Genomic DNA, 42,873 nt, shown 5'->3' with positions numbered 1-42,873 from the left:
CACGTGTGGCTGGACGTGTCTCGGATGGCCACGGCCGCGACCCTGATCGGCGACGAGCTCGCCACCGTCACCGGCGAAGCGGCCCCCGCCCCGGGGGGGGGGCGGGGGGGGGGGGGGTTCGTCGGGGTCGAGCTCGGCCGACCGCAGAGCGATGCCCCACTCGCCGTCGCCGTCGGCCCCGATCCAGCCGACCGGTCCCGCGTAGCGGGCGCGGTGCATCCCCTCGATCCGATCGATGAGCTCCCGGGCCGCCGGGGTGGGGGTGCCGGCGACGGCGGCGGTCGGGTGCAGGGCAGCGGCGAGGGCGAGGCTCGAGGGTGCGGGACCGAGGCCGTCGGCCCGCAGCACGCCGGTCACGTCGGTGGCCAGGTGCAGCACGTTGGGCAGGTGCAGCACGAAGGGGATCTCGGGCACGTTGGCCGACGAGCAGAACGGCTCGAGGGCGTGCGCGACCGACGTCACGGCGTACTCGTGCTCCTCGAGGTCCTTGGACGAGTGCGCCAGGATCGCGGCCCGCGCCATGTCGGCGTCGTCGTCACCGGTGCGGCGGATGGTCCCGGCCAGCACGCGCGAGGTGACCAGGCCCTTCTCGCTGCGGACGAGCAGCTCGGGGGTGGCCCCGACCAGACCGTCGACGGCGAAGGTCCAGCACGAGGTGTAGTCCGCGGCGAGGCGGCCGAGCAACCACCGGGGGTCGAGCGGCGCCTGGGTCCGCGCGACGACGTCCCGTGCGAGCACCACCTTTTCGAGCCGGCCGCCGCGGATCTCGGCCACCGCCTGCCGGACGACGTCCTGCCACCCCTCGGCGGACAGCGCACCGTCCTCGTACCCGACGGGCCCGGGGGCCTGGGGCGGCGGGCCCGGGGACACGTGCGCGAGGCCGGGGGCCGTGGTGACGGCGCCGATGTCGAGCGTGGTGACCCAGCTCGTGCTCCCGCGTCGCCCGACGACCACCCGCGGCACGACGAGCGTGCCGCCCGAGGGCGAGGTGTCGGAGAACGCGAACGAGCCGAAGGCCACCGGCCCGGTGCCGGGGACACGCACCTCGTCGCGGACCACCGCGTGCGCGACGAGCTGCTGCCACTGCTCCTCGGCCCGGGCGAAGCGGGTGGGGCCGGTGGTCTCGATCCGCAGCAGCTCGCCCCAGGCCACGAGGCCGTCGCCGCGACGCACCCAGGCCAGGCCGGACTCGCAGGGCAGCAGCTCGAGCAGGTCGTCCGGGACCTCGGCGGGGTCGATCGCGACCGTCCGCACGACCAGCGGCCCGGGGTGCAGGTACGACCCCGCAGGGGCCGAGGGATCGGTGCTCATCACGCCCCAGCGTAGGTCCCCGGGGCGGGGCGTCACGTCCCGACCGGTGGGCGCGGGCTGAGATGATGACCACATGCCCCGCGCCAGCCTGGAGAAGAAGCCGCACGAGGTCGCCGCGATGTTCGACGGCATCGCACGCCGCTACGACCTGACCAACGACGTGATCTCCCTGGGCCAGGACCGCCGGTGGCGGGCCGCGACGATCCGGGCGGTGGACGCCCGTCCCGGCCAGCGGGTGCTGGACCTCGCCGCGGGCACCGGGACCTCGAGCGAGCCCTTCGACGCCGCGGGGGTCCGGGTCGTCCCGTGCGACTTCTCCGTGGGGATGCTCGCCGTGGGCAAGGGACGTCGGCCGGACCTGCCGTTCACGGCCGGTGACGCGACCCGGCTGCCCTTCGCCGACGCGAGCTTCGACGCGGTGACCATCTCGTTCGGGCTGCGCAACGTGGTGGACACCGGTGCGGCCCTGGCCGAGATGCTGCGGGTGACCCGCCCCGGCGGCCGGCTCGTGGTCTGCGAGTTCTCCCAGCCCACGTGGACGCCGCTGCGGGTGGTCTACACCGAGTACCTCATGCGGGCGCTGCCGCCGGTCGCCCGGGCGGTCTCCAAGGAGCCGGACGCCTACGTGTACCTCGCCGAGTCCATCCGTGCCTGGCCCGACCAGGGGGGCCTGGGTCGCGCGCTGCGTGCGGCGGGGTGGCGCGACGTCGCCTACCGCAACCTCAGCGGCGGCATCGTGGCGTTGCACCGCGGTACCCGTCCGGCGTGACACGATGCGCGGACGTCTGGGACGAAGGTCCGTGGAGGAAGGTAAGCCTCAGCAGACACCCGTACGGGGCGACGTTAGACTGAGCCGGTTCGATCGTGAATCCCTTCACAAGTGATGAGGCAAGGCGTGGGGACTGCAGGTCAGCATGACGATGCCGATGTCATCGTCGTCGGCGCAGGTCCCGCCGGGTCCACCGCGGCGTACTACCTTGCGGTCGCCGGGCTCGACGTCCTGGTCCTGGAGAAGACGGCCTTCCCGCGCGAGAAGGTCTGCGGCGACGGCTTCACCCCGCGGTCGGTCCGCGAGCTCATCGCGATGGGTGTCCCGATGGCCCCCGAGGACGGGTGGATCCGCAACAAGGGTCTGCGGGTCTACGGCGGCGGCCACCGGATCGAGCTCCCCTGGCCCGAGCTCGACGCCTTCCCGAGCTACGGCGTGAGCCGCACCCGCAAGGACTTCGACAACACCCTCGCGGTGCACGCGACCGGTGCCGGCGCGCGCATCCTCGAGCAGATGAACGTGACCGCCCCGGTGATCGACGAGCGCACCGGGCGGGTCGTGGGCGTGACCGCACGACCCGTCGACGCAGCGGGCCGCAAGTCGGGGGACGAGGTCACCTTCCGTGCCCCCGTGGTCATCGCGGCCGACGGCGTCTCGGCGCGGCTGGCCCTGGCCCTGGGCATCGAGAAGAACGCCAACCGGCCCATGGGCGTCGCGGTGCGGACGTACTTCAAGACCCCGCGGCACGAGGACGACTGGATGGAGAGCTGGCTCGAGCTCTGGGACGGCGAGCCCGGCCGGTCCAACCTGATGCCCGGGTACGGCTGGATCTTCGGGCTCGGCGACGGCACCGCGAACGTCGGGCTGGGCAGCGTCAGCTCGCGCGCGGCCACCACGAAGATCGACTACAAGGACCTGCTGCAGCGCTGGGTGGCCAACACCCCGGCCGAGTGGGAGTTCACACCCGAGAACCAGGTGGGTCCGGTGCGCAGCGCCGCGCTGCCGATGGGCTTCAACCGCAAGCCGCACTACACCCGGGGACTGATGCTGGTCGGCGACGCGGGTGGGATGGTCAGCCCGTTCAACGGCGAGGGGATCGCCTACGCGATGCAGGCCGCCCGTCGGGCAGCCGAGGTGGTGGCCCAGGCCAAGGCCCGGACGACGGACGCCGCGCGCGAGCGCACCCTGCAGACCTACCCCCGGATCATGGCCGACGAGCTCGGGGGCTACTACTCCCTGGGCCGGGTCTTCGTGAAGCTCATCGAGCACCCCGAGGTGATGCGGGTCTGCACGCGCCACGGGCTCCCGCGCCCCGCGCTGATGCGGCTCACGCTCAAGCTGCTCGCCGACGTCTACGAGCCGCGCGGGGGCGACCTGTCCGACAGGTTCATCTCCGCCCTGACCCGGATTGCGCCTGCCGCATGACCCGTACACACTCGGCGGTGACTGCGCGGAGGTCCTCACCGGCGAGCCGGCGCAGCGCCTGCGCCGGTGACCTGCAGCCCCGACCGTGCCTGCCCCGGAGGTCCCGATGAGCAACCCCTACCTGCCGATCCTCATCCTCATGGGGGTGGCGGCCGTGCTCGCCCTGGGCGGGGTCGGTGCGAGCTACGTCATCGGTCCGCGGCGGTACAACCGGGCCAAGCTCGAGGCCTACGAGTGCGGGATCGACCCCACGCCCCACGCGGTGGGTGGCGGGCGCTTCCCGATCAAGTACTACCTGGTCGCGATGACCTTCATCATCTTCGACATCGAGGTGGTGTTCATGCTGCCGTGGGCGGTCGCGTTCTCCGAGCTCGCGCTGTTCGGCGTCGTGGCGATGATGACCTTCCTCGTGCTGATCACCGTGCCGTTCGTCTACGAGTGGCGTCGCGGAGGCTTCGAGTGGGACTGACAGGTCGAGGAGAGGAAGGAGGAGCGTAATGGGGATCGAAGATGCACCGTCCGGCTTCCTGCTGGGCACGGTCGAGGACCTCGCAGGGTACTTCCGCAAGGCGTCGCTGTGGCCGGTGACCTTCGGGCTGGCCTGCTGCGCGATCGAGATGATGGCGGCCGGGACCTCCCGGTACGACATCTCCCGCTTCGGCATGGAGGTCTTCCGCGCCTCGCCGCGTCAGGCTGACCTGATGATCGTCGCGGGACGGGTGAGCCAGAAGATGGCGCCCGTCGTGCGTCAGGTCTACGACCAGATGCCCGAGCCCAAGTGGGTCATCGCGATGGGCGTGTGCGCCTCCTCGGGCGGCATGTTCAACAACTACGCGATCGTCCAGGGCGTCGACCACATCCTCCCGGTGGACATCTACCTGCCCGGCTGTCCGCCGCGTCCGGAGATGCTCCTCAACGCGATCCTCACGCTGCACGACCAGATCCAGGCCGAGCCCCTGGGTGTGAACCGTCGTGAGGCGGCCGCGGCTGCCGAGGCGGCCGCGCTCGCGGCGACCCCGACCTCCGACATGAAGGGTCTGCTGCGGTGAGCGACGCGAAGGACGCACCGGCCGAGGCCAAGGACGCTGCGGCCGCGGCCAAGGTGGGCGCAGGGCCGGTCGGCACCGACGCCGCGGACACCCCGCAGAAGGGCACCGAGGCCGCGCTCGAGGCCGGGTCGCAGAACATCCCGGCGACCCCCGACGCGGGGGACCGCCCACCCCTGGAGGTCATCGACGTCCGCACCGGCATGTTCGGCGTGCCGGGAGACGGCGACACCAGCGGCTTCGGCGGCCTGGTGCGCACCGTCGCGATGCCGAGCGCGAGCGAACGCCCCTACGGCGGGTGGTTCGACGAGGTCGTCGACATCCTGGCCGAGGTGCTGGGCGAGGGGGGCACAGCCTTCGACGACGCGATCGAACGCGTGGTCGTGGACCGCGGCGAGCTCACCCTGTACGTGAGGCGCGAGCACCTGGTGCCCGTGTGCCAGGCGCTGCGTGACGACCAGGACCTGCGCTTCGAGCTCGGTCTGGGTGTCTCCGGGGTGCACTACCCGGGTGACGTCGACCGTGAGCTGCACGCCGTCTACCACCTGTGCTCGGTGACCCACAGCCGGCGCATCCGGCTCGAGGTCGCCGTGCCCGACGCCGACCCGCACATCCCCTCGAGCGTCTCGGTCTACCCGGGGCACGACTGGCACGAGCGCGAGACGTGGGACTTCTTCGGCATCGTCTTCGACGGTCACCCGGCCCTGGCCCGGATCCAGATGCCGGACGACTGGCCGGGTCACCCGCAGCGCAAGGACTACCCGCTCGGCGGGATCCCGGTGGAGTACAAGGGCGCGAGCATCCCTCCGCCCGACGAGCGGAGGTCGTACAGCTGATGGCCAGCACCCAGGGTCCCCACGCCACGCAGCACATCGTCGACGAGTCCACGCAGGGCGTGCCCTCGTTCGAGGCCTCGGGCGGCGACTGGTCCGAGATCGCCGAGGAGGCCCTGCGCCTGGGCGAGGAGCGGATCGTCGTCAACATGGGTCCCCAGCACCCGTCCACGCACGGGGTGCTGCGGCTCATGCTCGAGATCGACGGGGAGACGGTGACCGAGGCCCGCTGCGGCATCGGGTACCTGCACACCGGCATCGAGAAGAACATGGAGTACCGGACCTGGTCGCAGGGTCCGACCTTCTGCACGCGCATGGACTACCTCGCGCCGCTGTTCCAGGAGACCGCGTACTCGCTCGCGGTCGAGAAGCTGCTCGGCATCACCCAGGACGTCCCCGAGCGGGCCACGGTCATCCGGGTGCTGATGATGGAGCTCAACCGGGTCGCCTCGCACATGGTCGCGCTGGCCACCGGGGGCAACGAGCTCGGCGCGACGACGATCATGATGCACGGGTTCAACGCCCGCGAGGAGATCCTCAAGATCTTCGAGCTGGTCACCGGGCTGCGGATGAACCACGCCTTCGTGCGACCCGGCGGCGTGATCCAGGACATCCCCCCGGGTGCGCTGGACACCATCCGTGAGTCGCTGGGCACGATCCGGGACTACATGGGCATGCTGGGCGACCTCATGCTGGCCAACCCGATCTTCAAGGGCCGGCTGGTCGACGTCGGCCACCTCAGCCTCGCGGGCTGCATGGCCCTGGGGATCACCGGTCCGGTGCTCCGCTCGGCGGGCCTGCCCTACGACGTGCGCAAGTCCGACCCGTACTGCGGGTACGAGACCTACGACTTCGACGTGCCGACCTCGACCGACGCCGACTCGTTCTCGCGGGTGGTCCTGCGCCTCGAGGAGTGCTACCAGTCGTTGCGGATCGTCGAGCAGTGCGCCGACCGGCTGCAGGCCATGGGGCCGGGGCCGGTCATGGTCGCCGACAAGAAGGTGGCCTGGCCCGCACAGCTCGCGATCGGCTCGGACGGCATGGGCAACTCCCTGGACCACATCCGCCAGATCATGGGGACGTCGATGGAGTCGCTCATCCACCACTTCAAGCTGGTCACCGAGGGCTTCCGGGTCCCGGCCGGCCAGGTGTTCCAGGCGGTCGAGCACCCGCGGGGCGAGCTGGGCGTCCACCTCGTCTCCGACGGCGGCACCAAGCCCTACCGGGCGCACTTCCGCGACCCGTCGTTCAACAACCTGCAGGCCACGGCGCTGATGTGCGAGGGCGGCCAGGTGGCCGACGTCGTCGTGGCCGTCGCCAGCATCGACCCTGTGCTGGGAGGGGTGGACCGCTGATGGCCACCGGGTACGAGCCCTACGAGGGCACCAAGCTCGAGCGCCTGGCCGCGGACGCGGCGCAGGCGATCTCCCGCTACCCCGAGCCGCGCTCGGCGCTGCTGCCGCTGCTGCACCTGGTGCAGTCCGAGGACGGCTACGTCAGCCCCGACGGGATCGGGTTCTGCGCCCGCACCCTGGGGCTGACCACGGCCGAGGTCTCCGCCGTGGCGACGTTCTACAGCCAGTACAAGCGCCACCCCAACGGCGAGTACACGGTGGGGGTCTGCACCAACACGCTGTGCGCGGTGATGGGCGGGGACGAGATCTTCGACGAGCTCGCCGACCACCTCGGTGTGGGCCACGACGAGACGACCACCGACGGCAAGGTCACCCTCGAGCGGGTCGAGTGCAACGCGGCCTGCGACTACGCCCCGGTGATGATGGTCAACTGGGAGTTCTTCGACAACCAGACGCCCGAGAAGGCCAAGCAGGTCGTGGACCGGCTGCGCGCCGGCGAGCAGGTCGCCCCCACCCGTGGGGCCACCTCGGTGTGCTCGTTCAAGGCCATGTCCCGCGTGCTGGCCGGCTTCCCCGACGGCCGCGCCGACGAGGGCGTCGGTGCCGGCGGACCGAGCCTGGCCGGGACGGTCCTGGCGCGCGAGCACGGCTGGACCGCCCCTTCGCAGAGCGACGCGGGGGCTGCCGACGGCGGACCGTCACCCTCCGGCCAGGACGACCCGGTCGCCCCGGTCGCGGGCGGCGAGCAGTCGAGCGTCGACACCCCGGCCGCACCGCCCTCGGGCGGCACGGCGGACACCGAGACCGGCCGCGACCCGAGCAAGGAGGCGTGATGGCCACCACCCTGAGCCCGGTGATCAGTGCGTACTGGGACCTCGAGCGGTCCTGGACCCTGGCCACCTACGAGGCCAACGGCGGGTACGCCGGGCTGCGCAAGGCCCTGACCATGGACCCGGCCGACATCGTCTCCGCGGTCAAGGACTCGGGCCTGCGCGGTCGCGGTGGTGCGGGCTTCCCCACGGGGCTGAAGTGGAGCTTCCTGCCGGCACCCGACGGCGGGCCGCGCTACCTGGTGGTCAACGCCGACGAGTCCGAGCCGGGCACCTGCAAGGACACGCCGCTGATGATGGCGAACCCGCAGGTGCTGGTCGAGGGCATGGCGATCACCTCGTTCGCGATCGGGTGCACGCACGCGTTCATCTACGTGCGCGGAGAGATCCTGCACGTCTACCGCCGTCTGCTGCGCGCGGTCGAGGAGGCCTACGACCAGGGCTACCTGGGCAAGAACATCCTGGGCTCGGGCTTCGACCTGGACATCACGGTCCACGCCGGGGCGGGCGCCTACATCTGCGGTGAGGAGACGGCGCTGCTCGACTCCCTCGAGGGCCTGCGCGGCCAGCCGCGGCTCAAGCCCCCGTTCCCGGCGGTGGCAGGGCTGTACGCCCGCCCCACGGTCGTGAACAACGTCGAGTCCATCGCCTCGGTGCCCTCGATCATCGCGGGCGGCGTCGACTGGTTCCGCTCGATGGGCACCGAGAAGTCGGCGGGCTTCGGTCTGTTCTCGCTGTCGGGTCACGTGCAGCGGCCGGGGCAGTACGAGGCGCCCCTGGGCATCACCCTGCGTGAGCTGCTCGAGATGGCGGGGGGTGTGCGCGAGGGTCACGAGCTGAAGTTCTGGACCCCCGGAGGCTCCTCGACGCCGCTCTTCACCGCCGACCACCTCGACGTCCCGCTCGACTACGAGTCCGTCGGGGCGGCCGGCTCGATGCTCGGCACGCGCGCCCTGCAGATCTTCGACGAGACCACCTGCGTGGTGCGCGCCATCACCCGGTGGGCCGAGTTCTACGCGCACGAGTCCTGCGGCAAGTGCACCCCGTGCCGCGAGGGCACGTACTGGCTCAAGCAGGTGCTCGCCCGGATCGAGCACGGCAAGGGCACCATGGAGGACCTCGACACCCTCCTGGACGTGTGCGACAACATCCTGGGCCGTGCCTTCTGCGCCCTGGGCGACGGTGCGACGTCGACCGTGACCTCGGGGATCGCCCTGTTCCGCGAGGAGTTCGAGGCCCACATCACGGCGGGGGCGTGCCCGTTCGACCCGGCCGCCGCGGCCCTGTTCGAGTACACCCCCCGGAGCCCGCGTGCGCGTGCGCACGCGCTGTCCGGGGCGCCCGCAGGAACGGTGGGAGCATGACGACGACGACGCCCCAGAGCACCTCGAGCGGTGAGGTCACCGCCCCGGTGCCCGAGGTGACCTTCACCATCGACGACGTCGAGATCGCGGTGCCCAAGGGCACCCTGGTCATCCGCGCCGCCGAGCAGCTGGGGATCCAGATCCCCCGGTTCTGCGACCACCCGCTGCTGCAGCCCGCCGGCGCGTGCCGGCAGTGCCTGGTCGAGGTCGCGACCCCCGACCGCGAGGGCAACGTCCGGCCGATGCCCAAGCCGCAGGCCTCGTGCACGCTCGAGGCGACGCCCGGCATGGTGGTGCGCACCCAGCGCACGTCGGCCGTGGCCGACAAGGCCCAGCACGGGGTCATGGAGCTGCTGCTCATCAACCACCCGCTCGACTGCCCCACCTGCGACAAGGGTGGCGAGTGCCCTCTGCAGAACCAGGCGATGAGCAACGGGCGGTCCACGAGCCGCTTCCACGACGTCAAGCGCACGTTCCCCAAGCCGATCGCGATCTCGACCGAGATCCTGCTCGACCGGGACCGGTGCGTGCTCTGCCAGCGCTGCACGCGCTTCTCCGACGAGATCGCCGGCGACCCGTTCATCGACCTGCAGCAGCGAGGGATCAAGCAGCAGATCGGTGTCTTCGACCCGGCCGTGCTGGGCTTCGCGGGTGCGCAGACCACCGAGGTCTCCTCGTACGCGATGCCCGACGGGTCGGCCGGTCGGGCCGCGGTGGGCGTCGCGGCGCAGGACGCCGCGGGGCCGATGGGTGAGGCGACGATCGACACCTCGGGTCGTCCGTTCTCCTCCTACTACTCGGGCAACACCGTGCAGATCTGCCCGGTGGGCGCCCTGACCAGCGCGGCGTACCGCTTCCGTGCGCGGCCGTTCGACCTCATCTCGACCCCCTCGGTCTCCGAGCACGACAGCTCGGGCTCGGCCATCCGGGTCGACCACCGTCGCGGCGTCGTGGTGCGCCGGCTCTCGGGCGAGGACGCTGCGGTCAACGAGGAGTGGATCACCGACAAGGATCGCTTCGCCTTCCCCTGGCAGTCCATGGCCGACCGGGTGACCACCCCGCTGGTGCGCGACCGTGCCGCGGACGGCACCCGGGGTGAGCTGCGCCCCGCGAGCTGGGCCGAGGCCTTCGAGGTCGCCGCCGAGGGGCTGGCCGCGGCGCGGGCCGCGGGCGGCGTCGGGGTGCTCCCGGGCGGCCGGCTGCCGCTCGAGGACGCCTACGCCTACGCGAAGTTCGCCCGGGTCGTCCTGGCCACCAACGACGTGGACCACCGTGCCCGCCCGCACTCCGACGAGGAGGAGGCGTTCCTCGCCCACCACGTCGCCGGGTCGCGTATGTCGGTGACCTTCGCGGACCTGGAGAAGGCCCCGGCCACGCTGCTGGTCGCCTTCGAGCCCGAGGACGAGGGCGGCGTGGTCTTCCTGCGCCTGCGCAAGGGCGTGCGTGCGCACGCGAACCGGGTGTTCTCGGTCGCCCCCTTCGCGAGCCGTGGGCTCTCGCGGCTCGGCGGCACCCTGCTCAGCGCGGCCCCGGGAACCGAGCCCGAGGTCCTGGACGCCATCGGCGCCACGACCGACGCGCCGCTCGCCGGTGCCGGTGAGGCGCTCGCGGCGGCTGGTTCGATCATCCTCGTGGGTGAGCGTCTCGCGGCGGTCCCCGGCGGCCTGTCCGCCGTGCTGCGGCTGGCCCGGCGCACGGGTGCCAGGCTGGCCTGGATCCCGCGTCGCGCCGGTGAGCGCGGCGGGGTCGAGGCGGGCACGCTGCCCTCGCTCCTGCCGGGCGGCCGTCCGGTGGCCGACGCCACGGCACGGGTCGACGTGGGCGCGGCCTGGGACGTCGACCAGCTCCCGGTGACCCCGGGCCGGAGCACCACGGCGATGCTGGCGGCCGCGGCGGACGGCTCGCTGGGCGGTCTGCTCGTGGGTGGCGTGGACCCGGTGGACCTGCCCGACCCCGCGGCGGCACTCACGGCCCTGGACGCGGTCGGCTTCCTGGTCTCCCTGGAGGTGCGTGCCTCGGCGGTGACCGAGCGGGCCGACGTCGTGCTGCCCGTCGCGCCGCCGGTCGAGCGCCCGGGGACCTTCCTCAACTGGGAGGGTCGGCCCCGTCCGTTCCCCCAGGCCCTGACCTCGACCGCGATGCCCGACCATCGGGTGCTGGACGCCCTGGCCGACGCGATGGACGTGCGCCTCGGCCTGCGGACCACCGCGCAGGTCCACGCCGAGATCGACCAGGTCGGGGCGTGGGACGGCTCGCGGGCCGAGGCCCCCGACGTCGTGGCTGCCGGGCCGAACGTGGTGGGTGACGGCGAGGCGGTGCTGGCCACCTGGCACCTGCTGCTCGACGCGGGCCGGGGTCAGGACGGCGAGGCCTTCCTGGCCGGGACCGCACCACGCCCGGTCGCCCGGGTGTCCGCGGCGACGGCGTCCTCGATCGGTCTGACCGACGGCGCCCCGCTGCTGGTGAGCACCCCGTCGGGCCAGATCGTGCTCCCCGCGGTGCTCACCGCGATGCCCGACGGCGTGGTGTGGGTCCCGACCCACTCGACCGGGTCGATGGTGCGCCCGACCCTGCGGGCCGACCAGGGGGCCGTGGTCGCCATCCGGCCCGCCGCTGCCGCCCTCGAGCCCGCTACCGTCCTCACCGAGACCGAGCACGACGGAGAGGCCCTGTGATGATCCTGTCAGCGTCGACGGCGGGGACCCTCCTGGGTGGTGCCGTCGGTCTCCCGACGTCCGCCGCCGTGCGAGGGGCCGACTTCAGCCAGGACAACCCGTGGGTCTGGCTGATCAAGGCCGTCCTGATCATCGTCTTCCTGCTGACCAGCGTGCTGATCGCGATCTGGTTCGAGCGCAAGGTCGTGGCCCGGATGCAGATCCGGCCGGGGCCCAACGTGCACGGACCCTTCGGGCTGCTGCAGTCCCTGGCCGACGCGATGAAGCTCCTGCTCAAGGAGGACATCAACGTCAAGGCCTCGGACAAGCTGATCTACATCGTCGCGCCGATGATCTCGGTGTTCTGCTCGCTGCTGGTGTTCGCGGTGATCCCCTTCGGGCCCGAGGTCTCGGTCTTCGGCGTGGTCACCCCGCTCCAGCTCACCGACTTCCCGGTGGCGGTCCTGTACATCCTGGCCGTCACTGCGCTGGGCGTGTACGGCATCGTGCTGGGTGGCTGGTCCTCGGGCTCGACCTACCCGCTGCTCGGCTCGGTCCGCTCGACCGCGCAGGTCATCTCCTACGAGCTCGCGATGGGCCTGTCCCTGGTCAGCGTCTTCCTGCTCGCCGGGTCGATGTCGACCTCGCAGATCGTGGACTCCCAGACCCAGGTGTGGTGGTTCCTCCCGCTCGCCCCGGCCTTCGTGATCTACCTGATCTCGATGGTCGGCGAGGTCAACCGGCTGCCCTTCGACCTCCCCGAGGCCGAGGGCGAGCTGGTCTCGGGATTCATGACCGAGTACTCCTCGATGAAGTTCGCCTGGTTCTTCCTGGCCGAGTACATCAACATGATCAACGTCTCGGCGATCGCGACGACCCTCTTCTTCGGTGGCTGGCGGGCTCCGTGGCCGCTCTCGGCCATCAACGACGGCATGTTCAACGAGGGCTGGTGGCCGGTCCTGTGGTTCCTGGCCAAGATGTGGATGTTCATGTTCATGTTCGTGTGGGTGCGCGGCACGCTGCTGCGCTTCCGCTACGACCAGTTCATGAAGATCGGCTGGAAGATCCTCATCCCCGCGGCCCTCGGCTGGATCGTGCTCGTCGCGGTCGTGCAGAGCGTCCGCCAGTTCACCGACACCGACCTGCGCACGCTGCTCATCGTGCTCGGGGCGATCGCGCTGGTCGGCATCGGCGCCTCGTTCCTGATACCCGAGAAGAAGGCACCACCGGCCGAGCCCCGTGCGAAGGACCAGCCGTTCGACGCCTTCGCCGACGGGTACCCTGTTCCGCCGCTGCCCGGTCAGCAGCTGCCGCCCTCGCCGCGGCGGCTGCGAGCACGGGCAGCAGCCGACGCGGCCGCACGCTCGGGGGCCGGCTCGCCGACGCTCACGGTCGAGGCGGCACCATCGACCGACCAGCACGACGACGGCGAGGAGGAGACCCGTGGCTGACGACCAGGAGATGACCCGGCGCGAGAGCGCCGGAGAGGTCGCAGGCGCCTCGGCGCCCGACCAGCCCTACGAGTCGCTGATCCCCACCAAGTCGGGGATCGGCGAGCTGCTGGCCCCCGTGGCGGGGTTCGGCGTGACCTTCTCGGCCATGTTCAAGCCCGGCATCACCGAGCAGTACCCGTTCGAGAAGCACCCGACCAAGCCCCGGTACCACGGTCGCCACCAGCTCAACCGGCACCCGGACGGTCTCGAGAAGTGCATCGGCTGCGAGCTGTGCGCGTGGGCCTGCCCCGCCGACGCGATCTACGTCGAGGGTGCGAGCAACAGCCCCGATGCCCAGTACTCGCCCGGTGAGCGGTACGGACGCGTCTACCAGATCAACTACCTGCGCTGCATCTTCTGCGGGCTGTGCATCGAGGCCTGCCCGACCCGGGCCCTGACGATGACCAACGAGTACGAGCTCGCGGGGCCGAGTCGCGGTGGCCTGATCTACGAGAAGCAGGACCTGCTCGCGCCGCTCGGCGAGGACATGCTCGCCGCCCCCCACCCGATGGTCCCGGGGACGAACGACGGTGACTACTACCGCGGTGAGGTGACCGGCCCGGTGCCCGAGCAGATCGACTGGGTCGCGCAGTGGCGTCCCGACGACCCGTCGCTGGCCGTCCTGCGGCCCGGGACCGGTACCGGTACGAGCGAGGCGACCCGATGACCGCACTGCACCTCGCGTCACCTGGGCTGGCGGCGGCCGCGGGGACGCTCGCCGAGACGGGGCGCACCAGCGCGGGGGAGGCACTGCTGTTCTGGTGCCTCGCCCCGATCATGGTGCTCGCGGCCCTCGGACTGGTCTTCGCCCGCCGTGCCGTCTACGCCGCGATGAGCGTCGTCGTGGTGATGGTCTCCCTGGCGATCCTCTACGTCGCGCAGGAGGCGCCGTTCCTGGGCGTGGTCCAGGTGATCGTCTACACCGGCGCCGTCATGATGCTGTTCCTGTTCGTGCTGATGCTCGTGGGGGTCGACGCCTCCGACTCGCTCGTCGAGACGATCAAGGGTCAGCGGTGGATCGGGTGGCTCTTCGGTCTGGGACTGGCCGGCGTGCTCGTCGGTGTGGTGCTCACCGCCTCGGGCATCGCCCCGCAGGGTCTGGACGCCGCGAACGCGGACACCAACCCGGTGGGGCTGGCACGGATCATCTTCGGCGACTACGTGTTCGCCCTCGAGGTGGTCGGCGTGCTGCTGATCACCGCAGCGGTCGGCGCCCTCGTCTTCACCCACCGCGAACGGCTGACCCGCAAGGTCGGTCAGAAGGAGCGCGCGGACGCCCGGGTCGCTGCCGGAACCAGCCTGGTGCCCCTGCCGGCCCCCGGTGTCTACGCCCGCAGCAACGCCATGGACGTACCCGCGCTCGACGCCCAGGGACGTCCGATCGACGCCTCGGTGTCCCGGGTGCTGCGGGTACGTGGCCAGGAGCGGTCGGTCGACGAGGTGGCCGCGGACAACGGCGCCGGCGACGCGGCCCGCTACCTCGACGCACCCGACACCGGACCCGGGACGACCGGTGGCGTCGGCTCGACGCCGCCGCAGCGGTCCATCACCGGCGAGGAGACGGTCCAGTGAACCTGTCCAACTACCTGGTTCTGGCCTCGGTGCTGTTCAGCATCGGTGCGATGGCGGTGCTGCTACGACGCAACGCGATCATCGTCTTCATGGGTGTCGAGCTGATGCTCAACGCCGCGAACCTCGCCTTCGTGACCTTCGCCCGCATGCACGGCGACCTGAGCGGGCAGGTGATGGCCTTCTTCGTGATGGTCGTGGCCGCCGCCGAGGTCGTCATCGGGCTCGCGATCATCCTGGCGATCTTCCGCACCCGCCAGTCGGCCTCTGTCGACGACGTCAACCTGTTGAAGAGCTGAGGAGCGCGCGGTGATGACTTCAGTTCTTCCTGCCCTGGTGATGTCGGGCTCGCAGGTCGAGGGTGTGGCCGCGGCCGTCCCGGCCACGGGTGTCCTGTCCCTGGCCTGGCTGCTGGTGGCCCTGCCACTGGTCGGCGCGGCCGTGCTGCTGCTGGCCGGGCGACGTGCCGACGGCTGGGGCCACTGGTTCGGGGTCGCTGCCTCGGGCTCGGCCTTCGTGGTGGGCGCGGTCCTGATGGTCGCGACCCTCGGTGCGCCTGCGCAGGAGCGTGTCGCAGACCTGCACCTCTTCGAGTGGATCTCCGCCGGGGCGTTCACCCTGGACGCCGGTCTGCGGATCGACCCGCTCTCGTTGACCTTCGTGATGCTGGTGACCTTCGTGGGCACGCTCATCCACGTCTACTCCGTGGCGTACATGGAGCACGACACGAGCCGGCGCCGCTTCTTCGCCTATCTCAACCTCTTCGTCGCGGCGATGCTCCTGCTGGTGCTCGCGGACAGCTACGTGCTGCTCTTCGTCGGGTGGGAGGGCGTGGGCCTGGCCTCGTACCTGCTGATCGGCTTCTGGAACCACGACCTGCCCAACGCGGTCGCGGCCAAGAAGGCCTTCGTGGCCAACCGTGTCGGTGACGTCGGGCTGCTCGTGGCGATCATGATCCTCTTCGCGGCCTTCGGTGCCACCGACTTCGAGACGGTCTTCGGGCTCGCGTCCGGGGCCAACGAGGGTCTGCTGACCGCGGCCGGCCTGATGCTGCTGCTCGCCGCGTGCGGCAAGTCGGCGCAGTTCCCGCTGCAGGCCTGGCTCGGTGACGCCATGGCCGGCCCCACGCCCGTCTCGGCCCTGATCCACGCAGCGACCATGGTCACCGCGGGCGTGTACCTCGTGGTCAGGTCGGCCCCGGTCTACGAGGGTGCCCCCAACGCGTTGCTGGTCGTCGCGATCGTCGGTGCGATCACCCTGATCTTCGGGGCCGTGGTCGGTTGCGCCAAGGACGACATCAAGAAGACCCTCGCCGCCTCGACCATGTCCCAGATCGGCTACATGATGCTGGCCGCCGGTCTCGGGCCGATCGGCTACGCCTTCGCGATCTTCCACCTGCTGACCCACGGCTTCTTCAAGGCCGGCATGTTCCTGGGTGCGGGATCGGTCATGCACGGCATGCACAACGAGGTCGACATGCGCAGGTACGGGGCGCTGCGCCGGTACATGAAGATCACCTGGATCACGTTCGGACTGGGATGGCTGGCGATCCTGGGAGTGCCGCCCTTCTCGGGCTTCTGGAGCAAGGACAAGATCATCGAGTCGGCCTTCGCGGCGGACGGTGGCACCGGCTGGCAGCCCTGGGTCTTCGGCACGGTCGCCCTGGTCGGTGCCGGCATCACCGCGTTCTACATGTCGCGGCTGTTCTTCATGACCTTCCACGGCAGCTCGCGCTGGCCCGGCCACCGGGTCTCGGAGACCGAGACGGTCGACGAGCCGGTCCAGGACCCGCACGAGTCCCCGGCCCTGATGATCTGGCCGATGGTCGTGCTGGCCGCCGGCTCGGTCGCGCTGGGTGGCGTCCTGGCGATCGGCAACGCCTTCGAGCACTGGCTCGAGCCGGTGACCGGTCACGTCGAGCACCACGACCCCGTGCTGCCGATCCCGCTGATCATCACCCTGACCCTGGTGCTGGTGATCGCCGGCGCGTTCCTGGCCTGGCGTCAGTACGCCGCCTCGCCGGTGGCCGTGGTTCCGCCGCGTGGCTCGGTGCTGACCCGTGCCGCGCGCCGTGACCTGTACCAGGACGAGGTCAACGAGGGCCTGCTGATGCGCCCCGGCCAGTACCTGACCCGCTCGTTGGTCTACGGCGACCGCCAGGTCGTGGACGGCAGCGTCACCGGGCTCGCCCGGGTCGTGGCCGGGTCGGGCGAGCTCGCCCGGCGGTGGCAGACCGGTTACGTGCGGTCCTACGCAGCCACCATGGTCATCGGGGTCGTCCTGCTCGCGGCCGTCGTCCTGGCGTTCCGGATCTGAGGGAAGAGATACACATGCAGGATCAGACCTTCCCCTGGCTGACCACGTTGATCGTGGTGCCGCTGCTGGGTGCCGCGCTCCTCTGGGCCCTCCCCGAGTCGGTGCGACGTCACTCGCGGCACGTCGCCGTCGGGGTCTCCCTCGTCGTCCTGGCGCTGGGCGTGGTGGCCACGCTCGCCTTCGACACCTCCGCGGCCGGGACCCACCAGCTCCTCGAGCAGGTCTCCTGGATCCCCGCGCTGGGGGTCAGCTACGCCCTCGGTGTCAACGGCGTGGGGCTGTCCCTGGTGCTGCTGTCGGTCGTGCTGGTCCCGCTGGTGCTGCTGGCTGCCTGGCGCGAGCACCCCGACGCGGCCGCGGCCGACGGGGCGTCCGAGGGGGCCGCGGGGCTGCGCATCCGCCACTACTTCGCCCTGGTGCTCGTCCTCGAGGCCTTCATGGTCGCAGTGTTCGCCGCGCGTGACGTCTTCTTGTTCTACGTGCTGTTCGAGGCGATGCTCATCCCGGTCTACTTCATGATCGGGGCCTTCGGCGGACTGCAGCGTCGCTACGCAGCGGTCAAGTTCCTGCTGTTCTCCCTCGCCGGCGGGCTGGTCATGCTGGTCGGCGTGGTCGCGCTGTACCTCAACGGCCCGGGCGGACCGGACGGCTTCCTGATCGAGAACCTGGTCGGCATCGACCTGCCGGTGACCACCGAGCGGCTGCTGTTCCTGGCCTTCTTCCTGGCCTTCGCGATCAAGGCGCCGATGTGGCCCGTGCACACCTGGCTGCCCGACGCCGCCGAGCAGTCACCTGCCGGCACCTCGGTGCTCCTGGTCGGGGTGCTCGACAAGGTCGGGACCTTCGGGATGCTGACGCTGTGCCTGCCGCTGTTCCCGAACGCCTCGCAGTGGGCCGCGCCGGTGATCATCGTGCTCGCGGTCGTGTCGATCCTGTACGGCGCGCTGCTGGCGATCGGCCAGGAGGACCTCATGCGGCTGATCGCCTACACCTCGGTGAGCCACTTCGGCTTCATCGTCCTGGGGATCTTCGCGTTCACCTCGGTGAGCATCCAGGGCGCCTCCTTCTACATGGTCAACCACGGGCTCTCGACCGGAGCGCTCTTCCTGCTGGGTGGCTTCCTCGTCGCACGCCGCGGCTCGCAGCGGCTGTCCGACTTCGGCGGGCTCCAGAAGGTCGTCCCCGTGCTGGCCGGCACCTTCCTGGTGGCGGGTCTCTCGGCACTGTCGCTGCCCGGGCTGTCCACCTTCGTCAGCGAGTTCCTGGTGCTGGTCGGCACCTTCGGGCGCAACCAGCCGGCCGCCGTGGTCGCCGTGCTCGGCGTCGTGCTCGCCGCCCTGTACGTGCTGATCATGTACCAGAAGGTGTTCACCGGTGCGGTGCGCCCCGAGCTCTCGACCATGCCTGACCTCTCCTCGCGCGAGCGGTGGGTGGTCGGACCGCTGATCGCCGCGATGATCGCTCTGGGCTTCTACCCCGCGCCTGCGCTCGACCTGTTCCGCGAGCCCGCGACGCAGACCCTGCTGGAGGTGGGTGTCCAGGACGTCGAACCCTCCATGGGGCTCGGCTTCCTGGCAGATACCAGTTCCACCGACGACGGGAGCGACCAGTGACATCGGCCTTCGTGGCTCCCGAGATCCCCTGGGCGCACCTGGTCCCCGTCATCCTGGTGCTCGGCGCCGGGGTCGTCGGGGTGCTCGTCGAGGCCTTCGTCCCGCGTCGGGCCCGCCGTCCGGTGCAGCTGGCGCTGGCCCTGGTGGCCCTGGCCGGCGCCGTGGTCGCCGTGTCCGCCCTGTGGGCGGGGGTCCGCGACACCGGGGGCACGGTCGTCCTGGGCGGCTCGATGCTGATCGACGGGCCGGCACTGGCCCTCCAGGGCATGATCGCTCTGCTGGCCCTGGTCAGCCTGCTCGTCGTGGCGGACCGCACCACCGCGGGCGAGGACGCGTTCGCGCCGTCGGCGGCCGCGGTACCCGGGTCGGAGTACGAAGAGCTCGCGCGTCGCACGGGGCAGCAGCAGACGGAGATCTACCCGCTGATCCTGTTCGCCGTCGGCGGCATGATGATCTTCCCTGCTGCGGGTGACCTGCTGACCCTCTTCGTCGCCCTCGAGGTGCTCTCGCTGCCGCTGTACCTGCTGTCCGGCACGGCACGTCGCCGTCGCCTGCTCAGCCAGGAGGCGTCGATGAAGTACTTCCTCCTGGGAGCGTTCGCCTCGGCCTTCTTCCTGTTCGGTGCTGCGCTGCTGTACGGCTTCTCCGGCTCGCTGCGGCTGGCGGACATCGCCGCCGCGACGACCACGGTCACCGGCCTGGACCCGCTGCTGATCGCGGGTGTGCTGCTGCTGCTCGTCGGGCTGCTCTTCAAGGTCGGCGCGGTGCCGTTCCACTCGTGGACCCCGGACGTCTACCAGGGTGCCCCGACCCCGATCACCGGCTTCATGGCGGCCTGCACCAAGATCGCCGCGTTCGGCGCCCTGCTCCGCATCGTCTACGTGGTGCTGCCGCCCCTGGAGTGGGACGTGATGCCGGTGCTGTGGGTCGTGGCGGTGCTGAGCATGGTGGTCGGCACGGTCATCGCGATCGTGCAGACCGACGTCAAGCGCATGCTGGCCTACTCCTCGATCGCTCACGCGGGTTTCGTCCTGGTCGGCGTCGTGGCCCTCACCTCGAGCGGCATCAGCTCGGTGCTGTTCTACCTGCTCGCCTACGGCCTGGCCACGATCGGCGCGTTCGCGGTCGTCTCGCTGGTCCGCGAGGTCAACGCCGGGCCGGGCGGTGCGATCGTCGCCGAGGCGACGCACCTCTCGCAGTGGTCCGGGCTGGGCCAGCGCCACCCGGTGCTCGCCGGTGCGTTCACGCTGTTCCTGCTGTCGTTCGCAGGCATCCCCCTGACGGCCGGGTTCACCGGGAAGTTCGCGGTGTTCTCGGCAGCCGTCGAGGGCGGCCTGACCTGGTTGGTCGTGGTGGGTGTGCTGGCCTCCGCGGCGGCGGTCTTCTTCTACGTCCGCCTGGTGGTGCTGATGTTCTTCACCGACCCGGTCGGCACACCGGGGGAGTCCACCACCGTGGTCCCCTCCGAAGGGCTCACCGCCGTGGCGATCGGGCTGGGCGTCGTCGGCACGATCGCGCTGGGTGTGCTGCCCTCGCCGGTGCTCGAGCTCTTCGCGGACGCAGCGAAGTTCATCCCGTGAGCACCGCCTCGCTGCCGATGGCCGACCCCGAGCTGGCCGAGCTGCTGACCGCTCGGCTCGCGCTGGTCGAGGAGCGGCTGCGCGACGCCGTCGCGCACGCCGACCTGCTCGCGGACGCGACGTCACGGCACCTGGTCAACGCGGGCGGCAAGCGGCTGCGGCCGTTGCTGACGCTGCTCGCCGCCCAGCTCGGCGAGGGCCAGCGCCCTGAGGTCGTCGACGCCGCGGTGGTGGTCGAGCTGACCCACCTGGCGACGCTCTACCACGACGACGTCATGGACTCCGCGCCGTTGCGCCGCGGGGCCCCGGCGGCCCACGAGGTCTGGGGCAACCACGTCGCGATCCTCACCGGTGACCTGCTCTTCGCCCGGGCCTCCCGGATCGTCGCGGGGCTCGGCCCCGAGGCCGTCCGCATCCAGGCGAACACCTTCGAGCGGCTCTGCCTGGGGCAGCTCCACGAGACCGTGGGTCCCGGTCCCGACCAGGATCCGGTCGAGCACTACCTCCAGGTGCTCTCGGACAAGACCGGTTCGCTCATCGCGACCTCGGCCCGGTTCGGTGCGATGTTCGCCGGCTGCCGCCCGGCCGTGGTGCGCACCCTGATCGCCTACGGGGAGAAGGTCGGTGTGGCCTTCCAGCTCGCCGACGACGTGATCGACCTGAGCGCCGACGGTGCGCAGACCGGCAAGACCCCCGGCACGGACCTGCGGGAGAAGGTCCCGACGATGCCGGCCCTGCTGCTCCGCGCGCAGGCGGGTGGCCCCGAGGGCACCGACCTGGACCGCGAGCTGGTCTCCCTCCTGGACGGGGACCTCTCCACCGACGACGTCCTGTCCGAGGCCGTCGCGCGGCTCAGTCGTCACGGCGTCGTCGAGCAGACGCGCCGCCGCGCGGTGGCCTGCGCGCAGGAGGCCGTCGACGCCCTGGACCCGTTGCCGGCCGGAGCGGTCAAGGAGTCGTTGGTCTCGTTCGCGCAGGCGCTGGTCGACCGCGCGGCCTGAGGCCGCTGCGCGTGGGTCCCGGAGTGCCTCACAGGACCCGCGCGCACTGGGTAGCCTTCCCCTCGGCGCGGTGTCCAGCCGCCCACCCACCCGGCCTGCCGGGGTCGACCACTTTCACAGGACCGTTACCCCATTCGGGCTAATGCCCGGACCGGTTCGCGCCGATGTTCCCGGGAAGGAGTCGGCAGGGGGGAGTACCCGTGCAGGTGGAGCGCGTCGAGGGGAGTGCCGTGCGCACGTCGTGGGGATCTGCGACCGACCGTGGTCGGGTCCGCAGGCTCAACGAGGACGCACTCCTCGCCTACCCTCCGGTCTTCCTGGTGGCCGACGGCATGGGCGGTCACGCGGCCGGTGACGTCGCGAGCCGGCTGGCCGTCGAGGAGTTCTCCCAGCTCGCCGGGCGTGCCGGTGCCTCTCCGGACGAGGTCCATGCCTGCTTCCACCGCACCGCCACCCGCCTGCGGGAGACCGTCGCGGAGGGGCGCACGGCCGGGACGACCGTCGCGGGGGTCGCGATCGCGGCGCACGACGGCGGTTCGTACTGGCTCGTCTTCAACATCGGTGACTCGCGCGTGTACCGGCTCGCGGCCGGCGGCCTGGTCCAGATCAGCGTGGACCACTCGGTGGTCCAGGAGATGATCGACGCGGGCGAGCTGCTGCCCGAGGACGCTCCGGGGCACCCCGAGAGGCACATCATCACCCGCGCCGTCGGGACCGGCTCCGAGCCCGAGCCGGACTACTGGCTGATCCCCGCGGGCACGTCCGACCGCCTCCTGATCTGCTCGGACGGCCTGACCACCGAGCTCTCCGACGTGGCGATCCACCGGGTGCTCAGCGAGGTCGCCGACCCGCAGGACGCCGCGCAGCGGCTGGTCGCCGACGCCCTCGTGGCGGGAGGGCGGGACAACGTCAGTGCGGTCGTGGTCGACGTCGCCGCGGCTCACGACGCCGCCGACGTCGAGCTCACCCAGCGTTCGAACGCGCGGGACGGCCGCTCCCAGGCGTCCCCTGCCGCACCGGACGACCACGACCCCTGGGACGACGAGATCGACGGATCGACCGTCCCCAGCCCGACCCGCAGCCGTGTTCCGGAGGTGAACCGATGATCGTGCCCGTGTACGCACCTGGTGACTGGTATGCCGTGATCACCGACGGGCGGGTCGCCCTGCTGCCACCCACGACGCCGGTGGCCGTGGTGCACGAGGTCTGGGCCTCGTTGCGCGAGGGCGCCGGGCTCACCGAGCAGCTGCAGCTGCTGCTGCGCCAGGGCCTGGCGGGCCTGCCCCCGTTCGCGCTCGTCTCGGTCGAGGGCGGGCAGGTCCATGCTGTCGTCCGGGGCGACGTCGAGGTCGAGGTCGGCACCAGCGAGGGCGTCCGCCTGGTCAGCGGGCCGTTGGTCTCGACGTGGAGCGAGGAGATCGTCGCGCACGCGCAGACGGTCGTGGTGCGCACCCCGGGTGCCGGTGACGCCGCGAGCGTGGGGGAGCTGCCGGTGCTCTCGGGGGTCGTGCGGGCCGCCGGTGTCGGTGTCGAGATGCGCGCAGGGACGCGGGCCGCGCCGCAGCCCGCGCGTCAGGAGCCCGTGGGTCGGGCCACGGCCGGCGGCGAGGTGGCCGAGCCGCCCCCGGTCGTCGCGCCCGCCGACGACGGCCTCGACGACCTCGAGCACACCCTGATGCAGCCGCCCGCCGCACCGGCCACTGCCCCCGTCACGCCGACCCAGCGCCCGCACACCCAGCCGACCGGTCCTCCGGCCGCACCCGCGTCACCCTCCGCCCAGCCGGTCGGCACGACGGGTCACCCGGTGCCCGAGCCGCTGGACGCCGAGCTGACGGGGCTGCTGCCCCCGCTGGTCCCGGTGGGTGAGGACCACGACGGCATGACCGTGCTGAGCTCGGACGTGGTGGCCCTGCGTCGCCAGCTCCCGGACTGGGCCGGGGACGCGGTCCCGGGCCCGTTGGCCGTGCCCGCACCACGCACACCGCCCCCGGCGAAGCTGTTGCTCTCCTCGGGTCTGGTGGTCGCGCTCAACCGGCCGGTGCTGCTGGGTCGCGCCCCGCAGGTCTCGCGGGTCGCCAACCGCGAGCTGCCGCGCCTGGTGACGGTGGCCAGCCCCAACCAGGACATCTCGCGCACCCACGCCGAGGTCCGGATGGACGGCGAGGACGTCCTGGTCACCGACCTGCGCTCGACCAACGGCGTCCTCGTGCTGCGTCCCGGCAAGGGCGCCCAGCGTCTGCACCCGGGCGAGCCCACCGTCGTGGAGCCCCACGTCATCGTCGACCTCGGCGAAGGGGTCACGTTCATGGTGGAGCGGGGCGCGTGAGCGCACGTCGGGAACCCTCCACCCCTCCCACGATCCCCGGGTACGTGCACACCCGGGTCCTGGGCATGGGTGGGTTCGCCGACGTCTTCCTCTACCAGCAGCTGATGCCCCGCCGCTCGGTCGCGGTCAAGGTCCTCCTCGCCAGCTCGTTGGGCGACGAGGTCCGCGAGCGCTTCCGCACCGAGGCCGACCTCATGGCTCAGCTCTCGCACCACCCGTCGATCGTCACGATCTACCATGCGGACGTCGCCGCGGACGGCCGCCCCTACCTGGTGATGGAGTACTGCTCCCGTCCGGGGCTCGGTCAGCGGTACCGCACCGAGCGGATGGGCGTCGCCGAGGTGCTGCGGATCGGTGTGCGCCTGGCCTCGGCGGTCGAGACGGCGCACCGGGCGGGCATCCTGCACCGGGACATCAAGCCGGCCAACGTCCTGATCACGGACTTCGGCTGGCCCGCGCTGACCGACTTCGGCATCGCCGCGACCACCGGGTGGAGCTCGGGGTCGGCGGTCGGCATGTCGATCCCGTGGTCGCCGCCCGAGCTGCTCTCGCCCGACCCGACCGGCGACGTGCGGGCGGATGTCTACTCGCTCGCGGCCACCGTGTACTCGTTGCTGGCACGCCGCTCGCCCTTCGAGGTCCCCGACGGGCAGAACACCGCCGCCGATCTCATCTCGCGCATCGAGCGCGCGCCGCTGGCACCCACGGGGCGGGGTGACGTGCCCGACAGCCTGCACGCGGTCCTGGCCCGGGCGATGGACCGGTCGCCTGCCCGCCGCCACCACTCCGCGCTGGCGTTCGCTCGCGCTCTCCAGCTGGTCGAGGCCGAGCTCATGCTCCCGCTGACCTCGCTCGACCTGCCCGAGGACATCGTCACCGAGGTGGTCGGCGAGCCGGGTGCATGGCCGGGGTCGGCCGACGACGACCCCGCCGCGGACGACCAGGCGACGCGGTTGCGCCCGGTGCGGAGCGTCTCCCCGGAGGCCCCGTCGCCGGGTGCGGGCCAGGGCGGCGGGGCGGACCTCGCAGGTGCTCTCGGCGGTGTCGCCGCCGTGCCCTTCCCGGGCGCCTCGGCGGGGAGCCCCGGGGCGTCGGTCCCCGGCGCCGAGGGTGGCGAGGCCGGGACCGTCGACGGTGTCCCCGAGGCGTGGCGTCGCCACGCGCAGGAGGTCGGCGCGGCGCGACCGGAGGTCGACCCGGCCAGACGCCGCGGCTGGGTCCCGGCCGGTGTGGCGGCCTCGCTGGTCGTGGTGGCCGCGCTGACCGTCGCCGGTGCGCTCGCCCTCGGGGGCGGCCAGGAGCCGGTCGACGAGCCGGTGGAGACCGGCACCGGGGTCCCGACGCCCGCCGTGGTGCTCGCGGTGCCCGCACCCACGGGGCTCGAGGGCACGCTCGGGGAGGACGGCTCGGCCCGGTTCACCTGGGTGAACCCCGACCCCCGCGACGGCGACCAGTACCTGTGGGGTGTGGTCACCGCCGGGGGATCCGGTCCCAAGACCGTGATCGACGAGACCGAGGTGACCGTCCGGCCCGAGGTGCCGGGGGAGCAGGTCTGCCTCGAGGTCTCGATCGTGCGCGCCGACCGTCGTGCCTCGACCCAGCCTGCCCTGGGATGTGCGGGCTGATGGCCCTCCGTCCGCTCCTGGGTGGCCTGCGGGGGCGTCGCCGGCCGGTGGCGACCGTCGGAGCTGCGGTGACCGTCCCCGCGGTCCTGGCAACCCTGGCGATCGTCTACCCGGGTGTGCCCGTCTCCCAGGTGGACCTCAACGACGGTGCGGTGTGGTTGACCAACTCCTCGGTGCAGACGCTCGGGCGCTTCAACCCCGCGGTCGACGAGCTCAACGCCGGTCTGGTCGCCTCGGGTGCCGACTTCGACGTGCTCCAGGACGCCGGAGACGTGCTGCTCACCGAGCCGGGCCGCCTCTCGGCGGTCGACCCCGCCCACGTCGCCCTGACCAGCCAGGTGAGCGTGCCGATCGGGATGCAGGTCGGGCTCGCGTCCGGCACGGTCGCGGTGACCGACCCGGCCGACGGCAGGGTCTGGGCGCGGACGACCTCCACCCTCGGCTCCCTCAGCGTGGACGGGGACGAGCCGGACCTGGACCTGGGGCCGGGCGGCACGGCCGTGGTCTCACGCAGCGGGCTGCTGCTGGGCGCCGGACCGCAGGGCGAGCTGTTCCGAGGGGAGGTGACCGACACGGGGGTCGAGGTGGTGGCGGACGGGAGCCTGGCCGACCCTCCCTCGGGGCCGCCCGGTCAGGTCACGGCCGTCGGGGACTCGATCGCGGTGCTGGTCGGCAGCACCCTGCACACCTCGGCGGCGTCGACCGACCTGTCCCGCTACGGCGGCGACCTCGTGCTGCAGCAGGTGGGACCGCGGGCGGCCTCGGTGCTCGTGGCGACGCCGTCGGCCCTGCTGGAGGTGCCGCTGGGCGGCGGGGAGGTGCGTGAGCACCCCACCGGTGGCACGGGGGTGCCGGCCGCACCGGTCCGGGTCGGTCCGTGCGCGCACGGTGCGTGGGCGACCGCGGTCGGGAGCTACCTCCAGCTGTGCGAGGAGGGGCCCGCGCGGGTCAAGGACCTCGAGGGGATGAGCACCCAGGACCGCCTCGTCTTCCGGGTGAACCGCCAGGTGGTGGTGCTCAACGACACCCTGCGTGGGCGGCTGTGGGTCCCGCTCGAGGACGCCCGGCTGCGCGAGCCCAACTGGACCGACGTCGAGCCCGACGAGGAGACGCCCGAGGAGGAGCAGGAGTCCCAGACCCGGCAGAGCGCCCAGAACCTGCTCACCGAGTGCACCGCTCAGTCCGCCTCACCCGTCGCGTCCGACGACGACCTGGGTGTGCGTCCCGGGCGCACGACGATCCTGCCGGTGATCGACAACGACGGCTCCTCGGACTGCGGGATCCTGGTGATCTCCGAGCACGACCCGCTGCCCGCGGAGTTCGGCGTGCTGCAGCCCGTGCACGGCGGTCGTGCCCTGCAGGTGGTCACGGCTCCGGACGCCTCCGGGACGGCCGAGTTCACCTACACGGTGACCGACGGGCGCGGGACGTCGGCGCCGGCCACGGCGACCGTTCGGCTGACCGTCCACCCCGACGGCGAGAACCGGGCCCCGGTCCAGCTGCGGGTGGGGTCGATGATGGTCGAGGAGGGGGCGCTCGCGGTCCACGACGTGCTCCCGGACTTCCATGACCCGGACGGCGACGACCTCGTCCTGGTCAGCGCTGTGAGCGACGGCGGCGCGACGGTCCGTACCCGCCAGGACGGCGAGCTGACCGTCGAGGCCGAGCTGGGGGTGCTGGGCAGCCAGCAGGTCCGCGTCGTGGTCTCGGACGGCTTCGAGAGCGTCGAGGGGCTGGTCGTGGTCGAGGTGCGACCGGCGGGTTCGCTGGCCCCGGTGATCGACCCGGTCCACACCGTCACCTACGTCGACATGCCGGTGATCGTGCGGCCGCTCGACCACGTGCGCAGCCTCTCGCGCGAGCCGGTGCGCCTCGCCGGGGTCGACGACGTCCAGGGTGCGACGGTCGAGCCGGACCTCCAGCGCGGCCGGTTCACCTTCACCGCGCCGCGGGCCGGCACGTACTACGTGACCTTCCTGGTGGCCGCCTCGCCGCAGCAGTCGGTCGGGCTGGCCCGGATCGACGTGCTCGAGCAGCCTGAGGTCCCCCAGCCACCGGTCGCGGTGCGGGACCGTGCCCTGCTCCCGCCCGGCGGTGAGGTGACCATCGAGCCGCTCGCCAACGACGTGGACCCCGCGGGCGGGATCCTGGTGCTCCAGTCGGTGGACGTCCCGGCCGAGAGCGGGCTGCGGATCGCCGTGCTGCACCACGAGCTCGTCCGGATCACCTCGACCCGGGTGCTCGACCAGCCGGTCACGGCCTCGTACACGATCTCCAACGGCAGCGCCCAGGCGGTCGGTGAGATCCTCGTGCAGCCGATCCCGGCCTCGGCGGGGCAGCAGGCCCCCGTGGTGCCCAACGTCCGTGCGACGGTGCGTACGGGCGGGATCGTCACGATCCCCGTCCTGGACCGCGCCTACGACCCCGACGGCGACCGGCTGACCCTCGTGCCCGAGCTGGCCGAGCCCCTGGGCCCGGGGCAGGGCCTGCTCTTCGTGTCCGGGGACGTGCTGCGGTACCAGGCCCCGGCCGATCCGCGTGAGGTCCACGCGACCTTCTCCGTCACCGACCCCGCGGGCAACGTCACCTCGGCCCAGCTGACCGTGACGGTGCACGCCTCAGACCCCGCGACCAAGCAGCCACCGCGTCCCCGGTCGCTGACCGCCCGGGTCTTCGAGGGCGAGACCATCCGCATCCCGGTGCCGCTCACCGGGATCGACGGCGACGGCGACGGCGTCGTCCTGCTCGGCCAGGACCGCGCGCCCACCAAGGGACGGATCACCGGGGTCGGAGCCGACTGGCTCGAGTACCAGGCGCTGCCGGGCGAGCTCGGGACCGACACCTTCACGTACGCGGTCGAGGACTGGGTCGGGCAGCGTGCGGTGGCCACCGTGCGGGTCGGGATCGCGTCCCGGCCGACGGCCTCCGCGCAGGTGGTCAGCCGTCACGACGACGTCACGGTGCGGCCCGGGCAGTCGGTCGAGGTTCGGGTCCTGGCCAACGATGTCGACACCGCCGGTGGTGAGCTCTTCCTGGACCCGGTGCTCGAGATGGACCCGGGGATCGACGCGCGGGTCGAGGGCCGTCGCATCGTCGTGCGTGCCCCCGACGGGCCTGCGGTGCTGCAGATCGCCTACACCGCGACGAACGCGCGCGGTGGGAGCGACAGCGCGGTGCTGACGGTGACCGTGACCGACGACGCCCCGTTCGCCTGGCCGGTCGCGCGCGACGTCGTCGTCGCCGCGACCGAGACCGTCAACCGGACCAGCGTCGAGGTCGACGTCCTGGGGGTCGCGCAGAACCCGAGCGGCCCGCTGAGCGACCTGGAGGTCTCGGTGGACGAGTCCGTCGCCTCGGTCGCCACCGTCACCGAGCGGGGCACGGTCGTGATCGCCCTGGTCGACCAGGCGCAGACCCTGCCGTACCGGCTGACCAACACCCACCCGCAGGCGGGTCGGCTCAGCTCCTACGCGTTCATCACCGTCCCTGCGCTGGGGGACTTCCCGCCGATCCACCGTCCCGGCGCTCCCGACCTGCGGATCGTCGCGGGGGACGAGCTGACCATCTCCCTGGACGAGCACGTCCAGGTCGCACCGGGCCGCGCGGCCCGGATCGTCGACGTCGGCAGCGTCCAGGCGACCAAGTCCGACGGGTCGCGACTGGTCCTGGACGACCGCACCCTGCTCTACCGCTCGCAGCGCAGCTACGCCGGACCCGCGTCCATCTCCTTCACCGTCTCCGACGGTGCCCAGGGCGACCCCACGGCCCGCACCCGCACCTTGACCCTGCCGATCACGGTGCTCGCGGCGGAGGACTACCCCCCGGTGTTCTCGCCGTCGGTCATCGACGTCGCGCCCGGCGAGTCCCCTGCCCGGGTGGACCTGCGGGTGTTCACCGCGGCGGCTGCCGGGACGGCGACCGGTGCCGAACGGCTGACCTACCGGCTGACGTCCACACCGCAGAGCGGCTTCCAGGTCACGCTCGACGGGTCGATGCTGACCGTGGGAGCGGGGGCCGCGGTGCCGCGGGGCACCGTCGGCGGCGTCCAGCTCGAGGTCGGGTACGGCGCCTCGGGGACGATGACCGCCCAGGTCGACTTCCGGGTCGTGGCGAGCTCGCGCCCGCTGGCCCGGGTCAACGACGTGACGGTACCGGGCGTCGAGGGCGGGACGTCGACCGTCGCCGTCCTCGACAGTGCCTTCAACCCCTTCCCCGGCCAACCGCTCACCGTGGTCTCGGCGACGGTCGAGACGCCGGGAGCGGGCACGGCGGGTGTCGCCGGAGGCTCGGTGCAGGTGCGCCCCGCGGCGGGCTTCATCGGCCAGATGGTCACCCGGTTCCGGGTCCGGGACGTGACCGGCGCCGCCGACCGTGAGGTCGAGGCCCGGGTCACCGTGGTCGTCCGTGGTCGACCCGCGACCCCGGTGGCCCCGCGCACGGTCGAGGTCCGTGACCGGACGGTGGTGCTCGCCTGGGACGCGCCGGTCAACAACGGTGAGCCGATCACCGGGTACCGGGTGACCGCCCAGCCCGGCGGGGTGCTCCACGAGTGCGCGAGCACGACCTGCACCATCGAGAACCTGACCAACGATGTCGAGCACCGGTTCACGGTGATGGCTCGCAACGCCGTCGGCTGGTCCGACCCGAGCCCGCTCTCGGCCCCAGCACGTCCCGATGCCGTCCCGGGGACGCCGTCGGCGCCCTCGCTCGCCTTCGGTGACGGCCGGATCGACGCGAGCTGGACGGCGCCACCCTCGACCGGGTCGCCGATCACGGGCTACACCGTGGAGATCAGCCCCTCGAACCTGCAGGGGCAGTCGACGTTCACCACGTCGAGCACGGTCGTGAGCCTCGGCGACCTCAGCAACGGCACCGCGTACGCCGTGCGGGTCCGGGCCCAGAACAGGGCGCCTGAGCCCGGTGCGTGGAGCGGCTGGAGCGAGATGGTGCCGGCGCGTGCGCCCGACGCGCCCACCGTCACGGCTCAACGGATCCAGAACGAGCTGGGCGGCCAGATCGAGGTGAGGTGGACCCCGGGCGGGTCAGGCGGTGACCGGATCGCGCACTACGACCTGGTGATCTCCGGGGGTGTCGGCGCGAGGACCGTGAGCGGCCTGACCGACACCGTGTACATCTTCGGTGACGCGGCGAACGCGGTCCCCTACCGCTTCGAGGTGCGGGCCTCGAACAAGGCCGGCGCGGGCTCGGCGGGGGTGGCGAGGGCATCGACCTTCGGTGTCCCGACCGCGCCCACGATCACCTCCGCGCAGGCCACCCCGGGCAGCGGGACGGTGACGCTCGCGTGGTCGGCGGCCGACGGCAACGGTGCGCCCGTGCTGGGGTACGCCGTGCGGGCTGAGCCCGGCGGCCGCGTGTACGAGGCTGGGAGCAACCTGGGGTTCACCGTGCCCGAGCTGACCCCGGGCACGGCCTACACCTTCGAGGTGCGGGCGGTGAACGAGGCCGGGTCGAGCCGTTGGAGCGCACCGACAGGTGAGCGCACGCCCACGGTCCCGCCGGGTACCGTCACGATCACCGCCGTGGACGCGGTCAGGCCGGAGCCATCAGGTCGGCCGACCCACCTGAGCATCAGCTGGGCCGCCCCGCAGACCACTGGTGGGGGTACGGGCTTCGAGTACCGCTACACCGTGACGGCGGGCGGGACGACGCTGGCAGAGGACGTCAGCACTTCGGCCCTCGGAGCCACCGTCAGCCTGGGCACCTCGATCGCCCGGTCGGGCACCGAGGTCGGGGTGACCGTTCAGGCGGTGACCTCGGCCGGCCGCGGTGTGGCGGCTACCGTGACCCGGACGCTGAGCTGGAGCGAGCCCCCCGGGCCGGTCACGGCCCTCGCCCTGAGGGTCGACAGCACCACCGGCTCGCCGCTCGCCACCGCAAGCTGGTCGCCCCCGGGCGACGACGGGGGCACCGCGATCACCGGGTACCTGGTGCGCTGGGACACCGGGTCCGGCTGGTCGGATCCCGTCTCGACCTCGCAGCGGGCGGCGACCCTCCCGCTCGACGGGGTCGCGCCGGGCACCGAAGTCCAGGTGGAGGTGCGCGCCGTCAACGGTCGTGGCGAGAGCACCGTCGTCCAGGCCAGCACGACGCTCCCGGCCGACAACGGATGACCACCCGCCACCGTGCCGACCGCGGCCCGACCACCCCGGCCGACACCCCCGGGCCGCTCGAGACACATCAGGAGACCGCAGTGACGATGACCCCCGAGCAGAGCACCTGGTTCGCCGAGACCTTCGACGCCCTGGTCGCCAACGTGAACCTCGCCGTGCTGGGCAAGGACCACGTGGTGCGGCTCGCGCTGACCGCGATGCTCGCCGAGGGGCACCTGCTCCTCGAGGACGCCCCGGGGACGGGCAAGACCCAGCTCGCCAAGGCGATCGCGGCGACCGTGCAGGGCACCCACAGCAGGATCCAGTTCACCCCCGACCTGCTGCCCTCGGACGTCACCGGGGTGACCATCTACGACCAGGGCACCCGGCACTTCGAGTTCCACCAGGGGCCGGTCTTCGCCTCGGTGGTGCTCGCGGACGAGATCAACCGGGCCTCACCCAAGACGCAGTCGGCGCTGCTCGAGGTGATGGAGGAGTCCAAGGTCACGGTCGACAAGATCTCGCACTCGGTCGGCCGCCCGTTCATGGTCATCGCCACGCAGAACCCGATCGAGCAGGCCGGGACCTACCGGCTGCCCGAGGCCCAGCTCGACCGCTTCCTGATCAAGACGTCGTTGGGCTACCCCGATCACGACTCGATGGTCGAGATCCTCGCGGGATCCGCCGAGCGGGACCGGTCGTCGCACCTGACGCCCAAGATCACCACCCACGCGGTGGGGGAGATGGCGGTGCTCGCCTCGACCGTGCACACCGACGCGGCCGTCCTGGACTACGTCGCACGGCTCGCCGAGGCCACCCGCGCCGACGCCCAGACCGCCCTGGGGGTCAGCGTCCGCGGAGGGATCGCCCTGGTCCGCAGCAGCAAGGTGTGGGCGGCGTCGCAGGGGCGCGGCTACGTGATCCCCGACGACGTCAAGCTGCTGGCCGAGCCGGTCCTGACCCACCGCATCGTGGTGGACACCGAGGCCGAGTTCGCCGGTGTCACGGCACGGCAGGTCCTGGCGCGCATCCTTGCCGACACCCCGCCCCCGGCAGCGCGGATCGGCTGAGGTGCGAGTCGTCCTGCGGGGAGTGGTCCGGGCCGCCGGACGGCTCGTGCACCCCGTCTCGCCGCTGGGATGGGTCGTGCTCGTCCTGGCCGCGGCGCTCGGTGCCGGGGGGTGGCGGCTCGGCTGGGTCGAGCTGACGGTCGTCGCGGCCGCCGCGGGTGCGGCGCTGCTCGCCGCCCTGGTGCTGACCGTGGGGCGCTCGACCTTCGCGGTCGACCTGGACATGTCCGACCACCGGGTCACCGTGGGCGAGCGTGCGGTGGGCCGTCTCGCGGTGCGCAACACCTCGCGTCGTCGACTGCTCCCTGCGCAGATCGTGCTGCCGGTCGGCCAGGGCTCGGCGGACTTCCACCTGCCCTCGCTGGGTCCCGGGGCCACCTTCGAGGACGTCTTCGCGGTCCCCACCACCCGCCGGGCCGTCGTCGTGGTCGGGCCGGTGCTCTCGGTGCGGGGAGACCCGCTGGGACTGATGCGTCGCAAGGTGCGCTGGGCGGGTCCGGTCGACCTCTACGTGCACCCTCGGCTGGTCTCGCTGGCTGGTGCGGCGTCGGGGGTGCTGCGGGACCTCGAGGGTCAGGCGACGCGCACCGTCTCGGACTCGGACATGTCCTTCCACGCGCTGCGTGACTACGTGGCCGGCGACGACCGCCGGCACATCCACTGGAGGTCGAGCGCCAAGATCGGCGCGCTCATGGTCCGTCAGTTCGAGGACACCCGCCGCACGCACACCGCCGTCGCCCTGTCGACCGCGACCGGGGACTACGCGACCGACGGGGAGTTCGAGCTCGCGGTCGGTGTCGCCGCGTCGGTCGGCGTGCAGGCCCTGCGTGACGAGCGTGACCTGACCGTGCTGGCCGGTGACGCGCAGCTGCGCACCGACACCCCGCCGCGGCTCCTGGACGACTGCTCGGGCCTCGAGGCGTCTTCCGGAGGGGTCGGCGCCGACCACCTGGCCCGACGGGTCGCCCGCGAGGCCCCCGACGCCTCGGTCGCCATCCTGGTGGTCGGCTCGGTGCCGACCCGCGCGACGATGCGCGCGCACGCCGTCCACATCCCGGTCGGTGTGCGCACCCTGGTCCTGCTGTGCTGCGAGGGTGCGCCGGTCGAGGTCGTCCAGCACGGCACGCTCTCGCTGGCCAGCATCGGGTCGCTGGCCGACCTGCCCCGGGTGCTGCGCCGGGTGGTGGCCGGATGAGTGCATCGCTGCGCAAGGACACCCCGCTGCCGACCGTCGACGTGAGCGTCCTGCTCGGCGCTCTCGTGGTCGCCCTGCTGCCGCTCTGGCCGGTCTACGGGTTCCGGGCCGTGCTGGTGCCGATCGTCGGCGGGCTGGTCCTGGGTGCGGGGCTCGCGTCGGTCGCAGCGCGTCGCGCGTGGCCCGCCACGGTGACGGCGGTGCTGGGGATCGCGGTGTACCTCGTGGCCGGTGGTGCGCTCGTGGCTCCCGCCACGACGGTCGGCGGGGTGGTCCCCACCCTGGGTTCGCTCACCGCGCTGCTGACCGGTGTCGTCACCGTCTGGAAGCAGGTGCTGACCCTCGACCCCTCGCTGGGTGCCAGCGGGAACCTGCTGACCGCCCCCTACCTGCTCGCGTTCGCGGGGTCCCTGGGCGCGGTGAGCATCGCCCTGCGAGCCACCCCCCGGCGGGCGGGCGCGTGGGCCGCCCTCGTCCCGTTCGCCGTGCTCGGCCTCGCGGTGCTGCTCGGGACCAAGGAGAGCGTGCGCCCCCTGCCCGCCGGGACGGCCCTGGCCGGTGGTCTGCTGGTGTGGGTCGCGTGGCGGACGGGCACGTTCTCGCCGCGCCGGGTGGTGTCCTTCCTGGCGATGGGGGCCGTGGTCGTCACCGGTGGGGTCGTGGGGGGGCCGCTGCTCGCCGAGCAGCACCCCCGCTTCGTGCTGCGTGACGAGCTGGTCCCGCCGTTCGACCCGCGGGACCACGCGAGCCCGCTCTCGGCCTTCCGCACCTTCGTCAAGGACTGGTACGACACCGACCTGCTGACGGTCCGTGGGCTGCCCGAGGGGTCGACGGTCAGGCTCGCGACGATGGACGCCTTCGACGGGGTGGTCTGGAACGTCGCCGGGTCCGAGTCCGCGGAGGGGTCGGGTCGCTTCCGTCGGGTGGGCGAGACGATCACGACGTCGGTCCGCGGCACCCGCGCCGAGGTCGAGCTCGTGGTCCACGACCTCCCGATGGTGTGGCTGCCGACCGTCGGCTACGCCGAGCGCTTCGACTTCGAGGGTTCCACGGCGGCCGAGCTGGTCGCCGACCTGCGTTACAACGACTCGACGGGGACAGCCGTCCTGACCGGCGGGGTGCCCGCGGGTACCCGCTGGACGGTCGACGTCGTGGTGCCGACGGTGCCCACGGACGAGGAGATCGGCGCAGCCACCACCGGCGCGGTGACCCTGCCCGAGCCGCGGGCCGTCCCCGACGCGGTGCCGTTGCTGGCCGGTGAGATCGCCGGCTCGGCGAGCACACCGGTGCTCGTCGCCCGGAGCCTGGAGACGGGCCTGGTGGAGCGCGGCTGGTTCAGCCACGGGCGCCCCGACACCGACGACCACCCCTCGCTCTCGGGGCACGGCGCCAACCGCCTGACGGCCCTGCTGAGCGATGAGCTGATGGTCGGCGACGGCGAGCAGTACGCCTCGGCGATGGCCCTGATGGCCCGCGAGATGGGCCTGCCGTCCCGGGTGGTCCTGGGCTTCGTGACGGACGAGGAGCAGGCCGGTGCCCAGGAGCTCGTGGTCCGCGGGCAGGACGTCCAGGCCTGGGTCGAGATCGCCTTCACGGGCCACGGGTGGGTCCCGTTCCATCCCACCCCGGACGAGACCAAGACCCCGCGGGACGACGTCCCCCAGGAGCAGTCCGAACCGCAGCCCCAGGTCATGCAGCCTCCGCCTCCGCCGCCCGACCCGGTGACCCCACCGGACGACGACACCGAGCAGGCGCGCACCGAGGACACCGGGCAGGAGCCCGCCGCCGCTGACGGCTGGCGGCAGGTGGTGCTGGTGGCGGCAGCGGTCGGCGTGCCCGTGCTGCTGCTCGTCGGCCCGTTCCTGCTGGTCGTCGCAGCCAAGCGCCGTCGGCGTCGGCGTCGGCGAGCCGCAGGCCCGGCCGTGGCACGGGTCGTCGGAGGCTGGGACGAGGTGATCGACCACGCCCGGGACCTGCGGCGACCCCCGCCGGTCCGGGCGACCCGGCGTGAGACCGCGGTCGAGCTGGCCGAGGCGTTCGGCCCTTCCGGTGGACGACGGCGTCAGGTCGGGACGTCCTCCGTGGGCGGTGCGGTCGCCGTGCTCGCCTCGGGGGCCGATGCGATGGTCTTCGGTCCGGGCGAGCCGACCCCTGCGCAGGTCGAGAGCTACTGGGGGCAGGTGGACGTCGCGATCGCGGCGATGCGGGGCAGCGTTCCGCGCCGTCACCGGTGGCGGGCCCGGTGGGCGACCGTCTCCTTGCGCAGGCGTCGGTCGGAGCGCAGGGCGGCGGTGCGGCGGGGAAGGTCCGCGACCGCCGGCTGAGCCACCCGTCGGCACTACCGTGACCGTATGACGTCGTCGCCGACCACCACGGGGGTGCGGCGCACTGCTCGGGGTGGGACGGGTGCCCGGCTGCCGGCCTCTGCCCGGGGGCGGGGCGTCCTCGCTCGCGGCGCGGCGGCCCTGGTGGCGCGATGGGCGACCGTCGTCGGGTGGTGCAGCCGGCTGGCTGCTCGCTGGCGCGCGACCTCCCGTGCGCGTGCCCATGCCCTGATGGGCGGTGCGGCTGTCCTGGCCCTGGCCGCGGGGATGGGGACGGCGGCCGGTGTGGCGTCGGCGGTGGACCGGTCCGAGGACTCGCCACCGGCGTCCGTCGGGACGATCCTCGGCCCGTTCGACCTCACGCTGCCCGCGGGGCTCGAACCGTGGGAGATGGCACCCTCGACGACCTTCGACCTGTTGCGTGAGACCGCGGCGGCCTCGGGCACGGTGATCGACGGCGCCTGGGGCGCCGTCGCGCGGGGCGGGGTGGTGGTGACGGTGATGACCGCCGCCCCGGGGACGCACGGGGGGCTCGCCTCGGTGGTCGGGCCGTGGGAGAGCACCGACGAGGTCGTGTGGGACGGCCGCGCCGACCACGTGGACGGGGTGAGCGAGGTCTCCGGGGTGCGTGAGGTCATGCTCGCGGTCGAGCTCGGCGACGGCACGCTGGCCATGCTGTCCGTCTCGGGTCCTGTCGGGTCCTTCGCCTCGGGTGAGCTCGACGAGCTGTTCCGCACCGCCCGGCTGGTCGGCTGATCGCCGCGCGGGCGCGAGCGGGTGTTCAGGTCCTACCCCCCGGATGCCGATGCCAGAGTGAGGGACACTGGCCCTGCGACGACCCCGACCGCACGCCCTCACCGGCGGCCGGTCCGACAAGGAAGCGACGAGACCTGGATGCCGACGCCTGGAGCCGTCCCCGCGAGCATGGGCAAGCGCCTGCTCGCGTTCCTGATCGACCAGGTGGCGTACCTGCTCCTGGGCGGGGCGCTGGTCGTCGCGAGCCTGGTGCCGGTGCTCGGGTCGTTCGGGTCGGGGGTCACCGGGCCGGCCGCCCCGGACCTGGTGCTGCTCACCGTGGGCTCCCTGCTGCTCCTGGGGCTCGGTGTGTTCCAGTGGTGGTACCAGGGGACCCGGGGATGGACGGTGGGCAAGCGCGCGGTCGGGCTGCGCTCGCTCTCGGCGGACGACGGGCGTCCGGTGGGCATGGGCCGGATGCTGATCCGCCTGCTCGTGGTGGCGGCCGGGACCATGGTGCTGGGGGTGGGACAGCTCGTGGTGCACGTCTCACCGTTCTTCGACCGCAGCGGGCGGCGCCAGGGATGGCACGACAAGGCTGCCGGCACGGTCGTCTTCGACGTCGCACTGGGCCGTGACCCGTCCGTCGGCGGGCCCGGGATCGGGGCGCCCGAGGCCTCACGCCGACTGGACAGCCTGCTCCAGGGAGCGGGGCGAGCACCGGGTGGACCCCTCTCGTCGGTGGGGCCCGCACCCTCGCCGGCCACGTCTGCACCGGGTGCGGCAGTACCGCGCACCGGCCCGGTGGCGGGGGTCGGCGACCAGCTCATCTCCACCGTGCCGGGGTCGGTCGACCCTCACGAGCCGGGCCGGGCGCTCGGGGACGAGCGGCCCGCCCCGAGACCGGACGATGTCGCACCTGCGGCACCTCCCGCACCGCCTGCACCGCCTCGTCCGCCCGTGCTGCCAGCACCGCCGGCACCCCGTGCGCGGCGTCCCGCGGACAGGTACCCCGACCTGCCCGAGGACGTCGAGGCCACCCAGCTGACGTCGGCCGCCCGCCGGCGCGTCCCCGTGGTGCAGGGTGCCTCGATCGGGCCGGTGGACCCCAGCGCGACCCTCGACCTGTGGGACGGGAGCCGGCTCGTCCTCGAGCGGACCCTGCTGGTCGGCCGCAACCCGGCCCCGCGGGTGGGGGAGTCGGCCCCTGGGGGGCTCCTCCAGGTCCCCGACCCGGGAAGGTCGGTCTCCAAGACGCACCTGGTGGCGGGCGTCGACCGGCAGGGCGTGTGGCTGCGCGACCGCAGCTCGACCAACGGGACGGTGGTGACGCTGCCCGACGGTCAGCAGATCCTGTGCGCACCGGACCAGCAGGTCCGGGTGCCGGTGGGGGCGACCGTGGCCTTCGGCGACTTCTGGTTCACCGTCGGGCACGACTGACCTGTCCCGGGCGCCTCAGGCCGCGCGCCGCGCCAGCCGGTCGGCCCGCCCGGCACGCAGGCCGTCGGTGGTCAGGATCACCAGTGCGACCCACACCAGGGCGAAGCCCCACCAGCGTGCTGCGGGCATCTGCTCGGCGAAGACCAGCACCCCGATGGCGAACTGCAGGGTCGGTGCGAGGTACTGGAGCATGCCGACCACGCTGAGGGGAAGACGCCGGGCCGCGCCGCCGAAGAGCAGCAGCGGGACGGCTGTGATGACGCCCGAGGCGACCAGGGCGAGCACGTGAGGCGTGCCGTTGGTCCCGAAGGCTGCGGTGCCGGCCGCGCCGAGCCAGAGCAGGTAGCCCAGCGCGACGGGGCTCAGCACCGCGGTCTCCACGGCCAGGCTGGCCACCGCGGGGACGGTGCGCCCCACCCGGTTCTTGATCAGCCCGTAGGCCCCGAAGGTGCCCGCCAGGGTCAGGGCGATCCACGGCAGCCGTCCGACCCCCACGGTGATCACCACCACGGCCACCGCACCGGTGCCGAGCGCGACCCACTGCGCGGCCCGCAGCCGTTCACCCAGGGCGAGCACGGCGATACCCACGGTGACCAGCGGGTTGATGTAGTACCCGAGGGCCGTGTCGACCGTGTGCCCGCTCAGCACGCCGTAGACGAACACCAACCAGTTGACCGCGACCAGCATCCCGGCCAGGGCGAGGGTGCCGAGCATCCGGCGGTTCCGTACGACCCGGGTGAACAGGCCCCACTGGCGGGTGACCAGCAGGATCACCACGCAGAACAGCAAGGACCACACCACCCGGTGGGCGATGATCTCGACCGGTCCCGCGGGGGAGAGGAGCGGGAAGTACAGCGGCAGGAACCCCCAGAGCAGGTAGGCGCCGAGCCCCAGGGCCAGCCCGCTGCGGCTCGTGGGCGCCACGGCGGCACGTGCCGGGGGCAAGGGGCGCGGACCCGGGGGCGGGACGGGGACGGGAGGCTGCACGAGGTGAACGTACGCCCTCCCGGACAGAGGGGGCATCGACCACGAGGCGCGTCGTCCCATGACTCGTTCGTTGCCTGAGCGAGCCCCTCGCGCGCCTACACTGGGCGCAGAGTCCTGGCGCTGCGTGTGGCCCTGCCACGCCCCACGGCGCTCCCTCCCCTGGAAGGCGTTCTCCTCCCGTGAGCAGCACGAGTCCCCTGCGCGTCGCGATCGTCGGTGCCGGTCCGGCCGGCATCTACGCGGCCGACATCCTGTCCAAGTCGGAGGTCGAGGTGTCGATCGATCTCTTCGAGCGGCTGCCCGCCCCGTTCGGCCTGGTGCGGTACGGGGTCGCCCCGGACCACCCGCGGATCAAGCAGATCATCGTCGCGCTGCACAAGATCCTCGACCGGGGAGACATCCGCCTGCTCAGCAACGTCGACTACGGGACCGACCTGGACCTGGACGACCTGCGGCGCTTCTACGACGCGGTGATCTTCTCGACCGGGTCGATCCGTGACGCCGACCTGCGGATCCCGGGGATCGAGAAGAAGGGCTCCTTCGGCGCCGCGGACTTCGTCTCCTGGTACGACGGTCACCCCGACGTCCCGCGCACCTGGCCGCTCGAGGCCCGCAACGTCGCCGTCGTGGGGGCGGGGAACGTCGCCCTGGACGTCGCCCGGATGCTCGCCAAGCACCCCCAGGACCTGCTCCCCACCGAGATCCCCGACAACGTCCACCAGGGGCTGCTCGCCAACCCGGTGACCGACGTCCACATCTTCGCCCGGCGGGGACCGGCCCAGGTGAAGTTCTCCCCGCTCGAGCTGCGTGAGCTCGGCCACGTGCCCGACGTCGACGTCATCGTCTACCCCGAGGACTTCGACTTCGACGAGGGCTCGATGGCCGCCATCCACTCCTCGAACCAGACCAAGCAGGTGGTCAAGACCCTCACCGACTGGACCCTCAAGGACCCCGAGGAGCTCACGGCGAGCCGCCGCATCCACCTGCACTTCCTGCAGCGCCCGGTCGAGGTGCTCGGCGAGGACGCCGTGACGGGCCTGCGGACCGAGCGCACGGTCCTGACGGGTGACGGCACGGTCGCCGGGACGGGTCAGATGCACGACTGGCCGGTCGAGGCGGTGTATCGCGCCGTGGGGTACTTCGGGTCGCCGCTCGCGGGCATCCCGTTCGACGAGGTCGAGGGGGTCATCCCCAACCGGGAGGGCCGTGTGGTCCAGCCCGACGGCGAGATCCTGCAGGGTGTGTACACCACGGGCTGGATCAAGCGCGGGCCGGTGGGCCTGATCGGGCACACCAAGTCCGACGCGTCGGAGACGATCCGGCACCTGGTCTCGGACGTCGAGGGGCTCGAGCCCGCCCCGGTCCGCGAGGTCGAGGGCGTGACCGACTTCCTCACCGGCCGCGGCGTCGGGTTCGTCGAGTGGTCGGGCTGGATGCTGCTGGACGCCTACGAGCAGTCGCTGGGCGAGCCCCACGGCCGTCAGCGGATCAAGGTGGTCCCCCGCGAGGACATGCTCGCCGTGATCCGCGGCGAGGTCTGACACCGCCCGACGGGCGGGAACGGGTCGAGGCGCTGCAGCGTTGTGCAGGGAGCAGCACATCGACGACAGGGAGCGCAGCGGTGACGGGTCGACGGCACTTCAACGGCCTCAAGACGGCGGGCCTGTTCGGCCTGATGTGGGCGGTGGTGCTGGGGATCGGGGCACTGGTCGACGGCGGCAGCTTCCTGTGGGTCTTTGCCGGGATGGGTGTGCTGGGCACCGCCTACGGCTACTGGAACTCGGACAAGATCGCGATCCGCGCGATGCACGCGCGACCGGTCAGCGAGATCGAGCAGCCGGCGATGTACCGCATCGTCCGTGAGCTCTCGACCACGGCGCGCCAGCCGATGCCACGGCTCTACGTGTCCCCCACCCAGGCGCCGAACGCGTTCGCGACCGGCCGCAACCCGCGCAACGCCGCCGTCTGCTGCACCGAGGGCATCCTGGACCTCCTCGACGAGCGAGAGCTGCGCGGGGTCCTGGGGCACGAGCTCATGCACGTCTACAACCGCGACATCCTGACCTCGTCGGTCGCGGCGGCCTTCGCCGGCATCATCACGGCCTTCGCCCAGTTCCTGATGTTCTTCGGCGGGGGGCGTGAGCGGGGCGGCAACCCGCTCGCGATGATCGCGATGGCCCTGCTCGCCCCGATGGCCGCCATGGTGATCCAGCTCGCGATCAGTCGCACCCGGGAGTTCGACGCCGACGAGGACGGGGCCCGGCTGACGGGCGACCCCCACGCCCTGGCGTCGGCCCTGGCCAAGCTCGAGCGGGGCACCCAGCGTGCGCCCCTGCCGGCCAACCGGGACCTGGTCGACGTCTCGCACCTGATGATCGCCAACCCGTTCCGTGGGGCCGGGATGGCCAAGCTGTTCGCGACCCACCCCCCGATGGCCGAGCGGATCCGCCGCCTCGAGGCGATGGGCGGAAGCCAGGGCGGCACCGTCCGCTACTGAGCTGAGCGGACGGGACCTCGCGGGCGCGCACGACGCCGCACCTGGGCGGTGGCCCCCGTGCGGTGTGCACGGTCGAGCCGCTGGCTACCCGACGGTGGACACCTCGCGTGCGGGGGTGCGGACCCGATCGTCGGATGGCGAGGGGTCCGACGGCACCCTCAGGTCGGGGTACTGCTCCGAGGGGCTGACGTCGCTCGCCCCGACCGTCTGATGACGCCCGAGCGGGACCATCGAGTGCATGATCGTCTCGTCGTAGACATGCACGAGGTGGAAGCCCTGCCCGCCGTCCCTGCCCCGTGTGCCGCGTCGAGGGGTCATCAGGTCCTGCGTGTAGCACGTCGAGCCGGCGACCGAGACCGGTATCCCGGCGAAGGTGGCGCTCGTGGAGAAGTGCAGGTGGCCGGCGAGGATCGAACGGACGTCGGTGCCGCGCAGGACGGCCGCCAGGGGCGCCTGCCCGCGCAGCTCGACCGCGACCGCGCCGTCCTGCAGGCAGGGGACCGGTGGGTGGTGCATGGCCAGGATCGTGCCCTCGGGCGCGGCCCGGGCCAGGACACCCCGCAGCCAGGACAGCTGGGACGTGGTGAGCTCGCCATGGTGGCTTCCCGGCACGCTGGTGTCCAGGACGACGACCCGCAGCCCGTCCAGCCACACGACGCGGTCGATCGGTTCGGCCGAGCCCTGCTCTCCCATCAGCTGGGTCCGTACCTGCGCGCGGTCGTCGTGGTTGCCCATCACCCACACGACCTGTGCTCCCATGCGGTCGGCGGCGGGCTGCACGGCGGCACGCAGGCTCCGGTACGCGTCGGCCTCGCCCAGGTCAGCGAGGTCGCCGGTGAACACCAGGGCCTGAGGGGGTACCCCCGATCCCTCGAGCTGCGCGAGCAGCCTCATCAGGAGGCGCCGGCTGTCCACCACCCCGTGGAGCAGGGGAGACGTCCCGCCGACGAAGTGCGGATCGCTGATGTGTGCCAGGACGTGGCGCGGCGGTGGGTGCTCCGAGAGTCGCGCGTCGTCCACTCCTGACCGCGCGGCGCTCATGTCTGGCACGCGCCCATGACGCCTGCCGCGACCCGGTCACCGGGGGCATGGGCGTCGTGCGGGTCGGGGACCTGACCGACGGACGGGCTCTCGTGGGAGTGGCGGCAGCTCGCCGTCGGTCCGTGCTGGTGCGGGGTGGTCGTCAGGGCTCTCACCGGTCGGATGCTAGGCATCCGGGGCGACCGGTGGGCAGACCCAGGGCGACCGGGAGGGGTCACGCCCGCGAACAGTGCCTCGGCGGGCACGCCTTGAGTCGCTCGTCCATCGCCAGGGCTGGACGCGTGCTCGGGCGGCCCGCTCAGGCGAGCATGCTGCGCAGCATCCAGGCGGTCTTCTCGTGCACCTCGAGCCGGCGGGTGAGCAG

Annotated in this window: 32 protein-coding genes; 28 read left to right on the top strand and 4 right to left on the bottom strand. The window is 72.5% G+C overall.

The genetic code is table 11. From position 1 onward, the window contains the following. A partial coding sequence (locus M1R94_RS19655) for an isochorismate synthase (RefSeq protein ID WP_249383426.1) occupies nt 1-1,311 on the bottom strand: 1,311 nt, incomplete at its 3' end. A gap of 73 nt (nt 1,312-1,384) precedes the next feature. Between M1R94_RS19655 and M1R94_RS19650 the strand changes: the two genes are divergently transcribed. The 26 genes from M1R94_RS19650 (at nt 1,385) to M1R94_RS20595 (ending at nt 37,984) form a co-directional block, all read left to right on the top strand. Then, on the top strand, nt 1,385-2,080 hold the full coding sequence (locus M1R94_RS19650) for a demethylmenaquinone methyltransferase (RefSeq protein ID WP_249383425.1): 696 nt from the start codon (nt 1,385-1,387) through the stop codon (nt 2,078-2,080). A gap of 114 nt (nt 2,081-2,194) precedes the next feature. Then, a complete protein-coding gene (locus M1R94_RS19645) occupies nt 2,195-3,505 on the top strand; it encodes a geranylgeranyl reductase family protein (protein WP_249383424.1) in 1,311 nt (436 codons plus the stop codon). Nucleotides 3,506-3,611: 106 nt separating this feature from the next. Then, complete coding sequence (locus M1R94_RS19640) at nt 3,612-3,974, top strand: NADH-quinone oxidoreductase subunit A (protein WP_249383423.1); 363 nt, start codon at nt 3,612-3,614, stop codon at nt 3,972-3,974. 28 nt (nt 3,975-4,002) lie between these two features. Further along, nucleotides 4,003-4,554, top strand: coding sequence for a NuoB/complex I 20 kDa subunit family protein (locus tag M1R94_RS19635; protein ID WP_249383422.1), 552 nt, complete (start codon nt 4,003-4,005; stop codon nt 4,552-4,554). Between the two features lie 137 nt (nt 4,555-4,691). Further along, nucleotides 4,692-5,387, top strand: a complete 696-nt coding sequence (locus tag M1R94_RS19630; protein WP_249383432.1) for an NADH-quinone oxidoreductase subunit C — start codon at nt 4,692-4,694, stop codon at nt 5,385-5,387. After that, complete coding sequence (locus M1R94_RS19625) at nt 5,387-6,739, top strand: NADH-quinone oxidoreductase subunit D (RefSeq protein WP_249383421.1); 1,353 nt, start codon at nt 5,387-5,389, stop codon at nt 6,737-6,739. Before M1R94_RS19630 ends, M1R94_RS19625 begins: the two co-directional genes overlap by 1 nt. Beyond that, nucleotides 6,739-7,572, top strand: coding sequence for an NADH-quinone oxidoreductase subunit NuoE (nuoE, locus tag M1R94_RS19620; protein ID WP_249383420.1), 834 nt, complete (start codon nt 6,739-6,741; stop codon nt 7,570-7,572). The genes M1R94_RS19625 and nuoE overlap by 1 nt, the downstream gene beginning before the upstream one ends. Then, a complete protein-coding gene (nuoF, locus tag M1R94_RS19615; protein ID WP_249383419.1) occupies nt 7,572-8,933 on the top strand; it encodes an NADH-quinone oxidoreductase subunit NuoF in 1,362 nt (453 codons plus the stop codon). The genes nuoE and nuoF overlap by 1 nt, the downstream gene beginning before the upstream one ends. Further along, nucleotides 8,930-11,608 (top strand): NADH-quinone oxidoreductase subunit G, encoded by a 2,679-nt coding sequence (locus M1R94_RS19610; protein ID WP_249383418.1) that lies wholly within the window; start codon nt 8,930-8,932, stop codon nt 11,606-11,608. The genes nuoF and M1R94_RS19610 overlap by 4 nt, the downstream gene beginning before the upstream one ends. Beyond that, complete coding sequence (nuoH, locus tag M1R94_RS19605; protein ID WP_249383417.1) at nt 11,608-13,038, top strand: NADH-quinone oxidoreductase subunit NuoH; 1,431 nt, start codon at nt 11,608-11,610, stop codon at nt 13,036-13,038. Before M1R94_RS19610 ends, nuoH begins: the two co-directional genes overlap by 1 nt. 10 nt (nt 13,039-13,048) lie before the next feature. Further along, nucleotides 13,049-13,747, top strand: a complete 699-nt coding sequence (gene nuoI, locus M1R94_RS19600; protein WP_249383431.1) for an NADH-quinone oxidoreductase subunit NuoI — start codon at nt 13,049-13,051, stop codon at nt 13,745-13,747. Next, entirely contained in the window at nt 13,744-14,652 is a 909-nt protein-coding gene (locus tag M1R94_RS19595; protein WP_249383416.1) for an NADH-quinone oxidoreductase subunit J, read from the top strand. Before nuoI ends, M1R94_RS19595 begins: the two co-directional genes overlap by 4 nt. After that, entirely contained in the window at nt 14,649-14,948 is a 300-nt protein-coding gene (nuoK, locus tag M1R94_RS19590) for an NADH-quinone oxidoreductase subunit NuoK (protein ID WP_249383415.1), read from the top strand. The genes M1R94_RS19595 and nuoK overlap by 4 nt, the downstream gene beginning before the upstream one ends. Before the next feature lie 40 nt (nt 14,949-14,988). Further along, nucleotides 14,989-16,965 carry an NADH-quinone oxidoreductase subunit L gene (nuoL, locus tag M1R94_RS19585; protein ID WP_249383430.1) on the top strand — a complete coding sequence of 659 codons (1,977 nt, stop codon included), beginning with the start codon at nt 14,989-14,991 and terminating at the stop codon, nt 16,963-16,965. A gap of 14 nt (nt 16,966-16,979) precedes the next feature. Further along, on the top strand, nt 16,980-18,578 hold the full coding sequence (locus tag M1R94_RS19580; RefSeq protein ID WP_249383414.1) for an NADH-quinone oxidoreductase subunit M: 1,599 nt from the start codon (nt 16,980-16,982) through the stop codon (nt 18,576-18,578). Further along, on the top strand, nt 18,575-20,158 hold the full coding sequence (gene nuoN / locus M1R94_RS19575) for an NADH-quinone oxidoreductase subunit NuoN (protein WP_249383413.1): 1,584 nt from the start codon (nt 18,575-18,577) through the stop codon (nt 20,156-20,158). Before M1R94_RS19580 ends, nuoN begins: the two co-directional genes overlap by 4 nt. 17 nt (nt 20,159-20,175) lie before the next feature. Further along, on the top strand, nt 20,176-21,159 hold the full coding sequence (locus tag M1R94_RS19570) for a polyprenyl synthetase family protein (protein WP_283253713.1): 984 nt from the start codon (nt 20,176-20,178) through the stop codon (nt 21,157-21,159). 200 nt (nt 21,160-21,359) lie between these two features. Further along, nucleotides 21,360-22,265, top strand: coding sequence for a PP2C family protein-serine/threonine phosphatase (locus tag M1R94_RS19565; RefSeq protein ID WP_249383411.1), 906 nt, complete (start codon nt 21,360-21,362; stop codon nt 22,263-22,265). Next, complete coding sequence (locus M1R94_RS20880) at nt 22,262-23,485, top strand: FHA domain-containing protein (protein WP_249383410.1); 1,224 nt, start codon at nt 22,262-22,264, stop codon at nt 23,483-23,485. Before M1R94_RS19565 ends, M1R94_RS20880 begins: the two co-directional genes overlap by 4 nt. Then, nucleotides 23,482-25,110, top strand: a complete 1,629-nt coding sequence (locus tag M1R94_RS19555) for a serine/threonine-protein kinase (protein WP_249383409.1) — start codon at nt 23,482-23,484, stop codon at nt 25,108-25,110. Before M1R94_RS20880 ends, M1R94_RS19555 begins: the two co-directional genes overlap by 4 nt. After that, complete coding sequence (locus M1R94_RS19550) at nt 25,110-31,241, top strand: fibronectin type III domain-containing protein (protein WP_249383408.1); 6,132 nt, start codon at nt 25,110-25,112, stop codon at nt 31,239-31,241. Before M1R94_RS19555 ends, M1R94_RS19550 begins: the two co-directional genes overlap by 1 nt. 86 nt (nt 31,242-31,327) lie before the next feature. Next, nucleotides 31,328-32,290, top strand: a complete 963-nt coding sequence (locus M1R94_RS19545) for an AAA family ATPase (RefSeq protein WP_249383429.1) — start codon at nt 31,328-31,330, stop codon at nt 32,288-32,290. Nucleotide 32,291: 1 nt separating this feature from the next. Next, complete coding sequence (locus M1R94_RS19540) at nt 32,292-33,485, top strand: DUF58 domain-containing protein (protein ID WP_249383407.1); 1,194 nt, start codon at nt 32,292-32,294, stop codon at nt 33,483-33,485. Then, nucleotides 33,482-35,809, top strand: a complete 2,328-nt coding sequence (locus tag M1R94_RS19535) for a transglutaminase TgpA family protein (protein WP_249383406.1) — start codon at nt 33,482-33,484, stop codon at nt 35,807-35,809. The genes M1R94_RS19540 and M1R94_RS19535 overlap by 4 nt, the downstream gene beginning before the upstream one ends. A 27-nt stretch (nt 35,810-35,836) precedes the next feature. Continuing rightward, complete coding sequence (locus tag M1R94_RS19530) at nt 35,837-36,565, top strand: hypothetical protein (protein ID WP_249383405.1); 729 nt, start codon at nt 35,837-35,839, stop codon at nt 36,563-36,565. Nucleotides 36,566-36,703: 138 nt separating this feature from the next. Then, nucleotides 36,704-37,984: an RDD family protein gene (locus M1R94_RS20595; protein ID WP_283253707.1), complete on the top strand. Its 1,281-nt coding sequence runs from the start codon at nt 36,704-36,706 to the stop codon at nt 37,982-37,984. Nucleotides 37,985-37,999: 15 nt separating this feature from the next. On the opposite strand, the gene rarD is transcribed toward M1R94_RS20595, so the two are convergent. Then, nucleotides 38,000-38,908, bottom strand: coding sequence for an EamA family transporter RarD (rarD, locus tag M1R94_RS19515; RefSeq protein ID WP_249383404.1), 909 nt, complete (start codon nt 38,906-38,908; stop codon nt 38,000-38,002). Between the two features lie 242 nt (nt 38,909-39,150). Between rarD and M1R94_RS19510 the strand changes: the two genes are divergently transcribed. Both M1R94_RS19510 and htpX read left to right on the top strand, forming a co-directional pair. After that, nucleotides 39,151-40,512, top strand: a complete 1,362-nt coding sequence (locus M1R94_RS19510) for an FAD-dependent oxidoreductase (protein WP_249383403.1) — start codon at nt 39,151-39,153, stop codon at nt 40,510-40,512. Nucleotides 40,513-40,592: 80 nt separating this feature from the next. Beyond that, a complete protein-coding gene (htpX, locus tag M1R94_RS19505) occupies nt 40,593-41,468 on the top strand; it encodes a zinc metalloprotease HtpX (protein ID WP_308199940.1) in 876 nt (291 codons plus the stop codon). Between the two features lie 84 nt (nt 41,469-41,552). Here htpX and M1R94_RS19500 read toward each other — a convergent pair whose 3' ends face one another. Further along, nucleotides 41,553-42,509 carry a metallophosphoesterase gene (locus M1R94_RS19500; protein WP_283253706.1) on the bottom strand — a complete coding sequence of 319 codons (957 nt, stop codon included), beginning with the start codon at nt 42,507-42,509 and terminating at the stop codon, nt 41,553-41,555. Beyond that, entirely contained in the window at nt 42,506-42,664 is a 159-nt protein-coding gene (locus M1R94_RS19495) for a hypothetical protein (protein ID WP_249383402.1), read from the bottom strand. The genes M1R94_RS19500 and M1R94_RS19495 overlap by 4 nt, the downstream gene beginning before the upstream one ends. Between the last annotated feature and the right edge of the window lie 209 nt (nt 42,665-42,873).

The organism is Actinotalea alkalitolerans, assembly GCF_023369855.1.
Classification (GTDB): domain Bacteria; phylum Actinomycetota; class Actinomycetes; order Actinomycetales; family Cellulomonadaceae; genus Actinotalea.
Note: the sequence above shows the minus strand (reverse complement) of the source record. Positions and strands in the feature narration are given on the sequence as shown.

Bases quoted from the DNA above. Each gene is read 5' to 3' on its own strand.
- M1R94_RS19650 (WP_249383425.1), top strand. From the start codon at position 1,385: ATGCCCCGCGCCAGCCTGGAGAAGAAGCCGCACGAGGTCGCCGCGATG.
- M1R94_RS19645 (WP_249383424.1), top strand. From the start codon at position 2,195: ATGAGGCAAGGCGTGGGGACTGCAGGTCAGCATGACGATGCCGATGTC.
- M1R94_RS19640 (WP_249383423.1), top strand. From the start codon at position 3,612: ATGAGCAACCCCTACCTGCCGATCCTCATCCTCATGGGGGTGGCGGCC.
- M1R94_RS19635 (WP_249383422.1), top strand. From the start codon at position 4,003: ATGGGGATCGAAGATGCACCGTCCGGCTTCCTGCTGGGCACGGTCGAG.
- M1R94_RS19625 (WP_249383421.1), top strand. From the start codon at position 5,387: ATGGCCAGCACCCAGGGTCCCCACGCCACGCAGCACATCGTCGACGAG.
- nuoE (WP_249383420.1), top strand. From the start codon at position 6,739: ATGGCCACCGGGTACGAGCCCTACGAGGGCACCAAGCTCGAGCGCCTG.
- nuoF (WP_249383419.1), top strand. From the start codon at position 7,572: ATGGCCACCACCCTGAGCCCGGTGATCAGTGCGTACTGGGACCTCGAG.
- M1R94_RS19610 (WP_249383418.1), top strand. From the start codon at position 8,930: ATGACGACGACGACGCCCCAGAGCACCTCGAGCGGTGAGGTCACCGCC.
- nuoH (WP_249383417.1), top strand. From the start codon at position 11,608: ATGATCCTGTCAGCGTCGACGGCGGGGACCCTCCTGGGTGGTGCCGTC.
- nuoI (WP_249383431.1), top strand. From the start codon at position 13,049: ATGACCCGGCGCGAGAGCGCCGGAGAGGTCGCAGGCGCCTCGGCGCCC.
- M1R94_RS19595 (WP_249383416.1), top strand. From the start codon at position 13,744: ATGACCGCACTGCACCTCGCGTCACCTGGGCTGGCGGCGGCCGCGGGG.
- nuoL (WP_249383430.1), top strand. From the start codon at position 14,989: ATGTCGGGCTCGCAGGTCGAGGGTGTGGCCGCGGCCGTCCCGGCCACG.
- M1R94_RS19580 (WP_249383414.1), top strand. From the start codon at position 16,980: ATGCAGGATCAGACCTTCCCCTGGCTGACCACGTTGATCGTGGTGCCG.
- M1R94_RS19570 (WP_283253713.1), top strand. From the start codon at position 20,176: ATGGCCGACCCCGAGCTGGCCGAGCTGCTGACCGCTCGGCTCGCGCTG.
- M1R94_RS20880 (WP_249383410.1), top strand. From the start codon at position 22,262: ATGATCGTGCCCGTGTACGCACCTGGTGACTGGTATGCCGTGATCACC.
- M1R94_RS19550 (WP_249383408.1), top strand. From the start codon at position 25,110: ATGGCCCTCCGTCCGCTCCTGGGTGGCCTGCGGGGGCGTCGCCGGCCG.
- M1R94_RS19545 (WP_249383429.1), top strand. From the start codon at position 31,328: ATGACCCCCGAGCAGAGCACCTGGTTCGCCGAGACCTTCGACGCCCTG.
- M1R94_RS19535 (WP_249383406.1), top strand. From the start codon at position 33,482: ATGAGTGCATCGCTGCGCAAGGACACCCCGCTGCCGACCGTCGACGTG.
- M1R94_RS19530 (WP_249383405.1), top strand. From the start codon at position 35,837: ATGACGTCGTCGCCGACCACCACGGGGGTGCGGCGCACTGCTCGGGGT.
- M1R94_RS20595 (WP_283253707.1), top strand. From the start codon at position 36,704: ATGCCGACGCCTGGAGCCGTCCCCGCGAGCATGGGCAAGCGCCTGCTC.
- M1R94_RS19500 (WP_283253706.1), bottom strand. From the start codon at position 42,509: ATGAGCGCCGCGCGGTCAGGAGTGGACGACGCGCGACTCTCGGAGCAC.